General features: G+C 40.8%; 50 protein-coding genes, 1 pseudogene and 1 riboswitch (2 of these 52 cut by a window edge). Of the genes and pseudogenes, 31 read left to right on the forward strand and 20 right to left on the reverse strand.

Annotated elements, in window-relative coordinates; all coding sequences use genetic code 11:
• On the reverse strand, nucleotides 1-467 hold the 5' portion of the coding sequence (locus tag MMP72_RS08305; RefSeq protein WP_241316274.1) for an acyl-CoA desaturase. The gene continues 703 nt to the left of window position 1, outside the view; 467 of the gene's 1,170 nt are visible here — the first part of the coding sequence; its start codon is at nucleotides 465-467; its stop codon lies beyond the left edge, outside the window.
• 211 nt (nucleotides 468-678) lie between these two features.
• Between MMP72_RS08305 and MMP72_RS08310 the strand changes: the two genes are divergently transcribed.
• Nucleotides 679-1,206, forward strand: a complete 528-nt coding sequence (locus MMP72_RS08310; RefSeq protein ID WP_241316276.1) for an META domain-containing protein — start codon at nucleotides 679-681, stop codon at nucleotides 1,204-1,206.
• Between the two features lie 30 nt (nucleotides 1,207-1,236).
• Here the strand turns inward: MMP72_RS08310 and MMP72_RS08315 are convergent, their stop codons facing one another.
• The 3 genes from MMP72_RS08315 to MMP72_RS08325 form a co-directional block, all read right to left on the reverse strand.
• A complete protein-coding gene (locus MMP72_RS08315; protein ID WP_241316278.1) occupies nucleotides 1,237-1,956 on the reverse strand; it encodes a glycerophosphodiester phosphodiesterase in 720 nt (239 codons plus the stop codon).
• Between the two features lie 21 nt (nucleotides 1,957-1,977).
• Complete coding sequence (locus MMP72_RS08320) at nucleotides 1,978-2,565, reverse strand: cob(I)yrinic acid a,c-diamide adenosyltransferase (RefSeq protein ID WP_241316281.1); 588 nt, start codon at nucleotides 2,563-2,565, stop codon at nucleotides 1,978-1,980.
• 91 nt (nucleotides 2,566-2,656) lie between these two features.
• Nucleotides 2,657-4,456 carry a TonB-dependent receptor gene (locus MMP72_RS08325; protein ID WP_241316283.1) on the reverse strand — a complete coding sequence of 600 codons (1,800 nt, stop codon included), beginning with the start codon at nucleotides 4,454-4,456 and terminating at the stop codon, nucleotides 2,657-2,659.
• A gap of 36 nt (nucleotides 4,457-4,492) precedes the next feature.
• A riboswitch (cobalamin riboswitch) is annotated at nucleotides 4,493-4,705 on the reverse strand.
• Nucleotides 4,706-4,822: 117 nt separating this feature from the next.
• Between MMP72_RS08325 and MMP72_RS08330 the strand changes: the two genes are divergently transcribed.
• Complete coding sequence (locus MMP72_RS08330; protein ID WP_241316284.1) at nucleotides 4,823-5,482, forward strand: phosphoribosylanthranilate isomerase; 660 nt, start codon at nucleotides 4,823-4,825, stop codon at nucleotides 5,480-5,482.
• Entirely contained in the window at nucleotides 5,463-6,707 is a 1,245-nt protein-coding gene (gene trpB, locus MMP72_RS08335) for a tryptophan synthase subunit beta (protein WP_241316287.1), read from the forward strand. The genes MMP72_RS08330 and trpB overlap by 20 nt, the downstream gene beginning before the upstream one ends.
• A gap of 68 nt (nucleotides 6,708-6,775) precedes the next feature.
• On the opposite strand, the gene MMP72_RS08340 is transcribed toward trpB, so the two are convergent.
• A complete protein-coding gene (locus tag MMP72_RS08340) occupies nucleotides 6,776-8,509 on the reverse strand; it encodes a bifunctional metallophosphatase/5'-nucleotidase (protein ID WP_241316388.1) in 1,734 nt (577 codons plus the stop codon).
• A gap of 241 nt (nucleotides 8,510-8,750) precedes the next feature.
• Here MMP72_RS08340 and MMP72_RS08345 point away from each other — a divergent pair, with 241 nt between their 5' ends.
• The 11 genes and pseudogenes from MMP72_RS08345 (at nucleotide 8,751) to MMP72_RS08395 (ending at nucleotide 22,035) form a co-directional block, all read left to right on the forward strand.
• A complete protein-coding gene (locus MMP72_RS08345) occupies nucleotides 8,751-9,746 on the forward strand; it encodes a DUF2804 domain-containing protein (RefSeq protein WP_241316289.1) in 996 nt (331 codons plus the stop codon).
• A 150-nt stretch (nucleotides 9,747-9,896) separates the two neighbouring features.
• Nucleotides 9,897-12,419 (forward strand): annotated as a pseudogene (locus MMP72_RS08350) (type VI secretion system Vgr family protein); the annotation flags it as partial.
• Nucleotides 12,420-12,812: 393 nt separating this feature from the next.
• The gene (locus MMP72_RS08355) at nucleotides 12,813-14,966 is read left to right on the forward strand and encodes an HET-C-related protein (RefSeq protein ID WP_241316391.1); all 2,154 of its coding nucleotides are present in this window, start codon (nucleotides 12,813-12,815) and stop codon (nucleotides 14,964-14,966) included.
• Between the two features lie 11 nt (nucleotides 14,967-14,977).
• Complete coding sequence (locus MMP72_RS08360; RefSeq protein WP_241316291.1) at nucleotides 14,978-15,787, forward strand: hypothetical protein; 810 nt, start codon at nucleotides 14,978-14,980, stop codon at nucleotides 15,785-15,787.
• Nucleotides 15,787-16,632, forward strand: a complete 846-nt coding sequence (locus MMP72_RS08365; RefSeq protein WP_241316293.1) for a hypothetical protein — start codon at nucleotides 15,787-15,789, stop codon at nucleotides 16,630-16,632. Before MMP72_RS08360 ends, MMP72_RS08365 begins: the two co-directional genes overlap by 1 nt.
• Complete coding sequence (locus MMP72_RS08370; protein ID WP_241316295.1) at nucleotides 16,632-17,471, forward strand: hypothetical protein; 840 nt, start codon at nucleotides 16,632-16,634, stop codon at nucleotides 17,469-17,471. Before MMP72_RS08365 ends, MMP72_RS08370 begins: the two co-directional genes overlap by 1 nt.
• Nucleotides 17,471-18,310 carry a hypothetical protein gene (locus MMP72_RS08375; protein ID WP_241316297.1) on the forward strand — a complete coding sequence of 280 codons (840 nt, stop codon included), beginning with the start codon at nucleotides 17,471-17,473 and terminating at the stop codon, nucleotides 18,308-18,310. Before MMP72_RS08370 ends, MMP72_RS08375 begins: the two co-directional genes overlap by 1 nt.
• Nucleotides 18,311-18,791: 481 nt before the next feature.
• Nucleotides 18,792-19,136 (forward strand): hypothetical protein, encoded by a 345-nt coding sequence (locus tag MMP72_RS08380; RefSeq protein WP_241316300.1) that lies wholly within the window; start codon nucleotides 18,792-18,794, stop codon nucleotides 19,134-19,136.
• Nucleotides 19,137-19,365: 229 nt separating this feature from the next.
• Nucleotides 19,366-20,382: a Het-C domain-containing protein gene (locus tag MMP72_RS08385; protein ID WP_241316301.1), complete on the forward strand. Its 1,017-nt coding sequence runs from the start codon at nucleotides 19,366-19,368 to the stop codon at nucleotides 20,380-20,382.
• A gap of 10 nt (nucleotides 20,383-20,392) precedes the next feature.
• Nucleotides 20,393-21,202 carry a hypothetical protein gene (locus tag MMP72_RS08390; protein WP_241316303.1) on the forward strand — a complete coding sequence of 270 codons (810 nt, stop codon included), beginning with the start codon at nucleotides 20,393-20,395 and terminating at the stop codon, nucleotides 21,200-21,202.
• A complete protein-coding gene (locus tag MMP72_RS08395; RefSeq protein ID WP_241316305.1) occupies nucleotides 21,202-22,035 on the forward strand; it encodes a hypothetical protein in 834 nt (277 codons plus the stop codon). Before MMP72_RS08390 ends, MMP72_RS08395 begins: the two co-directional genes overlap by 1 nt.
• Nucleotides 22,036-22,142: 107 nt before the next feature.
• On the opposite strand, the gene MMP72_RS08400 is transcribed toward MMP72_RS08395, so the two are convergent.
• On the reverse strand, nucleotides 22,143-23,018 hold the full coding sequence (locus MMP72_RS08400; protein ID WP_241316307.1) for a metal-dependent hydrolase: 876 nt from the start codon (nucleotides 23,016-23,018) through the stop codon (nucleotides 22,143-22,145).
• Between the two features lie 113 nt (nucleotides 23,019-23,131).
• Between MMP72_RS08400 and MMP72_RS08405 the strand changes: the two genes are divergently transcribed.
• Complete coding sequence (locus MMP72_RS08405) at nucleotides 23,132-24,154, forward strand: AraC family transcriptional regulator (RefSeq protein ID WP_241316309.1); 1,023 nt, start codon at nucleotides 23,132-23,134, stop codon at nucleotides 24,152-24,154.
• Between the two features lie 336 nt (nucleotides 24,155-24,490).
• Here MMP72_RS08405 and MMP72_RS08410 read toward each other — a convergent pair whose 3' ends face one another.
• Nucleotides 24,491-25,822, reverse strand: coding sequence for a Na+/H+ antiporter NhaC family protein (locus MMP72_RS08410; protein WP_241316311.1), 1,332 nt, complete (start codon nucleotides 25,820-25,822; stop codon nucleotides 24,491-24,493).
• A gap of 263 nt (nucleotides 25,823-26,085) precedes the next feature.
• Here MMP72_RS08410 and trpA point away from each other — a divergent pair, with 263 nt between their 5' ends.
• The 5 genes from trpA (at nucleotide 26,086) to MMP72_RS08435 (ending at nucleotide 31,207) form a co-directional block, all read left to right on the forward strand.
• A complete protein-coding gene (trpA, locus tag MMP72_RS08415) occupies nucleotides 26,086-26,889 on the forward strand; it encodes a tryptophan synthase subunit alpha (RefSeq protein ID WP_241316313.1) in 804 nt (267 codons plus the stop codon).
• On the forward strand, nucleotides 26,886-27,788 hold the full coding sequence (gene accD, locus MMP72_RS08420; protein WP_241316315.1) for an acetyl-CoA carboxylase, carboxyltransferase subunit beta: 903 nt from the start codon (nucleotides 26,886-26,888) through the stop codon (nucleotides 27,786-27,788). Before trpA ends, accD begins: the two co-directional genes overlap by 4 nt.
• A complete protein-coding gene (gene folC / locus MMP72_RS08425) occupies nucleotides 27,785-29,071 on the forward strand; it encodes a bifunctional tetrahydrofolate synthase/dihydrofolate synthase (RefSeq protein ID WP_241316317.1) in 1,287 nt (428 codons plus the stop codon). The genes accD and folC overlap by 4 nt, the downstream gene beginning before the upstream one ends.
• The gene (locus MMP72_RS08430; RefSeq protein WP_241316319.1) at nucleotides 29,062-30,180 is read left to right on the forward strand and encodes an SPOR domain-containing protein; all 1,119 of its coding nucleotides are present in this window, start codon (nucleotides 29,062-29,064) and stop codon (nucleotides 30,178-30,180) included. Before folC ends, MMP72_RS08430 begins: the two co-directional genes overlap by 10 nt.
• A gap of 97 nt (nucleotides 30,181-30,277) precedes the next feature.
• Entirely contained in the window at nucleotides 30,278-31,207 is a 930-nt protein-coding gene (locus tag MMP72_RS08435; RefSeq protein ID WP_241316321.1) for a hypothetical protein, read from the forward strand.
• A 164-nt stretch (nucleotides 31,208-31,371) separates the two neighbouring features.
• Here MMP72_RS08435 and MMP72_RS08440 read toward each other — a convergent pair whose 3' ends face one another.
• From MMP72_RS08440 to MMP72_RS08450, 3 genes are all read right to left on the reverse strand, one after another.
• The gene (locus MMP72_RS08440; protein ID WP_241316323.1) at nucleotides 31,372-31,956 is read right to left on the reverse strand and encodes a dual specificity protein phosphatase family protein; all 585 of its coding nucleotides are present in this window, start codon (nucleotides 31,954-31,956) and stop codon (nucleotides 31,372-31,374) included.
• Between the two features lies 1 nt (nucleotide 31,957).
• The gene (locus MMP72_RS08445; RefSeq protein ID WP_241316393.1) at nucleotides 31,958-32,767 is read right to left on the reverse strand and encodes an MBL fold metallo-hydrolase; all 810 of its coding nucleotides are present in this window, start codon (nucleotides 32,765-32,767) and stop codon (nucleotides 31,958-31,960) included.
• 109 nt (nucleotides 32,768-32,876) lie between these two features.
• Complete coding sequence (locus MMP72_RS08450) at nucleotides 32,877-33,512, reverse strand: peroxiredoxin (RefSeq protein ID WP_241316325.1); 636 nt, start codon at nucleotides 33,510-33,512, stop codon at nucleotides 32,877-32,879.
• A 336-nt stretch (nucleotides 33,513-33,848) separates the two neighbouring features.
• Between MMP72_RS08450 and secA the strand changes: the two genes are divergently transcribed.
• The gene (secA, locus tag MMP72_RS08455; protein ID WP_241316328.1) at nucleotides 33,849-36,578 is read left to right on the forward strand and encodes a preprotein translocase subunit SecA; all 2,730 of its coding nucleotides are present in this window, start codon (nucleotides 33,849-33,851) and stop codon (nucleotides 36,576-36,578) included.
• 143 nt (nucleotides 36,579-36,721) lie between these two features.
• Complete coding sequence (locus MMP72_RS08460) at nucleotides 36,722-37,150, forward strand: hypothetical protein (protein ID WP_241316330.1); 429 nt, start codon at nucleotides 36,722-36,724, stop codon at nucleotides 37,148-37,150.
• A 59-nt stretch (nucleotides 37,151-37,209) separates the two neighbouring features.
• On the opposite strand, the gene lpxO is transcribed toward MMP72_RS08460, so the two are convergent.
• From lpxO to MMP72_RS08475, 3 genes are all read right to left on the reverse strand, one after another.
• Nucleotides 37,210-38,115, reverse strand: a complete 906-nt coding sequence (gene lpxO, locus MMP72_RS08465; RefSeq protein ID WP_241316336.1) for a lipid A hydroxylase LpxO — start codon at nucleotides 38,113-38,115, stop codon at nucleotides 37,210-37,212.
• A 192-nt stretch (nucleotides 38,116-38,307) separates the two neighbouring features.
• On the reverse strand, nucleotides 38,308-39,618 hold the full coding sequence (locus tag MMP72_RS08470) for an MFS transporter (protein WP_241316338.1): 1,311 nt from the start codon (nucleotides 39,616-39,618) through the stop codon (nucleotides 38,308-38,310).
• A gap of 125 nt (nucleotides 39,619-39,743) precedes the next feature.
• Nucleotides 39,744-40,385, reverse strand: a complete 642-nt coding sequence (locus MMP72_RS08475; protein WP_241316342.1) for a hemolysin III family protein — start codon at nucleotides 40,383-40,385, stop codon at nucleotides 39,744-39,746.
• Nucleotides 40,386-40,485: 100 nt separating this feature from the next.
• Between MMP72_RS08475 and MMP72_RS08480 the strand changes: the two genes are divergently transcribed.
• Together MMP72_RS08480 and MMP72_RS08485 are read left to right on the forward strand one after the other, a co-directional pair.
• Nucleotides 40,486-41,703, forward strand: coding sequence for an SAM-dependent methyltransferase (locus MMP72_RS08480; protein ID WP_241316344.1), 1,218 nt, complete (start codon nucleotides 40,486-40,488; stop codon nucleotides 41,701-41,703).
• Between the two features lie 17 nt (nucleotides 41,704-41,720).
• The gene (locus MMP72_RS08485) at nucleotides 41,721-42,149 is read left to right on the forward strand and encodes a GNAT family N-acetyltransferase (RefSeq protein ID WP_241316395.1); all 429 of its coding nucleotides are present in this window, start codon (nucleotides 41,721-41,723) and stop codon (nucleotides 42,147-42,149) included.
• Between the two features lie 2 nt (nucleotides 42,150-42,151).
• On the opposite strand, the gene MMP72_RS08490 is transcribed toward MMP72_RS08485, so the two are convergent.
• From MMP72_RS08490 to MMP72_RS08510, 5 genes are all read right to left on the reverse strand, one after another.
• On the reverse strand, nucleotides 42,152-42,385 hold the full coding sequence (locus MMP72_RS08490) for a hypothetical protein (RefSeq protein WP_241316346.1): 234 nt from the start codon (nucleotides 42,383-42,385) through the stop codon (nucleotides 42,152-42,154).
• Nucleotides 42,386-42,551: 166 nt separating this feature from the next.
• Entirely contained in the window at nucleotides 42,552-43,406 is an 855-nt protein-coding gene (locus MMP72_RS08495; protein WP_241316348.1) for a patatin family protein, read from the reverse strand.
• 66 nt (nucleotides 43,407-43,472) lie between these two features.
• Nucleotides 43,473-43,736: a hypothetical protein gene (locus MMP72_RS08500; RefSeq protein WP_241316350.1), complete on the reverse strand. Its 264-nt coding sequence runs from the start codon at nucleotides 43,734-43,736 to the stop codon at nucleotides 43,473-43,475.
• A gap of 164 nt (nucleotides 43,737-43,900) precedes the next feature.
• A complete protein-coding gene (locus MMP72_RS08505) occupies nucleotides 43,901-46,036 on the reverse strand; it encodes a 3-hydroxyacyl-CoA dehydrogenase NAD-binding domain-containing protein (RefSeq protein WP_241316352.1) in 2,136 nt (711 codons plus the stop codon).
• Nucleotides 46,037-46,314: 278 nt separating this feature from the next.
• Nucleotides 46,315-47,520, reverse strand: a complete 1,206-nt coding sequence (locus MMP72_RS08510) for an acetyl-CoA C-acetyltransferase (RefSeq protein ID WP_241316354.1) — start codon at nucleotides 47,518-47,520, stop codon at nucleotides 46,315-46,317.
• 173 nt (nucleotides 47,521-47,693) lie between these two features.
• Between MMP72_RS08510 and MMP72_RS08515 the strand changes: the two genes are divergently transcribed.
• Both MMP72_RS08515 and MMP72_RS08520 read left to right on the forward strand, forming a co-directional pair.
• On the forward strand, nucleotides 47,694-48,239 hold the full coding sequence (locus MMP72_RS08515; RefSeq protein WP_241316356.1) for an adenylate kinase: 546 nt from the start codon (nucleotides 47,694-47,696) through the stop codon (nucleotides 48,237-48,239).
• A complete protein-coding gene (locus MMP72_RS08520) occupies nucleotides 48,236-48,667 on the forward strand; it encodes an NUDIX domain-containing protein (protein ID WP_241316358.1) in 432 nt (143 codons plus the stop codon). The genes MMP72_RS08515 and MMP72_RS08520 overlap by 4 nt, the downstream gene beginning before the upstream one ends.
• Nucleotides 48,668-48,702: 35 nt before the next feature.
• On the opposite strand, the gene MMP72_RS08525 is transcribed toward MMP72_RS08520, so the two are convergent.
• Nucleotides 48,703-49,716 (reverse strand): AraC family transcriptional regulator, encoded by a 1,014-nt coding sequence (locus tag MMP72_RS08525; RefSeq protein WP_241316397.1) that lies wholly within the window; start codon nucleotides 49,714-49,716, stop codon nucleotides 48,703-48,705.
• A gap of 213 nt (nucleotides 49,717-49,929) precedes the next feature.
• Between MMP72_RS08525 and MMP72_RS08530 the strand changes: the two genes are divergently transcribed.
• The 5 genes from MMP72_RS08530 (at nucleotide 49,930) to MMP72_RS08550 (ending at nucleotide 57,251) form a co-directional block, all read left to right on the forward strand.
• Complete coding sequence (locus MMP72_RS08530) at nucleotides 49,930-51,048, forward strand: CaiB/BaiF CoA-transferase family protein (RefSeq protein WP_241316360.1); 1,119 nt, start codon at nucleotides 49,930-49,932, stop codon at nucleotides 51,046-51,048.
• A 144-nt stretch (nucleotides 51,049-51,192) separates the two neighbouring features.
• Nucleotides 51,193-52,413 (forward strand): carbohydrate porin, encoded by a 1,221-nt coding sequence (locus MMP72_RS08535; protein ID WP_241316399.1) that lies wholly within the window; start codon nucleotides 51,193-51,195, stop codon nucleotides 52,411-52,413.
• A gap of 141 nt (nucleotides 52,414-52,554) precedes the next feature.
• On the forward strand, nucleotides 52,555-54,960 hold the full coding sequence (locus MMP72_RS08540) for a glucose/quinate/shikimate family membrane-bound PQQ-dependent dehydrogenase (protein WP_241316361.1): 2,406 nt from the start codon (nucleotides 52,555-52,557) through the stop codon (nucleotides 54,958-54,960).
• Between the two features lie 169 nt (nucleotides 54,961-55,129).
• The gene (locus MMP72_RS08545) at nucleotides 55,130-56,773 is read left to right on the forward strand and encodes a nitrite/sulfite reductase (protein WP_241316363.1); all 1,644 of its coding nucleotides are present in this window, start codon (nucleotides 55,130-55,132) and stop codon (nucleotides 56,771-56,773) included.
• Nucleotides 56,766-57,251 carry a DUF934 domain-containing protein gene (locus MMP72_RS08550; RefSeq protein WP_241316365.1) on the forward strand — a complete coding sequence of 162 codons (486 nt, stop codon included), beginning with the start codon at nucleotides 56,766-56,768 and terminating at the stop codon, nucleotides 57,249-57,251. The genes MMP72_RS08545 and MMP72_RS08550 overlap by 8 nt, the downstream gene beginning before the upstream one ends.
• 86 nt (nucleotides 57,252-57,337) lie before the next feature.
• Here MMP72_RS08550 and MMP72_RS08555 read toward each other — a convergent pair whose 3' ends face one another.
• On the reverse strand, nucleotides 57,338-57,671 hold the 3' portion of the coding sequence (locus tag MMP72_RS08555) for a VOC family protein (protein ID WP_241316366.1). The gene runs 113 nt beyond the window's last position; only the last 334 of its 447 coding nucleotides appear in the window; its start codon lies beyond the right edge, outside the window; it ends in the stop codon at nucleotides 57,338-57,340.

A 57,671-nucleotide genomic window follows, 5' to 3' on the forward strand; every position in this document is an offset into this window, starting at 1 on the left:
TGTTGGAACATCACCAGTTTATCATTTAATAAATCAGGTGCGTTTTTATAGTCAGGTTCAGAAGGTGAGTGATCGCGAATCATCCAGCCTAAATGAGCATACCAAAACCCGCGTTTGATTGAATACGGATCTTGATCAATGTCATCGACATGGCGATGATGGGTACGGTGACCAGAAGCCCAAAACAAGATACTGTTTTGGACTGCAAATGTCCCGCCAATCATCAATAAAATTTTGAGTGGTAATGCTGCTTCATAAGCACGGTGAGCCCACAGACGATGATAGCCTGCGGTAATTCCTAAGCTGCTTAATGCTAAAAGGAAAAATAAACTTACCCAAGCACTTACACTAAAATCATAATAATAAGCATATAAAGGGATTAAAATAGCAGCAAGAATTGGGGTTCCAATTAAGGTAATGCTAGCAGTCCAGTTAATGGGTGCTTTTTTGAGTGGGGCGGAATTCATATCCGTCAGCGCTCCTAATAACCTTGTTCGCACAAGATAATAAAACTAAACGAGATAGCAAGACCAATCATGACGATATATTGCTATTTTAGTCCTGATATTAACATGCTCAAATCAATAAGCACTAGTATTATTCTACAGTTGTATCGAAAGAACCGTAACAGAATTCGTTTGCCACATCGGCTTATCTAGTAAAAGGTGAAATAAATCAATGTCTGAGCAAATTATCGTGAAAAATCCTATTTACGTGTTGAAGGCATTTGTTCACAAAACTTTAATACTTTCTGCTGTTTTGATGGTTGCCGCTTGCCAAAGTCAACCGACTCAAGTGCAAAAAAGTACCTTACAACCTAAACAAGGCAATCAGCTTCCAAGTTTACAGGTTCGTAAGAGTCTGGATGGGATTCAAGATGTTGATTGGCAAATTACCATGATCCAGAACAAACGAGCATTGTTCTTTAACCAGTACCCGAGTTTTTCACTGAACTCAATGACCAAAAGTGTTTCTGGGCATACAGGCTGCAACAATATATACGGGAGTTATATCTTTGATTTTGCTCAGCGTAAACTTGATTTCGATGTAAGGGCTGGGCATTTGAGTTGTAATAAAGCGTTGGCACAAGAGGCGGATCTGTTGGATGCTATTCAGCGTATTCAACGCTTCCAATTTGATGGAGCAAATTTGTATTTGCTAGATGAAAAAGGGCAGCGTTTAATTCAAGCGCAAAAGAAAAAATAAGGGGAAATGGCGGAGTTTATTCCGCCATTTCTATAAGGATAAATGTTGCAACATGGTTGTTGGAACATCCGTAATTAAGCCTTGGACCCCTAATTGCTGTAAATGTTTGGCACGTTCAATTTCATTCACGGTCCAGACACTAATTTCGAGATCAGCCTGTTGCGTGCGTTGAATCATTTCATCTGTTGCAAGCTGATCTTTCCAGCCAATTTGATTACATCCATATTGATGCGCGAACTCGATAGCATATTCACCAATTGGAATTTCAACCAATAAACCTCGTTTAAAATGACTTTGATACTGTTGTAACGCAGCTAGAATTTTCACATCAAAACTGGTGATGGTTGCTGTTTGCTCAAAGCCTTTAAGGTCTTGGTGTAGTTGGACAATCAGTCGTTCTGCGGCAACCTCATCAGCGACAGCTTTAATTTCAACTTCGATATGCTCAAAGTCAGTTAAACACGCCATGACTTGTTCTAAGCTTGGTGTGTATTCAGGTTCAGCCCAAGCTTGCCAATGATGACGATGATCGAATTGTTGAGCCTGCGCTAAGGTACAACTTTCGACATGCTGCAACTGACCTGTGGTACGAACAAAGTTATCATCGTGAATCACCACCAATTGGTCATCTTTGAGCTGTCGCACATCAAACTCGACAGCACGTACACCGAGATGATGTAGATAATGAAAACCACCTAAAGTGTTTTCAGGTGCTTCACCCCGTGCACCACGATGACCAATGATTCGCATTAATGGGCTGCCTTAAAATGGTTATTCTGGATCAATACTGTCATTAATATTTTTCTGCCACAATACTTCGCTACCGCCTTCCGCACGTTGTAATGCACGAGAAGCGACGAATAACCAGTCTGACAAACGATTGAGTAATTGTAATGCAGTTGCTTGGATATTCTGGTCACGTGAATGTACGGACATTAAAGCACGTTCTGCACGACGACACACTGCACGAGCTTGGTGTGCATAGCTACATGCTAGGCTACCTGATGGTAAGATAAATTCTTTCAGCATCGGTAGAGATTCATTCATGTGATCAATTTCTTTTTCTAAAAATTCGATACAAATGGGTTGCAGTAAGTGGTAGTTGGGAATACAGACTTCACCACCTAAATCAAATAACCAATGTTGAATTAAGCTTAAACTTTTGTCCCAGTGGGCTTTATTTTCAACTTGGCTTGCGCTGATTTGTGCACGTAGTACGCCAATCGTTGCATTGAGTTCATCGACATCACCTAATGCAGTAATGCGTAGGTCATCTTTGGCAACGCGTGAACCGTCGCCTAGACCGGTTGTGCCCGAATCACCTGTACGTGTATAGATTTTACTTAAACGATGTCCCATTGGATTTCCTAAAATAAAAAAGAGGCAATGCGGTCAAGACATTACCTCTAAACTGGGGTTAAGAAAATATGTTTATTATTTTAGCGCAAGATTAATAACGGAATGTTACACCCGCTGAAGCTTGACGACCATCATTAATATAGTAACTACCACTACCAAAAGCAGTACGATATTGTTTATCGCCTATATTTTGAATATTGGTAAAGAGTTTAATGTATGGATTCACATTGTAATGTGCATTAAAGTCGATACGTGTAAAGCCTGGGATTTGTACTGCATCATAGCCACTGTTGTCACTGTCACTTTTTGCAATCACTGTTGTTGAAATGCCATAAGTTGCATCTGCCCATCCTGCTGTGAGAGAGGCCGACTGACGAGGGCGACGGCTTAAATCTTCATTATTTTTTTTGTCTTTCGCACGAACATATTGATAACCTAAATCGAGGTAAAGATTGTCACCTTGCCATTTGATATAACTTTCAGCACCTTCGATTTTAGCTTTATCAATATTCACCATTTGATAGGTGACAGGATCTGAATTAATCAGATCATCCACTTCGGTCACAAATGCAGAAAGTCCTGCACTCACACCATAGTTGAATTTCTGATCTACCCCGATTTCGTAAGAAATACTTTTTTCTGGTTTAAGGTCAGGGTTGCCACCCCAACCATACATATCGTTAAAGGTCGGTGCTTTAAATGCACTGCCAATATTGGTATAGATGCTGGTTAATGGTAAAAGTTGGTAACGAATACCGCCTTGAGCGACTGTATGTGTTCCAAATTTTTCATTGTCTTCAACACGAACGCCAACCTGCGTATTAAATCCATGAGCATTGTATTGATGTTGGATGTAATAGCCTGTTGAATCTACATCTTCTTTAATAGAGTCTGTTTTCGCATCAGTATTACGAAATGTTGCTCCAACAAGGATGTCTTGATGTTTTGCTAAATTATAGACTGTATAGAGTTCAGCTTCTTCTGTGGTGCTATGTACAAAGCTTGGGCTATCCACTTGATCAAGGTCATCTTTAAATTGAGATAGACGAGCATGTACAGCGAATTGTTCATTGATCGACACACGACCTTTTAGGTTAATACTTTGATTTTTAAAATCTTGGCTGGTCATTGTACCGAAATTATCATAGATACTATTGCCTTCATTCTGACTAAAATCAACAGAGATAGCGACAAGATTAGAATCATAGCCTACTTTAGCACTGTAGCCTTTTTGATCATAAGGCGCACGTTCAGCATTGGCAACGTCTTTAATTATATTGCCATCAGTTTCTAAACGTTGACCACGAATTTGTGCATAAAAACCATTTTCGGCAAGATCAGCACCGACAATTGCTTTATAAGTATTGTGTTCACCCATTTCACCTGTCACAAATGCAGAGGTTTTCTCAGGGGTTTTAGAAATGAGTTGTACCACACCACCAATCGCATCTGTGCCATATAACACCGATGCTGGACCTTTTAAAATTTCAATACGCTGTAAGTCTTTTGTATCTAAAAATGGTAGTGAAGCTGCCCCTGTCGTAGCGGTATTTAAACGGACACCATCACGTAGCACAAGGGTTTGGTTGGAGTTTGTACCACGTAAAAAGATCGAAGTTTGTTGTCCGTAGCCACCCAATTGTACTACATTAGCTGCCGCTTCTCGTGCCAATAGACTTGGTAAATCCGCAATAGGAGATTGGTCAATGGTTTTTTCATCAATCACGGTAATACGTGCTGGTACATCACTGACTTTTTTAGCAGTTTTGGAGGCAGTTACGATAATAGGGTCAAGTGTAGTGGTTTGATCTTGAGCAAAAACAGGAGATGAAAACCCCATCGCAATAGCGATAGCACCAACTAAACGCGTCGGTTGAAAAGTAATAGACATGATGTCGCTCCATACATTCACCCGTCGTGAATGATAATGTGGAAATGAGCAACAAGCAGGTCTCCGGACTTCACTATAATCATCGTAATGATGATGTACTAATCATCTTCCCACATCAAAAAATGCAGTGATTTGGCGTTGAGCTAAGATTAGTCATTCGATGTTACCGTTGCGAGGGCAGTGTTGGATTTACACCAACTTCCCTATAAGCAAAAGAATTTGCTTTAGACTTGTTGCGAGATTAAGCAAAGTATAAAGTGTTAACGTTTTTTAAACAATTGCATTTCAGAATGAACTTTGCCCAAACTTAGCCAAATTGCATTACAATGCGAAGGTTGCAAATATTCATTTAAAATTGGACACCTCATGCGCCAAATTCAAATGCGAACTCGCGCCAAGATTTGTGGAATTACCCGAGCACAAGATATTCAAGCGGTTGTGCAAGCGGGTGCAGATGCGATTGGCTTTGTGTTTTTCCCACCGAGTCCGCGTCATGTCAGTATTGAGCAGGCTCAAACACTGGTAAAGCTCGTGCCGCCTTATGTGCAATTGGTTGGTTTATTTGTCAATGCAAGTGCAGAAGAAATACAAACGGTGCTTGATTCAGTTCCTTTGGATGTATTACAACTACATGGCGATGAAACACCTGAACAATGCCAACAGATTGCCAAGCAATGTAAACGCCGTTGGTATAAAGCGATTCAGGTCAAACCAGACATAGATGTTGTGACCGAAATTCAACGCTATCAAGCTGCGGGAGCCAGTGCCGTATTATTGGACGCATGGCATCCTGAATTGAAGGGTGGAACTGGGCATCGCTTTGATTGGAATCAATTTCCACAACTTGATATTCCACTGATTTTGGCAGGCGGACTAACCCCTGAAAATGTGAGTGAAGCTATTGATACCACAGCCGCTTTTGCTGTGGATGTCAGCGGAGGCGTAGAGTCCGCAAAAGGTATAAAAGACCAACAACTCATTGAAAAATTTATGCAAGGAGTCCAACGTGGATCAGCAAAATCTTAGTCAAAAAAATCAGGCGATTGACTATACCCAGTTTCCAGATGCTCAAGGGCATTTTGGTATTCATGGTGGACGTTTTGTGTCAGAGACGCTGATGGCTGCACTTGAAGATTTAGAAAATCTTTACGGTCGTATGAAAAATGATGCACAGTTTTTGGCAGAGTTTGACCGTGATCTTGCGTTCTATGTTGGTCGTCCTAGTCCACTGTATCATGCTGAGCGATGGTCGCAGCACCTCGGCGGTGCGCAGATTTACTTGAAACGTGAAGACTTAAATCACACAGGTTCACATAAGGTCAATAACACCATTGGTCAGGCGTTATTGGCAAAGCTATCAGGTAAAAAGCGTATCATTGCGGAAACAGGTGCTGGACAGCATGGAGTTGCAACGGCAACGATTGCAGCACGTTTAGGTCTGGAATGTGTGGTGTTCATGGGTGCGGAAGATGTTAAACGCCAAGCCATGAATGTGTACCGTATGCGTTTACTGGGTGCTAAGGTTGTACCTGTGCAAAGTGGTTCAAAAACATTGAAAGATGCCATGAACGAAGCGATGCGTGATTGGGTGACCAATGTCGATAGTACTTATTATGTGATTGGTACCGTTGCTGGTCCGCATCCATATCCACAGTTAGTACGTGATTTCCAGTCGATTATTGGCCGTGAAGCGCATCGTCAAATCCAAGAGCAAGCAGGGCGTTTACCTGATGCATTGGTTGCCTGTGTTGGTGGTGGTTCAAATGCAATGGGCTTGTTCTATCCATTCCTCAATGATCAAGATGTGAAAATGTACGGTGTCGAAGCAGCAGGTTATGGCATCGAAACAGGTAAGCATTCTGCACCATTGAATGCAGGGCATGTGGGTGTATTGCATGGCAATCGAACCTACTTGATGTCGGATGAACAAGGTCAGATTATTGAGACGCATAGTATTTCAGCAGGTCTCGATTATCCAGGGGTAGGGCCAGAACATAGTTTCTTGAAAGATATGAACCGTGTTGAATATGTACCGATCGATGATGAAGAAGCATTACAAGGTTTCCGTGATTTAACCAAGATCGAAGGGATTATTCCTGCATTGGAAAGTTCTCATGCGATGGCCTATGTCACCAAACTTGCGCCGACCATGTCTAAAGATCAAATTATTATTGCCACTGTTTCAGGTCGTGGTGATAAAGACTTAATGACCGTTGCACGTATTGATGGCGTAGAAATGGTTGAGATGTAAAGCACTTCAGTTCTTTACAATCAAAATAGGGAAGCTTGTGCTTCCCGATTTTTTTATTATTTATACATTTATGGAATGAGTTTAATACGATCTGTTGTTGGTGCACTGAGAGGTGAGTTTTGAGTCACATATTTCTCAAAAATATCAATATCTTGTCCGCCACCAACTGGATTCTTACCTTCTTTTAGAATGGTGAAGTTATCGCCACCATCAGCAATGAAGTTATTGACCGTAACACGATACACTTGAGTATCGCTGAGAGGTTGTCCAGAGATCAATATATTGCTCGCACGAGGCGTAGCAGAGCTATCTTTTTTATAAGAATAACTGAGTTCTTTTGATGGCTGTAAAATTCGAGTGGTTGCTGCATTGGCACCAGACCATTGTTGTTCTAATAGCTCACGAATTTGTTTACCCGTGAGACTCAGCGTGACCAATGAATTACCAAATGGCTGTACGCTAAAGACATCGCCAAAAGTAATTTGATTACTACTATTGATCAGTAGGTCTGCACGTACCCCACCTGGATTCATTAAACTAAAATCTGAGCCATGATTGCTGGCTGCCAGTGCTGCTGCTTGTTGTGCATCAGCAATTAAATTACCCAAAGCACTTTCGCCGCTTTCAGTCGCATTACGATTAATCACACCCGTTGCAGAACCGACCACACGTGCTGAAATTGTCGCAACGGCTGGACGATATTTATCTAGGATTGCTTCAATGCTTGGTGTTTTACTAAACTTTTGGTACAGATCAGTTAAGTTGATCGTGGTTGTTCCAGAAGTATAACTTTCACTTTGCACAGGAACTTGTGACGCATCTTTTTTGATTACATCACCCGTTTTACCATCTAGCTCAAGTTGAATATTGGTGATAATCGTACCGTATTGACCTGCTGAGGTGAGCAAGAAAGGCTTTTGTGGATTCTTGGTCGCATAGTCACAAATATAAGATTGGTGCGTATGCCCTGACACTACAACGTCCACCGCAGGATCTAAGCGTTCCAATACATCGATTAATGGGCCACTCAATCCATCACAGGTTTTCTTATTGAATTTGGTACTTGGCGCAACGCCTTCGTGTACCACTACGACAATGGCTTCGATCCCTTGTTTCTTTAACTCAGGAATGAGTGCATTGACGGTATCTGCTTCATCATGGAAATCAACATCTGTAATCCCCGCAGCAGAAACGATGCTTGGAGTTGCCTCTAAAGTAAGCCCAAAAAACGCAACAGGAATGCCACCATAAGTTTTGATTTTATAGGCAGGAAAAAGTGTTTTGTTTGGATCGGCCTTCATGGAAACATTGGCAGCGAGAAAGTTAAAGGTTGCGCCAGCGAAGTCTGGATTAATTTGACATGGTTTGGTACTGGTATATTGCTGACAGCCACCATTTTGTAAACGACGAAGTTCATCGGTGCCACGATCAAATTCATGATTTCCAACCGCATTAAAATCGATTTGAATATCATTCATTGCTTCAATGGTCGGTTCATCTAAGAATAAAGATGAGATTAATGGCGAGGCGCTAATTAAATCGCCTGCTGAAACCACGGCATTATTTGGATATTGAGCACGTAGTTTTTTGATTGCATCGGCAAAATAACTCACCCCACCAACCGGTATTTGTACTGTTTTACTATGATCATGTGGATCATCTGCTTCAATGAAGCGTTTAGGTGGCTCTAAATTGCCATGAAAATCATTAAAGGCAAGAATATTGATGCTTTGATTGTTACGTTCAGTTTTGGTTGGTTGATGATCGTCATTGTCATTACAGGCGGTTAAGGCAACCAGCATTAAACACAATGCGTTGGCCTTTAAGAATGTATGTGTTGTCATGGTTTTTGATCAACTGGTATAAGATTGTTTTTAAAGATAAAACCTCAGTATGAACATTTGATGAAATATTGAACTTTAATGCCAGTGAAAAGAACCTCAAGTGAGGTTGAAAGGTGTACTCAAAAAATTGTGGTCAATTTTATGAATTAGCGACTATGATTGGCAACGATGTTATCAAACAGTCACAGGATCAAGAATCATGGATTTGATACAAACTAGCGGTCAACCTCATTATGGACGTTTTGATGATGTACCATCACGGATTAACCTAGATGACTATATCTATAAAACACCTTATGGTCAGGTGCTTAAAGGCTGGCGTAAACAACTAAAATATAAGAAATTTAAATTCTGTGGTATACAGCACGAGCACTATAGTATTGGTGTTGCAATCGTTGATTTATCTTGGGCTGGACATGCTTTCTTTTATATCTATGATCATCAGGCTGAACAAGTGGTTGAGTGGAATGCGATTCAACCTTTTGGCTATCAAACTAAGCTTGATGAACAACCCTTATTTAGTCAGAGCTATTTTAAAAAATCAGGCTATTGTTTGAATATGAAACACGCTAATGGTGTACGCTATATCCAAATCACCAGACATGGTGACGTTCAGCTTAAAGCTCGTATCTTTTGTGCGGGGACTGATGCATTGAGTTTATGTAGCCCAACGGGGATCAATGGTTGGACTTATACGCAAAAGCAAACTACGTTGGCGGTTGAGGGATTTTTTATTAGTCCCGAGCAACAACATATAAAATTTAATGCGCACAGTCTTGCAGCTCTCGATGATACCTGTGGTTTCTTACGCCCTGAAACGGCTTGGTTTTGGTTATCCTGTCAGTTCCGTGATGCAAATGATCGTCGTATCGGACTCAATCTGGCTTCGGGTGTCAATGAAAGCTTTGGCAATGAAAATGCGTTGTGGGTCGATGGTCGTTTATATCCACTGACGGATATTTTATTTGAACAGCAAAGCGAAAAATGCTGGTCAATTCGTTCGTTGGATGAGCGTTTAAATCTGTTGGTGGAAACAGGGTGGTGTCGTTTTGAAAATATCAATTTGCGTTTGATTGGCAGTCAGTTTAATCAATGGCAAGCTAAAGTCAGTGGCACGATTGAGCATGAAAATGGTGAGTTGCTGGTGTTGAGTGTTCAATATGGTTTATTGGAGCAACATTATGCGAAGTGGTGATTGCTGAGAAAACCTTTCTCTCTAATTGAGCCGTTCAAGAAAATAATGGAGTTAGTCTAATGCTTAGTGACTCCATTGTATATTTTATATACAGATCCTTCTGATTCATATAAAATATCACTCCAATTGAGGGTGATTAAACATAAAAATATGATTTTCAATATATTTAATTTTTTAGATAAAATAGGGCTAAGTGCACAAAAACGTGCCATTCATATTCAATTTTCTAATTCTGCTTTAGCCAATCAGGTGTTTCTGCAACGTATTGATGGTACACATCGCCTCAATGAGGGGATTACTGCCGAGCTTATATGTTTGTCAACGAACGCGACTATCCCCTTAAAACAATTCATTGGTTGCCAAGTTGCAATTAATCAGGTCACTGATACAGGTACACTTTTTAGAACAACGGGGATTATTACCGAAGCTGTACAAGGACAGTCTGATGGCTCATTGACCCTTTATAAACTTAAACTACAAGACCCGACTGCACTGTGGCACAAACGAAGAAACAGCCGCGTGTTTATGAATAAAACCGTGCTGGATATTGTTCAAACAATTTTTAAAGAATGGCAACAACGTAGTCCACTGTTTGCATCCAGTCTCAGCCTTGATTTAAGCAGCGTGACTCAAGATTACGATATCCGTCCATTTGTGATGCAAGCCAATGAAAGTGACTACGACTTTATTACCCGATTGTTGAGAAGTGAAGGGATCAATTGGCTGATTGACGAAGCCCAACTCACCGTTGCAAACAGTAATGCTCCAATCCAAGCCCAAAAACTGCGTTTGATTGACGATAATAACCAATACCAAGCCCTCAATCGAAGAACAATTCGCTACCACCGCAGCAGTGCCACCGAACAATACGACAGCATGACCAGTCTGATTGCGGAACGCAGTCTACAACCGACAGCCGTGCATATCCAACGTTGGCAAGCAGATGTTTTAGAACAAGAAGATGGTGCTGGCAGCGTACAAAGCAAACATCAGCATAGTCAACAACATGACAATGCCAGTCTAGGACTCGAAGATGCATGGCACTTCACCCCAGCATGGATGCAAGATTTGAATGGCGAAGATGGCGCAACTGCATCAGGCAACAGCCAAATTGAAAAACTCAATCAAAACTTCAGTCACTACCATGATGCCCAAGCCAAACACTTTATTGCCAACACCACCGTACGAGATACTCAAGTCGGCTATTGGTTTAAGTTGACTGAACACCCAGAGATCGACCAACACAACGGATCAGACCAAGAATTTCTAATCACCGCCAAAAGCTACTACAACCAAAACAACCTACCCAAAGATTTAAATGAGCAAATCAGTCAATTAGTTGAACAAAGCCAATGGCAGTATTCTAACAATAGCGAAGAACGCCAAGCCAACCAACTGACCCTACAACGTCGCAATATCAAAACCGTACCCGAATACCAACCACTACAACACCGCCCAGCAGCCCAGCCACAACGCGCCAAAGTGGTCGGGCCAGCAGGCGAAGAAATCCATGTCGATGAATGGGGCAGAATCAAAGTTCGATTCCTGTTTACCCGAAACGATGACCATAGCCACGATGGTGGTGCAGGCAGTAATGACAATGACACCGATTCAGCATGGGTGGATGTACTGACCCCGTGGGCAGGCGAAGGCTATGGCGCACGCTTTCTACCGAGAATCGGTGAAATTGTGGTGATCGACTTCTTTGACGGCAATATTGATCGTCCCTTTGTCACAGGACGACTCCACGAAGCACAACGCAGCCCAACCAAATTCGACAATGCAGGACAATTGCCTGACACCAAAAAACTAGCAGGTATTAAAAGTAAAGAATATCAAGGCACAGGTTATAACCAACTACGCTTTGATGACACCACTGGACAGATCAGCGCCCAACTACAAAGCAGCCATGCAGCGAGCCAACTCAATCTCGGTAAACTCAGCCACCCCAAAGCAGAAGCAGAAAGTGAAGACCGAGGCGAGGGATTTGAGCTACGTACCGACCAATGGGGTGCAGTCCGAGCAGGTGAAGGCTTACTGATCACGACCTATGCTCAAGAACAAGCGCAAGGTGATCATCTCGAAGTGCAAACTGCCAAACAGCAACTAGAAGACAACCACGGTAATGCCAAAGCTTTGAGTGAAGTGGCAAAGAACCAGCAGACCGATGAGTTGGAATCAGTTGATCAACTAAAAGAATTCTTTGAACAGATTCAGGAAGATATTGCACGTTTTAATGAAGCAGTGCTTTTATTGAGCTCACCAAATGGCATCGGACTCAGTACTTCAGAAGACATTCACCTTTCCGCAGATGGGCAATTGAATCAATTTGCAGGGGACAGTATTAACCTAACCACACAAAAAAACCTGATTGCTCAAGCAAGTCAAAAGATCAGCCTATTTGCAGCACAAGCTGGGATTAAACAAGTTGCAGCAAAAGGTAAGTTTGAGATACAGGCACAAGGGGATGGTTTGGATATATTGGCGAAAGCGGGGATTCAAATCATTTCTACTGAGGATGCAATTTACTTTAATAGTCCGAAGGAAATTGTATTAAAAGCAGGTAGCTCTGAACTTAGGTTGAATGGTTCAGGCATCTTTCCGACTACAGGTGGAACGTTCGAGGTAAAGGCTGGACAGCATTTGTTAAAGAGTGGGGCGAAAGTTCACACGACATTACCAATGCTGCCACTCATTAATATTCCACCGAAAGATATACCCGAGCTTAAATCAACATATGCACATGATCAACTCAAGTTCTTGGCAGAGCAATTTGATGGGCATACTTTTGCATCTATGTCTCAACCTATATTTGGTTATGATGTGCCTCATAGCCTATATCATCAATTACAACAAGATATAATCAGTGGTGCTGTTTCTGCACCGCCTATTGAGGTAACAACAGGCAAAGTAAAAGGTCATTACGCAGCATTCGATTTAAAAAATGGCAAAATCCTAGTTGCCGCAGATTTAGTGTTAAATGCGCATCATAATGAAACTTACAACCAAATGTTATATATCGCATTGCTAGAAGAATATGGACACTATATTGACTGGCTGATCAGGATGAGTGGTCGTTATCCTTTAGAAAATAGTTTTTATTATCATATTGTGAGTGGTGGGGATACTTTAGAAAAAATAGCAGAACTTTATAAAACTACACCTGATGAGATACGTGCGTTAAATACCTTTGAAAGCGATGAGTTGGTTTTATCTGATTACATTAAAGTTCCATGTACACTAGGACAGCTAGAGCCTGATGGTTATATGGATGAAGGCTCCAAGTTTGCAGAATATATGGCAAATCTTGATCCAGAACTAAAAAAACAAAAATACTCGCTCGAGTTGTTAGCCCATGTCAAAGATTATGGTTACGTTCAGGAGCTTCGATATGCTGACGTTGTCAGTCGTCGTTATACTGGACTATTAAAAATTGAACGCCAAAGTGGTCGTGAAGCTGCTGACCTGTATGCCAATTTTATGCAGCAGATGGAAGACAATGATGGCGAATATGAATATTTTGGGGCAGGTAAAGGAACATTTAAAGGGCAGAGAGAAAGGGGGACCATGAGAAATGGCCGCTATGTCTTAAAAGAAGATAATCATAGTGGAGTCCGTGAAAGCCATGGACACGAATCAATTATTTTAGAAGCATTGGGTAAATATCGACCTCAAGGGGAGTTATTGCCTAATAATGTGATTATGGAAATTTATGCAGGCAATTGGTTACGTGACCATTCGCAAATCGTAGTCCCTGCTGTGCTTAACCGAAAAATTGATATACGGTTTAATGGTAAAGTAACTGCGGTATATCCAAATCGGGACTTCCTCGCCCGTATTTTGGCAGTTCTAGCCTATGATCATTTTTTTGATGACTATTTCGCACATGAGTTATTAGAAAAAAGAAATAATCTAAGAGTGCATTTGGGGCGTTTACAGCCGATGGCAGATTGGCTTAAAGCTGAAGTGTTGGCAGCCCAACGTTTTGATAACTTGCCTAAAGACAAACAGCGTCGTTATAAGGCAATTGCTTTAATGGTCTATAATAATAATGCAGCAATGCCATTGCAGTTGTTTTCTGATTTGTGGTTGATCGAACCCCAAAAGGGAAAACATATCGTAGGGGTCTATCGTCCTCAGGAACATATTGATAATCCCCAAATGGAAAAGGATGAGCGCCGTCCTGAAGGTGATTCTCGCTATGCTGATTATAATGACTTTAATAAAGCACCAAATCAAAAAAGCCATCGTACCAATCAAGAGCTGGCATCACCGCATTACAACCTAAAAAACTATATTGCGGATAGTACGCCTGAAAACTCTGGTGACAGTGCCTTTCCAACTGCCTTGGAATATGTACTAGAGCAGCTTGATATCAGTATGTCGGGTAATATGCATTCTCGTCATGCATTAAGGGCTTTAGGCAACGCTTTTCATGTGTTAGAGGATTTTTTTGCGCATACCAACTTTACGGAAGTGGCATTGATTAAACAAGGTTATCAAGTGGATGATCATGTTCAACAGCCTTATGTCGATTACCGAGAGATCCCGATCGTCTCTGGAACGTTTGGACTTTGGGATACTTTGGCAAGTATCGGACCCAAACTTGGTGATTTGGTTGATCCATTAAAGAGCATGGAAGAATACAAAGGTTTTATGTATGGTGAGCGTCGCCTAGAAGACTTTATTATTACTGCTATCGTTGAATGGATTAATATTGCGGAAATTAGTCGGATTTGGAACACTTATTTGAGCTTGCGAGATCAGTTAGCAGGTTTAAATGAGGCGTTATATGTAGATAAAGCGAGAGAAATTGCCCAATTTGTTCGGACAGCACGTACCTTGGCATCTGTGATCAAACCGATTATATCTTTTATGCTTAAATTTGCTGGTTCAGGCATCTTGCAGCATAGCCATGGGGCGATTCGCTTGGTACAAGGATGGGGTAATTATGGTGAAAACCCAACTCATACCCAATTGGGGAAAGATGATCATCATAATGCTTTACACATGCTAGCTGCAAAACTGGCAATTAAAGCGGTAGAAGATGTTGGGCGACGTTGGATTGCTTGTCGTGAATCCCCGACAGCAGCCAATAAACAGGCAGTTAAAGATACGGTTAAGCGTTATTTTGTTCATCCAGCTCGAACCAACTGGATGGATGGTGATATACGTCAGTGGGCAAGAGCAAATCCTCAGGCAATTCGGGCAGCTAGATAAAAGGAAAGTAGATGAAAAAATTTATATTCGGTTTATTGCTCTTGAGTCTAAGTGCCTGTTCCGATGCAAAACAGCAAGCTGTAATGCCTAAGGTTGAAAAAAAACTCAATACACAGCATCAGATCAAAGTGGATGGTTGCCATATTTCTTATAATAATAAGCCAATTGATTTTAATGCACCATTGGAAGATTGGTTAAAGGTCTTTGGTTCTAATTATCGAAAGGTTGATAGGATAAAATACCCTCATATTGACTATGATGAAGGAATTCCTATGGAATATTACATCTATGACAATGTGGGACTACGCTTAATCTATGATACCAAAGCTGAGAAAATGGAGCAGGTTATTTTTTGGTTAGAGCAGTCTAAATGGAATAAAGATTTTGCATGGGAAACAAAAGAGCAGTATCAGACACGGATGAAAGACCCCGATTCAGCTCAAGCAAAACAACATTTTAAAGATGGCATTCAAGTTGAAGATGTAATTGTAGGCGCATATCCGATGGATCAAGAGCTACGTTCTGTCTCTAGGCATCGTCGTGGAACCAGTTACTATATCTGGGCAAAATGTAAGAATGGTCAGAATGGTAAGTCATTTGATATTGATCTGAGTACCAGCTATAGCAATGATCCAGAAGTGATTGATGGAATGAGTTTTGAGAATATGATCGTTCACGATATTCCTGAGGATGTTTCATTAAAGCAACAATATGAAAATTGTAAGAATACGCCTAAGAATGATGTCATTTATGGTAAATACTGTGTTGATATCCGTAAGCAATATCAGGAAAAATTTGGCAAAGAACAAGCAGAGCGGTGATGGGGATTTTACAGTATTGTAGTGTTGTGCCAGTAACCAAAAAGATATTCGTTATAGGATTGTTACTGGTCGCTGGTTGTTCCGATGCCAAGCAGCAAATTGCGTTTCCTCAAGTGGAAAAAAAGCTGAATGCACAGCATAAAATTAAAGTCGATGGTTGCCAGATTTCTTATAACAATAAACCAGTCGATTTTAATGCACCATTAACAGATTGGTTAAAGGTATTTGGTTCTAAATATCGCAAAAAGAATTATATGGAATATATATATGAAGGTAAGGTCGAGACACCTAAAGAATACTATATCTATGATGATGCAGGTATTCGTTTAATCTATGATGTGAACAATAAAAAAATGGAACATGTTGGTCTTTGGGTTGGTCAATCTGAGTGGAATAAAGACTTTTCATGGGAAACAGAGGAGCAATACCAGACACGGATGGAGAATCCTGATTCTTTTCAGGCAAAGCAAAACTTTAAGGATGGTATCCAAGTTGAAGATGTGATTGTGGGTGCCTATCCGATGGATCAAGAGCTACGTTCGATTTCTAGGCATCGTCGAGGAACCAGTTACTATATCTGGGCAAAATGTAAAAATGGTCAGGATGGCAAGTCATTTGATATTGATCTGAGTACCAGTTATGACAATGATCCGGAGGTGATTGATGGAATGAGTTTTGAGAATATGATTGTTCATGAAGTTCCTGAGGATGCCTCACTAACGCAGCAATATGAAAATTGTAAGGGATTTACAGACAATGACATTAAGTTTGGAATTGCTTGGGACTGCCCTGATATACGTAAACGTTATCATGAGAAATTTGGTAAAGAACAAGCAGAGCAGTGATGCAGATTTTTCAATATTGCAGTATTGTGTCAGTAAAGAAAAAAATATTCGTCTTAGGATTGTTACTGGTCGCTGGCTGTTCCGATGCCAAGCAGCAAGCTACACTTGCTAAAGTCGAAAAGAAGCTCAATGTACAGCATCAGATCAAAGTCGATGGTTGCCAGATTTCTTATAACAATAAACCAATTGATTTTAATGCATCATTAACAGAGTGGTTAAATGTCTTTGGTTCTAATTATCGGAAAGTAGAGCGAACTAAACATGCGCGAATGGGGCGAGTGGATGTGCCAATGGAATATTACATCTATGACGATGTGGGACTACGCTTAATCTATGATACCAAAGCCGAACGAATGGAGCAGGTCATTTTTTGGTTGGAACAGTCTAAGTGGAATAAAGACTTTGCATGGGAAACAAAAGAGCAGTATCAGGCGAGAATGAAGGATCCCAATTCAGCTCAAGCAAAACAACATTTTAAAGATGGTATCCAAGTTGAAGATGTGATTGTGGGTGCCTATCCGATGGATCAAGAACTACGTTCTGTCTCTAAATATCGTCGTGGAACTAGCTACTATATCTGGGCAAAATGTAAGAATGGTCAGGATGGTAAGTCATTTGATATTGATCTGAGTACCAGTTATGACAATGATCCAGAGGTGATTGATGGAATGAGTTTTGAGAATATGATTGTTCACAAGATTCCTGAAGATATTTCATTGAAAGAAAACTATGAATATTGTAAAGATTTACCAGAGAGTGATTTTTTAAATGGTAAATACTGTGTAGATATTCGTAAGCAATATCAGGAAAAATTTGGTAAAGAACAAGCAGAGCAGTGATGGAGATTTTTCAACATTGTAGTGTTGTGTCAATAGCCAAAAAAATATTCGTCTTAGGGTTGTTGCTGGTCACTGGTTGCTCTGATGCCAGGCAGCAAGCTACACTTGTTAAAGTCGAAAAGAAGCTCAATGCACAGCATCAGATCAAAGTTGATGGTTGTCAGATTTCTTATAATAACAAGCCAATCGATTTTAATGCGTCCTTGGCAGATTGGTTAAAGGTTTTTGGTTCTGATTATAGAAAAAAGAAATATATGGAATATATATATGAAGGTAAGGTTGAGACTCCTAAAGAATATTATATCTATGATGATGCGGGTATTCGTTTGATTTATGACGTGAATAATAAAAAAATGGAACATGTTGGTCTTTGGGTGGGTCAATCGAAATGGAATAAGGACTTTGCATGGGAAACAGAGGAGCAATATCAGACAAGGATGAAGAATCCAGATTCTTTTCAAGCAAAGCAAAACTTTAAAGATGCCATCCAAGTGGAGGATGTGATTGTGGGTGCCTATCCGATGGATCAAGAAATACGGTCGATCTCTAGGCATCGTCGAGGAACCAGCTATTATATTTGGGCAAAGTGTAAGAGTGGTCAGGCAGGTGAATCATTTGATATTAATCTCAGTACCAGTTATGACAATGATCCAGAGGTGATTGATAGTATTAGTTTTTATGCAATGCGTACGACAGCAGTCCCAGAGGATGTTGCTTTAAAGCAACGATATGAAAACTGTAAAAATACGCCTGAGGATGAGGTTTTGTATGGTAAATACTGTGTTGATGTACGAAAGCAATATCAGGAAAAATTTGGTAAAGAACAAGCAGAGCGGTGATGGGGATTTTTCAGCATTGTAGTGTTGTGCCAGTAAAGAAAAAAATATTCATCAGGATGGGATGGACCGATTATCTATTCTGATCCCATTAATATGCAAATGCCTTTAGAAGGATGGAGCAGTCTTAATATTAACTGGCATTCTGGTAATGTGCGGTGTACTTTCTTTGGATGTAACTCAGCAGCTGATCCCAGTTTTGCTCAGAGAATTTCAACTTTAGCGAACTTTTTAGAAGTTGAGGTTGGTGGACAAAGTGCTTCTAGTTTTCCCTCTTTTTCTCCATCTAAAAGAATAACCTCCATTGGGCGAAGTAATAACTTCGCGTGGTCTGTAGCTGGTACTTATATGGTTGGGAGTAAAGCTGGTAAAGGTAGGCAAGCTCACCTTTGGGGGAGTACAAGTAGAACCGATGAGATTTTATAAAAATGGGGTTTTACTTTATGAAAAGGATCAATCTTTCTTTAACCCAGGAGAGTAGAAAATGAAAAGTATTAAATTATTGACTTTCCTTGCTTCTTTAATTTTTTTATTAACAATATTATTTTTCAACAAGGTACCAACCATGTCTACTGAACCAACATTAAAAATAGAAATAATGTCAAACAAAGAAATTGATAACGATTTACAGATAAATATCAGAACTATTAATAATAGAAATGATAAATATTCCATAAAAAATGAGCTATACACTCTCCTTAATAAAGGAAATATTTTTCCATTACCAAATAAAAATGATTTTTTAATGTATGAAATATTTATTATCAAAGCGGATAAATTTGCATATATTGCTGGTGAAAATATTTATTTCTCAGTAGATGAAACATAAATAAGAGGAGGCAGTAATAGAAAAGGTAAAATCCTTATCAGCCCACATATTGAAGATGATTTCATAACTTTAGAATATCAACAATACTATAAGGACAATCAAACTAAAACCTTCAAGAAATTTAAACTTTCTGAATCATATAGTCATAATAACTATGTTTTTGATGGAAAAACTGAACTAGAGGACTTTACTCGAATTAATAATTCTAGTTTTCCTAGATAAATATTAAATGGTAAAGAAAAGTTATTCAGGTGATCCTAGTCAAAAAAGTCATCAAACCAATCGATCGCTGGCATCACCACATTACAACCTAAAAAACTATATCGCGGATAGTACGCCAGAAAACGCAGGTGACAGTGCTTTTCCAACTGTCTTGGAATATGTACTAGAGCAACTCGATATTAGCATGTCAGGTAATATGCATTCTCGTCATGCATTAAGGGCTTTGGGTAACGCTTTTCATGTGTTGGAGGATTTTTTTGCGCATACCAACTTTACCGAAGTGGCATTGATTAAACAGGGCTATCAAGTAGATGATCATATTCAACAGCCTTATGTTGATTACCGAGAGATTCCGATTGTTTCTGGAACTTTTGGGTTGTGGGACACTTTGGCAAGTATTGCACCAAAGCTTGGTGATTTGGTTGATCCGTTAAAGAATATGGAAGAATATAAAGGTTTTATGTATGGTGAGCGTCGCTTAGAAGACTTTATGATTACTGCCATCGTTGAATGGATCAATATTACGGAAATTAGTCGGATTTGGAACACTTATTTGAGCTTGCGAGATCAGTTAGCTGGTTTAAATGAGGCATTATATGCAGATAAGGCTAGAGAAATAGCCCAATTTGTTCGGACAGCACGTACTTTGGCATCGGTGATTAAACCGATTATATCTTTTGTGCTCAAATTTGCTGGTTCGGGCATTTTACAACATAGTCATGGAGCGATTCGCTTGGTACAAGGGTGGGGCAACTATGGTGAAAACCCAACCCATACCCAATTGGGGAAAGATGATCATCATAATGCTTTACACATGTTAGCAGCAAAATTGGCAATTAAAGCGGTAGAGGATGTTGGGCGACGTTGGATTGCTTGTCGTGAATCACCTACAGCAGCCAATAAACAGGCAGTTAAAGACACAGCGAAACGCTATTTTGTTCATCCTGCTCGAACCAACTGGATGGATGGTGATATACGGCAGTGGGCAAGAGCAAATCCTCAGGCAATTCGGGCAGCAAGATAAAGGAAAGTTAATGAAAAAAATCATATTGGGGGTATTGATCTTGAGTCTAAGTGCTTGTTCCGATGCAAAACAGCAAGTTGCGATTCCTAATGTGGAAAAAAAGCTGAATACACAGCATCAGATCAAAGTTGATGGTTGTCAGATTTCTTATAATAACAAGCCAATCGATTTTAATGCACCCTTGGCAGATTGGTTAAAGGTTTTTGGTTCTGATTATCGAAAGGTTGATAGGGTAAAACACCCTCACGTTGACTATGATGAAGGGATTCCTATGGAATATTACATCTATGACGATGTGGGACTACGTTTAATCTATGATACCAAAGCTGAGAAAATGGAGCAGGTTATTTTTTGGTTAGAGCAGTCTAAGTGGAATAAAGATTTTGCATGGGAAACAAAAGAGCAGTATCAGTCGAGAATGAAGGACCCCAATTCAGCTCAAGCAAAACAGCATTTTAAAGATGGTATTCAGGTTGAAGATGTGATTGTGGGTGCCTATCCGATGGATCAAGAACTACGTTCGATTTCTAGGCATCGTCGTGGAACCAGCTACTATATCTGGGCAAAATGTAAGAATGGTCAGGATGGCAAGTCATTTGATATTGATCTGAGTACCAGTTATGACAATGATCCAGAGGTGATTGATGGAATGAGTTTTGAGCATATGATCGTTCACGATATCCCTGAAGATATTTCATTAAAGCAACAATATGAAAATTGTAAGAACACACCTAAGAATGATGTCATTTATGGTAAATACTGTGTAGATATTCGTAAGCAATATCAGGAAAAATTTGGTAAAGAACAAGCAGAGCAGTGATGGTGATTGATCAGCATCGTGGAGTTGTGTTAGTAACCAAAAAAATACTTGTTATGGGATTGCTGTTGGTCACAGCGTGTTCCGATGCAAAACAGCAAGTTGCGATTCCTAATGTGGAAAAAAAGCTGAATACACAGCATCAGATCAAAGTTGATGGCTGCCAGATTTCTTATAACAATAAGCCAATCGATTTTAATGCACCCTTGGCAGATTGGTTAAAGGTTTTTGGTTCTAATTATAGAAAGATTGATTATTTCCCGCCATGGGGAAAGGTAAAGACACCTAAAGAATATTATATCTATGACGATGCAGGTATTCGTTTGATTTATGACGTAAATAACAAAAAAATGGAACATGTCGGTCTTTGGATCGGTCAATCTGAGTGGAATAAAGACTTTGCATGGGAAACAGAGGAGCAATATCAGACAAGGATGAAGAATCCAGATTCTTTTCAAGCAAAGCAAAACTTTAAAGATGGCATCCAAGTGGAGGATGTGATTGTGGGTGCCTATCCGATGGATCAAGAAATACGGTCGATCTCTAGGCATCGTCGAGGAACCAGCTATTATATTTGGGCAAAGTGTAAGAGTGGTCAGGCAGGTGAATCATTTGATATTAATCTCAGTACCAGTTATGACAATGATCCAGAAGTGATTGATGGTATTAGTTTTTATGCAATGCGTACTACAGCAGTTCCTGAGGATGTTTCTTTAAAAGAAGAATATGAGGATTGTAAAAATACACCTGAGAATGAGGTCCTTTATGGTAAATACTGTGTCGATGTACGAAAGCAATATCAGGAGAAATTTGGTAAAGAACAAGCAGAGCAGTGATGGAGATTTAGTGGTTGTTGTTAAAGTTGCAATATTACATTGAGCTAAAATAGATTTGCTCAATGTAATGCTAGCAATTCGATATGAATTGGGTATTTGAATCTAGACTATAAACCCGCTTGCCAAAAAGCTTCACCTGCTGCAATTGGGTCATTGGTTTTGGCTAGGGTATCAATCCAAACATCATATTGGTGAATAATTGGATGTTGATTTGGATGAAAATCCTTTCTAAACCAGTCGCTATATTGTTCTCTTTTGGCTGTCAAAATACCGTTACGACCGAAGAACCAAGGCAAACCTTTACGTGCCATATCTAGACGCTGTCTTAAATTAAAACCATCACATTTCAGCATCACATCTGTGCGGTAAAGGGTAAATCCAAACATTAATACCGTCGTAATCACCAATGCAGATTTGCGGGTGAATTCAGGTACTTCACCGACTTGTTGCATCACATCAAAAGCCACATCACGATGTTCCATTTCTTCAATGGCATGCCAAGCGAACAGGGCACGAACGAAGGGATCAGCGTCAGTTAAGGTTTCTTTTTTGCTATAGAACGTATCTGCCATCAGTGCTGTTAAATGTTCTGCTGCGGCAGTCATGGCAATGTTGTATTGTGGAGAACGATTCTTCAATTCAAATTTAAATATTTTCTTTAAACGATGGGTGAATTGATCAACTGGCATCCCTTGTTCTTTCATGACTTGGTTCATTTTATCATGGGCAATACCATGTTGAGCTTCTTGACGTATGAAATCCGCTACACGTTCCTGAAGTTCTGGATCGTTGATTTTGTCACGAAATAAACGCACACATTCAATGAAGTAGCGTTCACCATCGGGAAAGGTGAGGCTCAAGGCATCGAACATGCGGGTTCGAAATGGATCACCACCAAACCAGAAACGAGGTGCCTCATCTAAATGGAAGTCTAATTTTGTTCTTACAATCGGATCAACTTGATAGGAAACATGTGCATTCATTTTGCTCTTCCTTGTCTTTTCATAGATTCAGTATGAGAAAAGTTCAATGAAATGTTTTGACAGTTACAGTCAAGTTTTATACAAATAACGACAGATCAGGATGAGATTGACGTATGTCAGTTAAAATAATTATTGGATATCTGCGATTATTGAATCGTGTTTTACAACAAGAACATATTGACTTGTCTAAAGTTGTTGCACCTGAACTTTGGCAGGCCTTTCATGCGTGTTTAGAAAATCCTGACGAACAAGACTTCGATGTTGAGCGCTATGTTTTACTGTTACAAGCTACTCAACCTTATTTTCCTCGTCCGATTACATTGGTTTTGGCTGAACATGCCAATTTGCAAGATTTGGGATTAATGGGCTATTTGGCATCGACCAGTTTAGACTTACAGCAAGCTTTACAGTTATTACAACGTTATTATTCTTTAGTATTTAAACAGACCAATTTAGAGCAACTCAATGTCCAGCAATTTTCAGATTATATTCAAATTGTTTGGAGTGCATCCTATTGTAACTATCGAGAAATGTATGAGTTGAATCTAGCGCTGATTTTTAAAATTGCACAATCCATTGTGCAAGATGCTTTAATTCCACCACAGATGATTCAATTTGGTTATGCACCGCATACCGCTTTATATCATTTTGAACGCTTCTATGGATGTACGATACAGGTTCAGGCTGGGCAGTATGCCATTCGTTTTTCCAATCAAATTCTACAGGCCAAGAGTATTGCCGCAGATCAACAACTGAATCATGTTTTATCCAATCAAGCACAGCAATCGCTGAATAGCGTTACTTCTTTTGATATCCAGCAACAACAATTTAAACAGAAAATACAAAGCCACATCGAGCAGGGTTTATTGCAACAAGAAGAAATGTTGCAAAGTTATGTGGCAAAGCGTTTGCATTGTTCTGAACGAACCTTACAGCGTCAGTTCAAGAGCTATCAGCTCAATTTTCAAGAGATTTTGGATCAATATCGTTTGGAGCAAAGTAAGCTCTATTTGCAACAGGGTAAATCTTTTTCTGAGATTGCAGAGCGTTTGAATTATGCCGATCAAAGTGCCTTTGGAAGAGCGTTTAAACGTTGGACAGGAGTTACACCTAAGCAGTTTTTAAAGTCTCTTTAGCTGTAAAATGAATCTTTTTACTAGGCATAATTCTTATTTAAATAGGAATTTTCTCAACGGAGTCATGTTGTATTCTCACCTAATTATTGGATAAACCACTACGTCTTGCACTTCAGTTGAAATATATTTCAACTTTGTTCAGGTTCGACCTGAGAAGCGTTTAAAGCTTCGTAAGTGTTTTGGCAAAAGTAGGCAAAACCATTGTCATTCACATGAGGAGCGACTGAAGCTCCGCAAGGTTCAATTCTTCTTTCTTGCACTTCACCAAAGCTTTAGTCGCTTTGGTTTGTTCAGGTTGTGAACGACATTTCCGAGTCTCATATTTCGCACAGGATTTTAACGTGTCTTTAAACGCGGATAATTAAAGACAATTGCGAGGATTGCACAAATCGCCAAAATCCAGCAATAGTAGATGTGCCCAATTAACTCGACAGGTGAAAGTTGTGCAATTGAGCAAGCCAGAAGCAGTTGTGCGCCATAAGGGATAATACCTTGAATCACACAAGAAAAAATATCGAGTAAAGCGGCACTGCGTTTGGGGTCAACACCATATTCTTTGGCCACTTCTCGTGCCATATCGCCAGATAAAATAATTGCAACGGTATTATTGGCCACGAACAAGTTGGACAACACCACAAGGAAACTGATGCCCAATTCCCCAGCACGTTGTTTACCAAATTTGAATAAGCGAGTAATGGCATAGATACGCTGAATTAACCATTGCAAACCACCTTCTTTTTGCATCAGGGTCGATAGACCACCGAGCAACATGGAAAGTAATGCCACTTCAAACATGCTGACAAAACCGTCATAAATTGAACTATTCAACTGAAGGGCATCAAATTCAGGCTTTGCAATCAGTCCAATGATGCCTGACAAAATGACGCCAATCATCAGTACCGCCAGCACATGTAAACGGCTAAATGCGAGGAAGAAAACAGCAAGATAAGGCAGAATTAACCATACATCATAAGGTTTAGATTGAATCGCTTCCGCCTGATGACTTAATGAAATATAAACGATTAAGGTCATGATCGCCGCAGGTAATGCAATCCAGACATTGACTCGAAATTTATCTCTGAGTTCAACATTTTGACTGCGTGTCGCTGCAATGGTCGTGTCTGAGATCATGGATAAATTATCGCCAAACATGGCACCGCCTACGACAGCCCCAATGGCATATATCGGAGCGATATCGGTCGCTTGAGTAAAGCCAAAGGCAATAGGTGCACAGGCTGCGATGGTGCCCATCGAGGTTCCCATTGCGGTTGCAATAAACGCGGAAATGATGAACAACATGGGCAAAACAAACTCTGCTGAAATTAGCGAAAGTCCGAGTTGAACTGTGGCATCAACACTGCCAATTGCACTCGATACATTGGCAAAGGCACCTGCCAGCATAAAAACCATAAACATCAGAATGAGATTGGGATGGCTTGCGCCTTGCAGGAATTCTTCAATTGCAGTGTTTAGCTTTTGTTTATAGAGGAGTAAGGCAAGAATGATGGCTGGAATAGCTGCAACTGGTGCTTTGACTTGATAAAAGGCAAATTCGGTTCCGATCATTGAATGATAGAGACCACTCCCGAGAAAGATGATCAAAAATACCAATAGTGGTAGCAAAGCAAGGGCATTGCTTTGTACTTTTTCCTGAGCGTGGGCAGACATAAAATAAAAAGGAAACTTAAAAATTGCGGGTAGTATAAAGGAGCTTGGCTCATTTCTAAAATCAAAGAAAATTAGGAAGCTTTGATCATTGAGAAAAAACTCAAAATATAGATAAATGTGTCAAGGCCGTTGTAAGTAGCAAGATTCACTGTTGCAATCACGTCAAACGCTGTTCAATGAACAAAAAATAGCGTTACAATGCAGAGTTTCTGTATGACTACAAACAACTCCTTAATTTATATAAATCAGGAAAGCATAATCCTATGTCACGTCTTGCCACTCGTTTTGAACAGCTTAAATCTCAGCAACGTAAAGCGCTTGTTTCTTATGTTATGGCAGGTGATCCGCATCCACAGGTAACCGTTCCATTACTGCACCAAATGGTTGAAGCAGGCGTTGACGTCATTGAACTGGGTCTACCATTTTCAGACCCAATGGCAGATGGCCCTGTGATTGCTTTAGCCGCTGAGCGTGCTTTAGCAGGCGGAACGAATACCTTAGATGCTTTGAATATGGTGAAAGAATTTCGCCAACAAGACCAAACCACACCTGTTGTTTTAATGGGTTACTTAAACCCAGTTGAAGTGATTGGTTATGAAAAGTTTGTGGCTTACGCGAAAGACTGTGGCGTTGATGGTGTTCTTCTTGTGGATTTACCACCTGAAGAATCACAGCAGTTAGGTGACATCTTAAAACAAAATGAGATGGATCAAATCTTCCTGCTTGCACCAACATCGACAGATCAACGTATTCAACATGTGGTTAATCAAGCCAGTGGTTTCGTTTACTACGTATCACTCAAAGGTGTGACAGGAGCAGCAACATTAGATACCTCTGAAGCAGCAGCACGTATTGCAAAGATTAAAACCAAAACCAATGTGCCAGTCGGTGTGGGTTTTGGGATTAGTGATGCTGCGTCTGCGAAAGCGATGGGACAAGTTGCTGACGCTGTCATTGTGGGCAGTGCTTTCGTTAAATCTTTTGCAACATTGCCAGCCGATGAGGCTGTGCAACAGACGGTGAATAAAGTGAAGGAGCTTCGAGCTGCGCTCGATGAGTTAGTATGAGTCAAGACGTAGAAATCATAACAGGGAAAGTACTTCATCCTGCAACCCCTTGGACGGAGCGTCAGGTTCCTGGGATTCAGGTTGCAGACCAACAACAGATATTCAAAGCGACATTTACTGAACCGACGATCGAATGTCCTGAGTGTCATGCACTGGTTACCCGTACTGCGATGTCATTCAATGCCTATGTATGCCCACAATGTGACGAACATTTACGCATGCGTGCGCGTGATCGTTTGAATTGGTTCTTCGATCAAGTGAACACCGAGTTAGGTCAAGAGTTTAGCGCCAAAGATCCATTGAAATTTGTGGATACTAAGCCTTATCCAGACCGTATGCGTGAAGCACAAGATAAAACAGGCGAGACAGAAGCACTTGTGGTGATGCAAGGTTCTCTTAAAGGTTTGGATTTGATTGCTTGCGCCTTTGAATTTGACTTCATGGGCGGTTCGATGGGTACCGTGGTCGGTGATCGTTTTGTACAAGCGGCCGAACGTGCGATTGAACTGCATCAACCTTTGATTTGTTTTGCTGCTTCGGGCGGTGCGCGTATGCAAGAAGGGATGTTATCCCTTATGCAAATGGCACGTACCTCTGCTGTGATTCAAAAAATGAAAGAAGCACGTGTACCTTATCTGGTTGTATTGACGCATCCCGTTTATGGTGGCGTAACTGCATCATTGGCAATGCTGGGTGATGTGCATATCGCTGAGCCTAAAGCCATGATTGGTTTTGCGGGTAAACGTGTCATTGAGCAAACGGTGCGTGAGAAACTGGAAGAACCATTCCAACGAGCAGAATATTTACTCGATCATGGTGTGATCGATCAGATTGTTCACCGTCATGCGTTACGTGATACTGTATATCGACTTGTTGCTAAGCTGATGAATTTACCTTGAAACCGCACGACCCACATTCAAAAGATACACTAACAACATGGCTCGATTATTGGAGCCATGTTCATGTTACAGGCATTGATTTAGGCTTAGAGCGCGTCATTCCTGTTGCTGAAAAATTAGGTGTGATGCAGCCAGATGCGAAAGTATTTACGGTCGCAGGCACCAATGGTAAAGGTTCAACCACGACCACTTTAGCCGCGATTTTAAATGCGCAAGGCTATAAAGTTGGTCTCTATCAGTCGCCGCATATTTATCGTTTCAACGAGCGTGTGAAGCTGGCTGGTGTCGAAGTCGATGATCAAGGTTTGATTTATGCTTTTGTTCTGGTTGATCAAGCACGCCGTGAATGTGGCTTAACCCTTTCTTTCTTTGAAGCAACCACTTTGGCTGCTTTCGTTATTTTTAAACAGCAACAATGTGATGTCTGGGTGCTCGAAGTGGGTTTAGGCGGGCGGCTTGATGTGGTCAATGTGATTGATCCAGATATTGCTGTCATTACCAATATCGGTTTAGATCATACCGATTGGCTTGGCGATAGCATTGAAAAAATCGCGTTTGAGAAAGCAGGAATTATTCGTCCGAATATCCCCGTTATTTTCGCAGGGCAGCAGCAACTCCCCCAAGCAGTTCAAGATAAAGTGACTGAAACTCAAGCTCACTTATCTGTTTTAAATCGTGATTATTTTTATCAGCTTCATCCTGATGGTCAAACATGGTCATTTGCATCTTCAGGGACAACATTAAAACTTCCTGTGGGTCAGCTAGCGCTGGACAATATTTCTACTGCTGTAGCCGCTGTGCTCTTGAGTGGTATGGAAATATCACAAGCCGCGATTGCACAAGGCATTCAACAAGCAGCGTTGCAGGGACGTTTTGAAATACGCCAAATTCAAGGGAAAACGGTTGTTTTCGATGCAGGGCATAACCCGCATGGTGTTGAATTTTTATTGAAGCAGTTGCGAAAATTCTTAAAATACAATAAACAGTACACAGAAGTTGTTGCGGTATTTTCAATGTTGGCAGATAAAGACATTGCATCTGTCACTGATTTACTAAAAACAACAGTAAAAGATTGGTTTATTGCTAACTTAGATGTGCCTAGAGCCGCGCCAGTGCAACAGTTACACGATGCATTACACGGTCAACAGGTACATGAGTCTGGCAGTATCCAGCAAGCTTTTGAAACTGCGCTGAACAAATGTAATAACAATCAGCTGATTTTAGTCTGTGGTTCGTTTCATACCTTAGAAGCGGTCTGGGAGTATTTAGAACAATGTCAATGAATAACAAACAACGCTGGATGGGCGGCGTTGTTTTACTAGGAGGTGGTGTTTTATTGGCAGCATTACTTCTCAAAGGTAATGAAGAAATAGAACAAGACAAGACACAAGCTCAGATTGAACACCCAAGTGCTCAAACTGAGTCTAAACCAAAACTTGCGCAACCTGCTCAAGATAGTGAAATGGTGTCATTACAACCCATGGCTGTTGATATTGAAACAGAAAAACGGTTGCTTGAAGAACAACGCCATGCACGTGAGAAAGCAGTTGCTGAGCAAGAAGCCCTTGCTGCTGACTTTTTAAAGATGCAACAGCAAGCTGAAGCGGCTGCTGCTCGTAAGGCGGCAGAGGAATATGCTGCGATCAATGCCCATCGAAATGCTGCGCAAGAAAGCTCTGATAATATTCCACCAGAATTGATCGAAGATGACAAAGCCAAAGCACAACGACTTGCGGAAGAAAAACGTAAGTTAGAAGAAAAGCGTAAAGCTGAAGCAGAGAAGAAAGCCGCCGAAGATAAACGTAAAACTGAAGCAAGTAATAAAGTAGCGGAAGAAAAACGCAAAGCCGAAGCAGAGAAAAAAGCTGCTGAAGATAAGCGTAAAGCCGAAGCAGAGAAGAAGGCTGCGGAAGATAAACGTAAAGCCGAAGCAGAGAAGAAAGCCGCTGAAGATAAGCGTAAAGCTGAAGCAGAGAAGAAGGCTGCGGAAGATAAACGTAAAGCCGAAGCAGAGAAAAAAGCTGCTGAAGATAAGCGTAAAGCTGAAGCAGAGAGTAAAGCTGCGGAGGATAAACGTAAAGCTGAAGAAGCCGCGAAGAAGAAAGCGGATGCTGAAAAGGCACGTGAACTTCTGGAAAATGGTGAGAAAAACTGGATGGTGCAAGTGGCTTTGGCTGCAAACCAAGCCAATGCTGATGCTGTGGTCTCCAAGTTACGTGCGAAAGGCTATAAAGTCACTACCAGCCCAACCTCTAAAGGGATTCGCATTATGGTTGGTCCATCCAAGGATAGAGAGAGCGCTGATGCTGCACGTAAGAAAATTGCGGCAGATGACAGTTTAAATATGAAATCTGCTTGGGTGATTGATTGGGTTCCGCTTGACCAACGATAAACGTTGATCATCATCCCCTAGATCAAATCAGGAACACATCACAGGCTTTATTCATGCTGTGAGTGTTCCAGCAAAATTAAATAGGGGATTCGCGATCATGAATACAGCGATCAGAATATTAGAACGATTTGTTTTTTCACAAGATTCTGATGTTAGTGCACTGTCTGGTGTCGCCTGTATAGGGGACGATGTTTATTTTGTTGGTGATGATGTTCGTTACTTACTCAAAACGAATCGGAAAAATAACATAACCAGTACGACGGTTTTTGAAAAAATTCCGTTATCTGAACCGTCTGAGCAAATGCCGCTTGTTGCATTGAGCAAAGAAAAAAAGCCTGATTTTGAAGCATTAACTTGCATCATCTTTAACGAACAACCACAGCTACTGATTATGGGGTCGGGTTCTACGGAAAACCGGAAACAAGCATTACTCTATAATCCATCTAATAATCAAATCAGAACTTTGTTGGATGCGGCTGATTACCATTTTTTGGAACATCGTTTTGAATTAACTGGTGGCGCTGGTCTGAATATAGAAGCAGTATGTTCAGACTATCGTCATCTCTATATCTTTCAACGTGGTAATATTAATCGCTGTCATGGTGTTTTAGTTTTTGATTTAGAAGGAATTCAAGCGGGTAAACCGTTAAAAGATGCACTCATAAATTCGCTCAATCTCACATTACCTGAGATTGAGGGTTCAGCAAGTGGTATTTCTGATGCTTATTTTTTAGCGGATAAAAATTTGATCGTTGCCACGGCTGCGGTGGAGCAAACATTAAATAGCTATGATGATGGTGTGGTGTTGGGTAGTTTTATACTCGTGTTCTCGCCTGACGGTAAAACTTTAGCTACTCATTTGATTCAGGATGCAAAGGGTCAAACACTCCCAATTAAAGTTGAAGGGATTACTTGGCTAGAGTCGAGAGCCGATGGCGAGGTGTTTTTATTGGTAACGGATAGTGATGGTGGTGATTCTGAAGTTTTGACTGTGTTGTTGAGCAGCTCGGCTTTTGCAAAACCGTGAAGTGAAATGACGCTTGGTTGATGATCATGCAACTTCGGAAAGTATCATTTGCTAGGTGATCAATAATAACTAGACCAGATCTGAGAAAATGGACGGATAAGTTCATTCATTTAACAAACGTAGATGTCTAACAAATAGATTTTCTCCAAAAACAATTCAATGCTTTAACTGGATGGATTTGACAATTGCTGTTGAATCCATTTTACATTTTCAGGGCTAAATAAATGATCAATGTTTTTCCAAATGACATGGTAGCCGTAGCCCCCTTGCTTCATTTCCTTTACTGCATCTTCAATTGACCAGTTTTCAAAGATAATTCGGTACATGGCAATCGTCGCGCCAGTACGGTCAGAACCATGATAACAATGGACTAAGACCTTCTGATTTTTTTGTTTAGCCGTTTGTATGGTATGCATTGCTTGCAATAAGTCTGCGCGAGTGATTGCCCAAGTATGAATGGGAATATGCACAAGATTAAAGGGTTGGTCCTTTAGCACTTTGGCATCTTCATCTCTTGCGCGAAGGTTGATCACAGTCCCAATTTGATACTTTTTCAAGGTTGGAATTAAATCGTTACTCGGTTGGTCACTTCGGAAGACATCATTGCTAATTTGATAAAAATTATGGGTGTTGGAGATCAGTGCTCCCCAATTCTTTGGACGTTGCTCTTCATTTAAACTTGGATGTTTCATGCACCCAGTAACGCTTAAGGTTGACACGAGAGCAATGGCAATGAGCGTTTTTTTCATATTATTGATAACGATTGAATTCAACTGGATCATGCGCACAAATTAACTCAATACTGGGTTCATGTTGAGCCAGATATTGTAACTGCTTTAAATTCTGGACACGTTGCTGGTTATTTTCAGCCAATAAACGTTCTGTGAGGTCTAAGGCTCTGAGCTTATTTTTCGGGTTCAGTTCTAAATGTGAGAAGTAAGCATCCCCACAAAATAGAATCCAGCCATCTTGTTTTTTAATGGCAATACCACTGTGCCCAAGGGTATGACCTAATAATGGAATCATCAAAATTTCATCTTGGAATAACGCTAGACCTTTGACTTTTTTCAGGTTAAACCAGTCTTCACCAGAGTCGTGCTCGGCAAAACTCCAATGGCGGTGCTGTTTAAATTGTTCGGTTTTATAACGAAGTTTTCCTTTCGCAGACAGTGATTGCGTTGCATTAAATTCAGTTGCTAGCACATGTACAGTTGCATGAGGGAAATCTGAAATACCGCCTGCATGATCAAAATCAAGATGTGTCACAAAAATGTGTTTAACATCATTGGGGCTAAAACCGAGTTGTTGAATTTGTTGGATCGCACTTAACTTCATATTTGGCACAATTGAACCGAATTGTGTAAGCAATGTACCTAGACGTTGTTCAGTATGTAAGTAGTCTTGTAAACCTAAGCCAGTATCAATGAGGACTAAACCCCGATCAGTCTCAATTAATAGGCAATGACAGACTAAATGCGCTTTCCAGCCTTTTTGTCCAAATAGGGGCGCACAAACAGGGCAGAAGCTTCCACAATGTAGATGGTGAATGTTGTAGATCATGGTCATTTTTATTGTGTTTCTAATCGAATTGTTTTTATAGCCTATTGATTGGAAAATGCCAAGAAAAATAAAACCCCTTAAATTTAAGGGGTTAAAATTCACTTTATGCTCACTCAGGCTGAGAGGTTAAACGCAAATATGGTTTTACTGCGGTATAGCCTTTAGGGAAGCGTTGTTTAATTTCCTCTTCATCTTTCAACGAAGGAACAATAACCACATCCTCACCATGTTGCCAGTTGGCAGGGGTTGCCACCTTATGTTTATCCGTCAACTGGAGTGAGTCAACCACACGCAGTACTTCATTAAAGTTACGACCGGTTGATGCTGGATAGGTAATAATCAAGCGCACTTTTTTATTTGGATCAATAATCACTAAAGAACGTACGGTTAAGGTTTCGCTGGCATTCGGGTGGATGAAGCCATAAAGTTCAGAAACCTTACGATCTTTATCTGCAATAATCGGAAAGTTCACTGTGGTATTTTGGGTTTCGTTGATGTCTTGAATCCAACTTTGATGCGATTCAACATCATCCACAGAAAGTGCAATTGCTTTGACGTCACGTTTTGCAAATTCATCTTTGAGCTTAGCGGTAAAGCCAAGCTCTGTGGTGCAAACAGGGGTAAAATCAGCAGGATGTGAAAATAAAATCCCCCATCCATTTCCTAAAAAATCATAAAAATCAACATTCCCCTCACTCGATTCTTGCTGGAAATTTGGGGCGATATCACCTAAACGTAGTGTCATGACCAGTCCTCAATACATTCTTTATGTTTTATGTGTTCATTCAATATGCAGCATTCACTTTATAAAGAAAATTATTGTTTTTTGATTTTGTTATGAGAATTTAAGATATTCAGAATGCTCAAGCTTAACAAATTGATTAGAAATTCACATTTAAAGCGCTGTAACTTAAATGCAAATTTGCTACATTAACGCTCTTTGGTTGCGTGATGTCAGAATCGCCTCGCAGATTTTTTTACCTGTTTGGATGCAAAGCCCTTGTAGTTCTTATTTCTGACTCCATAATAACAGCTAAGAAAAAATCACCTATTTATACAAACAGGATTAGAGAGTTTATTCATGTTGGCAAGTCTGATCGGAGGTATCTTCGGTACTAAAAATGAGCGTGAGCTCAAACGTATGCGTAAGATTGTTGAACAAATTAATGCGCTTGAACCGACGATATCTGCTTTGAACGATGCAGACTTATCTGCAAAAACTCAAGAATTCAAACAACGTTATAAAAACGGTGAAAGTTTAAATCAATTGTTGCCTGAAGCATTTGCGGTGTGTCGTGAAGCTGCTAAGCGTGTCATGGGCATGCGTCATTATGATGTGCAGCTCATCGGTGGTATTACCTTGCATGAAGGTAAAATTGCGGAGATGCGTACAGGTGAAGGTAAAACCCTAATGGGTACCTTGGCCTGTTATCTCAATACATTGAGTGGACAAGGCGTGCATGTGATCACTGTGAATGATTACTTGGCACAACGTGATGCTGAACTCAACCGTCCATTATTTGAGTTTTTAGGTTTAAGCATTGGCGTGATTTATTCAATGCAAATGCCTGATGAAAAAGCGCAAGCCTATATTGCCGATATTACGTACGGAACCAACAACGAATTTGGTTTTGATTATTTGCGTGACAACATGGTGTTTTCTCTACAAGAGAAAAAACAACGTGGTTTAAGTTATGCGATTATCGATGAAGTTGACTCAATCCTGATTGATGAAGCACGTACGCCGCTGATTATTTCTGGGCAAAGTGAAGATTCATCGCATCTTTATCAGTTAATTAACAGTATTCCACCGACCTTACGTCCACAGAAAGAAGAAAAAGTGGCTGATGGTGGGCACTTCTGGGTAGATGAAAAACAACGCTCAGTTGAAATGACTGAAATTGGCTATGAAACCGTTGAAGATGAACTTATTCGCATGGGTTTATTGGCTGAAGGCGAGAGCTTATATTCAGCAACCAATTTGAATTTGGTGCATCATGTTTCTGCTGCGATTCGTGCGCATTACCTCTACCAAAAGAATGTGCATTATATCATTGGCGTTAATCCACAAACGCAGAAAGAAGAAGTCATTATTGTGGATGAAAGTACAGGTCGTACCATGCCTGGTCGCCGTTGGTCAGAAGGTCTGCACCAAGCGGTTGAAGCCAAAGAGGGTATGGAAATTCAACCTGAAAACCAAACGCTAGCGACAACGACATTCCAGAACTATTTCCGTCTTTACCAAAAACTTTCGGGTATGACGGGTACTGCTGATACAGAAGCAGCAGAAATGAAAGAAATTTATGGTTTGGATGTCATTATTATTCCAACCCATCGTCCAATGGTACGTAAAGATCATAATGATTTAATTTATTTAAATCGTAATGGCAAATATAGTGCGATTATTGAAGAAATTGCCAATATTCGTCAGCAGGGTGTTGCACCGATTCTAATTGGTACAGCAACCATTGAGGCCAGTGAAATTTTATCCTCTAAGTTATTACAGGCGGGTATTCACCATGAAGTGTTGAATGCAAAACAACATGAGCGTGAAGCCGATATCATTGCGCAAGCAGGTAGCCCAAATGCAGTCACGATTGCCACAAACATGGCAGGTCGTGGTACTGATATTTTGCTGGGTGGTAACTGGAAAGCCAAACTGGCTAAAATCGAGAATCCAACCCCAGAAGATGAAGCGCGTTTACAAGCACAGTGGGAAAAAGACCATGAGGACGTTCTAAGTTCTGGTGGTTTGCATATCATTGGTTCTGAGCGTCACGAGTCTCGTCGTATTGATAACCAGTTGCGTGGTCGTGCTGGTCGTCAAGGTGACCCAGGTGTCTCTCGTTTCTATTTATCGCTTGAAGATGACTTGATGCGTATCTTCGCGGGTGATCGTGTTGTCGCGATGATGCGTGCAATGGGCTTACAAGAAAATGAAGCCATTGAACACAAAATGGTGAGCCGTTCTATCGAAAATGCACAACGTAAAGTTGAAGCACGTAACTTTGATATTCGTAAGAACTTATTGAAGTATGACGATGTCAATAATGAACAACGTAAGATTATTTATGCTCAGCGTGATGAAGTCCTCACTGAAAGCACGTTGCAAGACTACATTGAGCAAATGCACCGTGAAGTGATGAAGGGTTTAATCGCGAACTTTATTCCGCCAGAATCTGTGCATGATCAGTGGGATGTGGAAGGCTTGGAAAATGCCTTACGTGCTGATTTAGGTGTTGAATTGCCAGTACAACAGTGGTTAGACCAAGATCGTCGTTTAGATGAAGAAGGTTTGATTGCACGTATTTCTGATGAAGTGGTGAATCGTTATCTTCAACGACGTGAGCAAATGGGTGCAGAGTCGGCAGTCATGCTTGAACGTCACTTTATGTTGAATTCGCTGGATCGTCATTGGAAAGAGCATTTGGCTGCGATGGATTACTTGCGTCAAGGTATTCATCTCCGTGGTTATGCACAGAAAAATCCTGAGCAAGAATACAAAAAAGAAGCATTCAATTTGTTTGTAAATATGTTGGGTGTGATTAAGTCTGATGTTGTGACTGATCTATCGCGTGTACATGTGCCGACCCCTGAAGAACTTGCAGAATTAGAGGCGCAACAACAACGCCAAGCTGAATCAATGCGTCTTTCGTTTGAACATGATGATGTCGATGGTTTAACGGGTGAGGTGACGATGTCTGAAGAGCCTTCTTTAACTCAGGCAAATTTCCCTGTTCCAGAAAGCCGTAATGCACCTTGTCCTTGTGGTTCTGGTTTAAAATATAAGCAGTGTCACGGTAAAATCTAATTTAAGCTGAGTTAGCGTGGTTATAAAAAGCAGAGCATAGACTCTGCTTTTTTACGATAAACTACTTGAGTAGAATCAAGCTTTGTAGTTTTATTAGCAAACTTACAGTTCTTCGTTGAATTGATATTAAAAGCGGGAAGACAATGAAAAAAGCATTACAACTTTTAATTTTGGCAAGTGCTTCAGCATCGGGTTTCGCATTTGCAGCGGACGCTCCACAAACAACGACTGTGGATAAAGTGATTGCAGCAAAAGGAGAAACTTCTGCGCAAGCACAGGTCAAGCATGATGTCACTACGGTCATCAGTCCACGTACAGGTATCCGCTATACTTTAGGTGATACAGGTAATCGTCCAATCGTGTTGCAAACAGCTGCGATTGCGCCAGCAAATTCTGCCAATATCAATCGTATTGTGGCATCAAATCCTGCGCTCTCTGAAAAGAGCCAAGAAAAAGCCAAGATTGCTTTAATTGGCGAAGCCGCAGTACAAGCAGCGAATGCAGCCGCGGCACAAACTGCGAGTGCGCAAGCACCACAGACGGCAAGTGCTCAAAGCGCAAAAACCAATTAATTTTGTTTTTTCAATAAAAAAGAGATGCTGATGCATCTCTTTTTTATTGCTTGCGCATATCATAAAAAACTTGGTAGTAAGATTAAGCCAATAATGATTGCAAACATTAACCATTTCAAAACATAGTACAGTGGACGATTACGTTGTTTTAAGCCACGACCATAGTGGTGAATCGCATAACCATATTTGAAAATACGGTTAATAAACCCCGTTTTATCTTGATCATCATTTGGTGAGCTGGCCGCTGACATGATATTACGACCAAACCAGTGATTAAATCTTTGTGCCCAACCCCATTTCATCGGACGTTCAATATCACAGAACAAAATGATCCGTGTTTGATCCGTTTTATTATGTGCCCAATGTACATAAGTTTCATCAAATACAGTGGCTTCGCCATCTCTCCAGCTATAACGTTCCTGATCAACTTCAATAAAGCAGTCATCACTATTTGGCGTCACTAAACCCAAGTGATAACGGACTGAACCTGCATAAGGATCACGGTGTTTGCCTAAGTAACTTCCAGAGGGAAGTTCGGTAAACATGGCTGCTTTGACTGATGGAATGCTTTCGAGCAATGCCACTGTTTTTGGACAGAGTTGTTGCGCTGATGGATGGCTATCTTGATACCATTTCAAATAAAAACGCTTCCAGCCACGTTTAAAGAAAGTATTGAAGCCTGCATCATTATTTTTTTCAGATGCTTTGATTTGGCTTTGTAATTGAATCGCTTCTTCCCGAATCACTTGCCAGTTATCTTGTAGTGGTTTGAGTTCGGGGAATTGCGCCACATCAAAGAATGGTTGGCTGGGTAACTTAGAAAACCCCGTCATAAACATATTAATGGGCGCTAAAAATGTCGAATGGTCAAATAATTGTCGAGATGCTTTTAAGCGCTCTTTGCCACGATAATAAGTATATAAAAAACTGACTAAAAATACAGCAACGATAATCACTGCGTACATAAGTGCAATCATCTAGAAAATGGGAGGCGGTCATTTTAGCATAAAAAATATTGCGTAGAATGGTGCGATAAAATCCATTTGACCCGTTGATACATTATTTGATGACTGGATAACAATTTGTTGGGTTTTTATGGTTTTCTTTACAACCCCCCTTATATAAGGGAGGTGTATAAGCGATAGAATAATTGATGATTAAACTTGGTTATTTACATCATCATGTTTCGTCTCACGCATCAGTAAAAATGCGATCAAGGATAAAATTGAAGCCAAGCTGAGATATAAACCAACCGCACCGAGTCCATAACTTTCAGCCAGTTTGGTTGCAATATAAGGTGCAAATGAAGCACCGAAAATTCCAGCCAAGTTAAAGGTCAAGGCTGAACCTGTATAGCGGACTGAAGTCGGGAAAAGTTCAGATAAAATCGTACCGATTGGACCGTAGGTGAGCCCCATAATAGAGAGACCAATACAGAGGAATAAAAATACCAATATTGGGTTGCCTGAATCGAGTAATGGCGCAAAACATAAGCCAAATACAGCAGAAAGCAAGCACACTGCGATCGAGGTCTTTCTACGTCCAAATTTCTCCGCAAGAATAGCCGCAATCGGGATAAATGCAGCAAAACATAATGTGGCGACCAGTTGTAACTGAAGAAAATCACCACGTGCATAACCCAGTTTGGTGGTTCCCCAGTTGAGTGCAAAGACGGTGGTGAGATAGAACACCACAAACGTACAGATTGCAGCAACTGTGCCGAGTACCAACATTGGGAAATGTTTGGTCATGACTTCTTTAAAGGGTACATTGACTTCTTTTTGCTTATCCAATACTTTCTGGAATGCAGGTGTTTCATGTAGTTTTAAACGAATGTACAGACCCACCAACACCAATACCGCACTTGCGATGAATGGAATACGCCATCCCCATGCCATAAAGGCTTGTTCAGACATAAAGGCATTGAGTAATAGGAATGAACCTGTTGCGAGAATAAAACCAATCGGTGCGCCTAATTGAGGGAACATACCATACCAAGCACGTTTTCCTTCAGGGGCATTTTCAGTGGCGAGTAAAACTGCACCACTCCATTCACCACCTAAACCTAAACCTTGCCCTAAACGACACAAGGCGAGCAGTAGCGGCGCAGCAATACCAATTTGTACATAGGTAGGGAGTAAGCCGATACAGACGGTAGAAATCCCCATGGTAAGCAATGCAGCAACTAAAGTTGCTTTACGCCCAATACGGTCGCCTAAATGCCCAAAAATCGCAGCACCAATCGGACGTGCAATAAAGGCAAGTGCGAAGGTTGCAAGTGATTGTAATACTGCCGCACCATCGCTACTTTCAGGGAAAAATAGATGGGGGAAAACCAGTACTGCGGCTGTGGCGTAGATATAAAAGTCAAAAAACTCAATCGTAGTACCAACAAGACTGGCAAATAATACCCGTACTTTTGAATTGCCTGCCACTTCAGCAGTGGCGGCTGTAGCATTTGACGACATACAAGACCTTAATTCTCATCATTCAAGACACTGTTCGATATACTGTCTTGAACCTTCCTTTTTGAATGCGGAATTTAACTCAGCAAACTTGCTGTTATGGGGTGAGCGTGATTAATAGACGCGCGTTAAAGGACATAACAGTAGATCGCTAAAAAGTGTAAACCTGCTCCTAACAGCACAAAAACATGCCAAATTGCGTGGGTATATCTTACCTTTTTTAAGGCATAAAACAATGTACCGACCGTATAGGCAAGCCCACCTGCGATCAATAACTGCAAGGCATCTTTAGAGAGATAGCGTTGCATATCATCCATTAACAAAATGGCGAGCCAGCCCATGACCAGATAAGCTGCGAGCGAAAGTTTCTGAAAACGGTGAATAAACACCAATTTAAACAGTGTTCCAATAAATGCAATGCTCCAAAGTGCAATCAGAAGGTAATCTGCTTTTGCTGTTGGGATCGCGATACTTAAAAAGGGCGTGTAAGTCCCTGCGATGAGATAATAAATTGCAGTATGATCTAACTTTTTATACCAATATCGTTTTGTTTGGTCTTGTGCAAAGTGGTAGAGAGTTGAACTACAGAGTAATAACACCAGACTAAAACCATAGACCCACAAGCTCATCCACTGGGCGAAGGGGAGATAAGCACCTTTGATAATGAGAAAGATCGAGGCAATGAAAGCGAATATTGCACCAATAGCATGACTATAGGCATTGAGTCGTTCTTCTTTTGGATCATAATCCAACAGGGAGTTCATGTTCATGGCAATATGCTTTGCATAAAAATACAAATGTATCGTAATGCAATTTCCCTTTTAAAGTAAGACGCTTTAAAATTTAGTTTCTATTTGTTAGGTTTTCACTATGTTTGCGCCGAATTTTTCTTTTGAACAAGAACAGCAGTTTTTTATAGAGTTAAAGCAAGCTATTGAAAATAAAAGCTTTGATCGACTTATTCTGAGTCAGTACAAAGGGGAGATGGCACAATTAGAAAAAATCACCTTTCGTATGATTGAGCTACATGGGCAGGCAACCTTGTCTTGTTTATATCATCACACCACGCAAGATATAACCAAGAACTATCTAATTTCAGAAGGTTTAGAAAAAATTGCAGCGTTATTAGCACAGTCTAAACAGGCGAATCTATTTAGCGCAACACAAGAGATTCAGCTCAAGAAAAATAAAAAGAAAGCCATGTTAAATACACAAAAAAAACCAGCATCAGCAATGCCCATTGAGCAATATCAGCACAATCGTGAAAAACAGCGTTATGTTCAACAGCAAAGTTCATTCTTAACACATCTGGGAATTACTGATGAGAAAGGGCAAATTATCCCCAGCATGGCACGTAAATGGAAACAGATTAATAAGTTTATCGAGATCTTTTCCAATGCCTATGAACAAATTGATGCTTCACAACAAGCGTTGAATATTGTCGATTTTGGTTCAGGCAAAGGCTACTTAACTTTCGCCTTGTATGATTATTTGCAGGCACAAGGCAAGACACCATTGATTACTGGGGTCGAACTCCGCTCAAACTTAGTTGAGTTTTGTCAAAATATCGCAGATCAAGTGGGTTTTAATCACCTCGATTTCTTTGAAGGCGATGTTCGAAGCTACCAACCAGAAAAACTGGATGTGATGATTGCCTTACATGCCTGTGATATCGCAACCGATTATGCGATCCATACGGGGATTCGTTTAAATGCCTCAATGATTATGTGTGCGCCATGCTGTCACAAAGAGTTGCGCCCGCAGTTAAAGAGTCCAGAAGTCTTACAACCGATGTTGCAGTTTGGGATTCACGCAGGGCAACAGGCGGAAATGCTTACGGATACTTTGCGTGCATTGTTGCTTAAGGCTTATGGCTATGAGACCAAAGTGTTTGAGTTTGTGTCTTTAGAACATACCAGTAAAAACAAAATGATTTTGGCGACCAAGCGCAAAGATATTCAACAACCTGATCCTAAGATCATGCAACAAATTCAAGCTTTAAAAACCATGTATGGGATTGAAAAGCAAAGTTTAGAACTATTATTACAAGATCAAATGCCGATGGAAAATATGGGGTGTAAGTGTTAGTGAGTGCAGCGACAGAAATGTTCAGTATTAAAAATGCGAGTTGGGATCAATTACAGCAAGATGCCAAGTTAATTCGAGAATTGGTTTTTATCGCTGAACAAAATATTCCAGAGCAGGATGAATGGGATGATCAGGATGCCATCTCCCAACATTTTGTGGTTTACGATCAAGACCAGCCGATTGCGACCGCTCGTTTATTGCAAAATCATAGTGTTGGGCGTGTTGCTGTGCTCAACGCATATCGAGGACAAGGGATTGGTCGGCTGATTATGCTGGAGATTATTGCTTATGCAAAAAAGCAAGCTTATCCATTTCTTCAGCTCTCCTCGCAAGTCCATGCGATTTCATTTTATGAGAAGCTTGGTTTTATCGTGCGAGGCGATGAGTATGATGAATGTGGTATTCCTCATATTGAAATGATCATGCCAATCCTGAGACAGATTTGATTCTAATGATCTTGGTGCTGCGTCTCTGCCTCTGACGTTGCTGGGGATGCATCTTGGGATAGCGCTTTTTCTTGTTGTGCTTTACGTTGTGCACCTGGCATATAATCAGGTTCTTGAGTCATGGCTAAATAGAAAAAGCTTAAAAAGATCGTGCTTAATACACCGACAATGATGACAAACTTCCATCCCAATGCGGTTTCATTCGAATCTTTTTGTGGGGATGGTTGCTTGCTCATAAGAAATTCCAAAAATAAAAAATGCGATTTTGCGCCTTTTTAGTATCAATTGCCAAGTGACGATGCAGAATTCTTTTTTAGTATTTAGCTTTATAAGCCTTTGAATGGGGAAATATCACCATTCAAAGTGTATCGTTGACAAGTTGAGTTAATTTTCGAAGATGAATTAAAGAGCGTTCCAATCTTCAATGGCTTTGAGTCCAGTTTCTAAACCCACATCATAGCTATAACGAATCTTCGCTTTATTCTTAGAAAGTCGACCTGCCATGTTTTTTAAATCAGGTGGGCAGACTTCTAGGATTCTCTGTTGCGATGAAGAACGTACGAAGTCTACGGCATCATTATAGCGTTGGGTTCTTGCCAATAAACTTTGTGCAAACCCACGGTGTTGTTTAAATAGATATTTTGCTAGAAACTGATCGCCTTTATTACTCGCTTTATAATAATTTTTAGGGCGAGTCCGTAATACCATGAGTTTGGAAACATCATGTTGTTGCGCTGCCCAATGCACAGGTAAAGCATCAGCAACGCCACCGTCAAAGTAAGGTTCACCGAAAACGTCAACCGCTTGTCGAGTCAATACTGGAATCGAGCTAGATGCTCTTAAACCTTCTAGAATATTGTCTCTAGATGCTCTGATATAGGTGGCTTCACCTGAAATAGCATGGGTCAGTACCATATAAAATTCAGGATGATTGGCAAATAGATGGGTTTGATTCAGCGGATGCTCTTTTTCAACCACATCCCACATCCATTTTAAATCCAGTAAATCACCGCCTTTGAAAAAGCGGCCATAATGAATAAACTCAGCGCGGAGGGAGTGATCTAAATAGATTTGTAGGGTGCGGCCTTGTTGTGCTGCTAAATAATTAGCGACATTGGTTGAACCAGAGGAAACCCCGATACACAGATCGAAAGGATTAAACTGTTGTTGTAAAAATGCATCTAAGACACCGCTGGTAAATGCGCCACGCATTCCACCACCTTCAACGACCAGTGCCTGACGATTTTGTTGAAGCATTGAAAATCTCGAATACCATGATAACTCCCTGTTTAACACGAATTTATCATGGTCGACAAGAATACTTTAGTGCTGGTGTTGCTCTGATTCAGCAGTAACGGTACTTGGTGCTGCATTCTTTTTAGCCGCTTCTAACGCTTCTGGAGACATTGCTGGTGCTGTTTTAAATGCATGTTGTTGACTATTGGTTTGCTTCTGACTTGGCATATAGTCAGGTTCATTGGTGATGGCTAAGTAAAAAATAACCATAAAAACAAAGCTTAGAATGATGGTAATAATCAGTGCTTTCCACCCCCAAGGTGAAGTTTCTGGGCACAATTTCTCAGACATAAGACAAATTTCCAAAGGACAAAAAAGAAAGCAGAATTAGAAAGATTTATAGCATAATTTGTAATGTATTCGGCAGAAGTTTTACTGTGATTTTGTTGAATAGTAAAAAGCCCATATCGGTTATAAAGACCGATATGGGCTTTAATGCTTTCAAAAGAAATGAATTACTGGATCGTTTCTTTCTTTTGTGCTTTGTCTTTTAATAATTGTGGTGGGGTGAAACGCTCACCATATTGAGCAGCTAACTGCTCAGCACGTTGCAGTGATTTTTCAATCCCATTTTGATTGAGAAATTGAATTGCGCCACCAGTCCACGGGGCAAAACCAATACCAAAGATTGAACCCACGTTGGCATCAATCACCGATTCTAAAACACCTTCTTCGTAGCAACGTAATGTGTCCAGTGCTTGAACAAATAAGAAACGGTCAATCATGTCCTGTTCAGAAATATCATTGTCTTTCTGCCAACGACTGAGTCCATCCCATAAATGCTTTTTGCCATTTTCAGGATATTCATAGAAGCCTGCACCTGCCGCTTTACCTTTACGGTTTAACTCATGAATCATGGTATGAACCACTTCATCGACAGGTGTTTTTGGCAAGTCACTACCTTCAGCTTGTAATGCCTTACGGGTTTCACTTGCAACATGTTCGGTCAACGTTAATGACACTTCATCTTGAATAGCGAGTGGACCGACTGGCATACCTGCTTTCAGCGCTGCCATTTCAATTTTGGCAGGGTGAACACCTTCGGCCAGTAAGCGCATACCTTCTTGAATAAATGTACCAAACACCCGACTGGTAAAGAAACCACGGCTGTCATTTACCACAATTGGCGTTTTTCCAATTTGTTGAACAAAGTCATAGGCTTTTGCTAAAGTCTCAGCAGAGGTGTTTTTGCCTTTGATAATTTCAACCAATTGCATTTTGTCGACTGGGCTAAAGAAGTGTAAACCGATGAACGCTTTATCGTCTTTGCTGGCTTGTGCTAAGCCTGTGATTGGTAGCGTCGAGGTGTTCGATGCCATCACGCCATTTGCAGCCAAATATTGTTCAGCTTCTTGGGTGACTTTGGCTTTGAGTGCTTGATTTTCAAATACGGCTTCAATGATCAAATCACAGCCTTGTAGGTCCGCTGCATCTGCGGTTGCGGTAATCAATGATAAAACCTGATCACGTTTTTCGGCCGTCATACGACCTTGTGAAACGCGTTTATCAAGAAGTTTTTGCGAATACGCTTTCCCTTTTTCTGCATTTTCCACAGACACATCTTTAAGTACCACAGGAGTACCTTTGATGGCTGTTGAATAGGCAATACCCGCACCCATCATGCCTGCACCCAATACACCAACTTTGGTCGCTTGCCATTTTGCTACATCGGCAGGGCGGCTTGCACCTGACTTGATTGCATTCAGACCATGCCAGAATGTACCAATCATATTTTTGGAGACATTACCAATCGTTAATTGGGCGAAGTAGCGAGATTCGATACGTAAAGCCGTATCAACATCAACTTGCGCGCCTTCAACTGCTGCTGCCATGATCGCTTCTGGGGCAGGGTAACAACCTTTGGTTTTGTCACGCAGCATTGCTGGGGCAATCGCCAATACTTGAGCCACAGCTGGGGTTTTAGGGTCGCCACCAGGAATCTTGTAGCCTTTGACATCAAAAGGCTGTTGCGATTTTGGATTGGCTTTGACCCAAGCAATGGCTTTGTCTAAAAGCTCTTGTTCATGTTCAGCCGTATCATCGACTAAACCCAGCGATTTTGCTTTATCCACGCCAAACTGTTTACCTTCCATCAGGAATGGAAAGGCATTTTGTAAACCGAGCAGGCGTACCATGCGTACGATACCGCCACCGCCAGGAAGTAAGCCTAAAGTCACTTCTGGTAAACCGAATTTGGTTTTTGGATCATTGATGGCAATGCGATAGTGACAGCCTAAAGCGATTTCCCAACCACCACCAAGTGCCGTACCATTTAAAGCCGCAACAACTGGAACACCTAAAGTTTCAATCGTTCGTAAGTCGCCTTTGAGTTTTTCAATCATGTTGAAAAATTCAGTGGCATGTTCAGGCTGAACTTGGATGAGTTCATCGAGGTCACCGCCAGCAAAGAAGGTTTTCTTGGCTGAACGGAAAATAACACCTTTCAGATCAGTTTCAGCTTTGAGCTTTTGACTCACTTCATTGAGTGAATCACGAAACTCTGCATTCATGGTGTTGGCTGATTGACCAGATGAATCAAGGGTAAGAATTACAATATTGTCAGCGTTTTTTTCGTATTTAATAGCGCTCATACATCATCGTCCAATATTTTATGAGCTTAATCGTAAATGACCTGCGTAAGTAAAGATAAGCATTGCAGAGTCTTGTTAAGCTCTCATCTAATTTCAGGATAAACCTTCGGTTCGACCTACTTTTGTTTCGGCAAAAGTAGGCAAAACCATTGTCATTCGCAAAACCTGTTCAATTCTTTCATTTATACAATTTATCGCAGAAACAATATTATTGTAGATGTCATGCAGGTTGCGAATGACGTTTCCGAGTCTCATATTTTAGGGAGGTGTTGAGTGATTTATACCAACTCAATAATGGTGGCAATCCCCATACCACCACCGACACATAATGTTGCTAGACCACGTTTTTTGCCTTGACGTTCTAATTCATCAAGTAACGTTCCTAAAATCATTGCACCTGTCGCACCCAATGGATGTCCCATTGCGATTGCACCACCATTCACATTGACTTTTTCTGCGGGTACGTTGAGTTCGTTGATAAAACGCATGACCACTGCGGCAAAAGCTTCATTCACTTCAAACAGATCAATGTCATCAATGCTTAAGCCTGCTTTTGCTAATGCCTTACGTGCGGCAGGTGCAGGACCAGTCAACATAATGGTTGGATCTGTACCCACTAAAGCCGTTGCAAGTATTTTGGCACGTGGTTTTAAGCCTTGTTCTTTGACTGCTTTTTCAGAAGCAAGCAGTACGACTGCTGCACCATCGACGATACCCGATGAGTTACCTGCATGGTGAACGTGGATAATTTTTTGAGCTTCTGGATACTTTTGTAATGCAACTGCATCAAAGCCCATTTGTCCCATCATTTCAAAGCTAGCATTTAATTTAGCTAGGCTATCAACGGTAGTATTGCCTCGAATAAATTCATCTTTGTCTAAGATCATCACGCCTGAATGATCTTTTACTGGCACAATTGATTGATCAAAATAGCCTTTTGCTTGAGCAGCAGCAGCTTTTTGTTGTGAACCGACTGCAAAAGCATCGACATCCTCACGGCTATAGCCATCAAGTGTTGCGATCAAATCTGCCCCTACACCTTGAGGAACAAATGACGATTTTAAGTTGGTTTCAGGATCAAGCGCCCATGGGCCACCATCAGAACCCATTGGGATACGTGACATTGATTCAACGCCACCCGCGACCACGAGGTCTTCCCAACCTGAACGGACTTTTTGTGCTGCTAAGTTCACAGCCTCTAAACCAGATGCACAGAAACGGTTGATTTGTACCCCAGCAACATCATCATTCCAACCCGCAGCAATGGCCGCAGTTTTGGCAATATCACCACCTTGGTCTGCGATCGGTGTTACACAACCTAAAACGATATCATCGACTTTTGAAGTATCGAGTTGATGACGTTGTTGTAATTCGTTGAGTAATGTTGTGAGTAAAGTAATAGGTTTGACTTCATGCAGTGAGCCGTCTTTTTTCCCTTTTCCGCGTGGTGTGCGAATGGCATCAATAATATAGGCCTCGCTCATAGCTTTTCCTTGTATCACCTTAAAATTGTTGTTTATCGAGTGTACTCAATTTAAGTGTCAGTGCAATGATGATAAACATTGGCAAGTTTGATGTTTTTCGCCAATTTACTGGATTGTCTAACAAGTGAATTGTTCAGTAAAATAGCGAGCCATAACTCAACATAATTATCTAGATGAAATTTATTAATGTTGTTGGAACATCAGCTTCTGGCAAAACAACCTTTGCTCACCAGCTTGCGCAAAAGCTAGAGCTAACTCATATTGAAATGGATGATTTGTTTTGGTTGGATGATTGGCAAGAAACACCAGATGACGAATTTTTTCCTAAATTGAAAAGTCAAATGGATCAAGCAATGAAAGGGTGGGTACTTGATGGTAATTATTCTCGAACGCAAGATTTAAAACTGAGATATATCGATACGATTATTTGGTTGGATTATTCATTTTCTTTAAATCTTTATCGTTCAGTAAAACGGGCAATTACTCGAGCTGTGACGCAAAAAAGATTGTGGCCGAACTCTAATAATCGAGAAAGTTTTAAGGTAAGTTTTCTATCTAAGGACTCCATTATTTTATGGATGATCAGTCATCATGCCAAAAATCGAAAGCAATATGTAGCGATGATGCAAAATCCTGAATATCAGCATATTCAATTTATTCGTTTAACGTCACCCAAGCAGACAGCAGAATTTTTAAAGCAGTTGAAGGCAGAACAATGATATCTATTCGAGCAAAAGCTTTATGTCTATTTCGGTATGATGAGAAGGTATTACTTTCAAAAGGCTATGACCCAAGTAAAGATGAAACATATCTAAGACCGATTGGTGGTGGAGTTGAGTTTGGGGAGACTTCTGTACAAGCAGTTGAAAGAGAAGTTCTGGAAGAGATTCATCAGCAGATTGTTCACCCTAAACTATTAGGAATACTAGAAAATTTATTTAGTTTTGATGGTCAGCAAGGTCACGAGATTGTTTTTGTATATGACGCAGAATTTGTTGATGCAAAATTGTATCAACAAGTAGAAATTCATGGTTGTGAAAGCAACGGCTTAAAATATATCGCTGCATGGTTTAGCAAAGAGCAGATTGAATCAAGCCGATATCCTGTTTACCCAAAAGGGATAGAGCAGTGGTTATTTGCAGAATAGATAGCCTGTAAGTAACAGGCTATTTCTAAAACTAATTAAGAATGATGTCCATGTAACTGACGATATAGACCAGGTGTTACTCCTGTCCATTTTTTAAAGGCACGGTGGAAAGTACTGGTTTCACTAAAGCCAACTTGCTGAGCAACATCTTCCAGCGTCAGATTCGGTGTGAGCAATAAATGAATCGCAGCATCTCGACGTAATGCATCTTTTACACCTTGGTAGCTTTTACCTTCGGCGGCTAAGCGACGACGTAAAGTCTGAGGAGATAAGTACAACATAGATGCAACATCGTTCAGTGTTGGCATTTCTTCACCAATTTGGCTCTTCAATACATCCCGAATACGTGATGTCAAAGAGTTGGTGTTTTTGAATTTGACCAATAACTGAGCTGGCGCAGCTTTCAAGAATTCTTCTAAACTTTTGTCATCTTGACGAATGGGTAAGTCGAGATAATCGGCTGCAAAAGTAATTTCGGTACGTGGCGCATCGAATTGCATTACAGGCGCAAAAAAGAGTGCATCGTATTCATCAGCGTGGTTTGGGCGTTCATAACCAAAATGAACACGTTCTAGAGGTAAACGACGTTCAATCAACCATGATGCAAGTCCATGCCAAATCATGAGCATACTTTCAGTGATGAAATGATCAGGGTCTAATGCTTTAGGAATATGCGGAACTAAACGTGCTTCATGTTTATCGCGTTCTAAGCTTACTGACCACTCATCACCAAAGAGTTTGTAGAATTGAGAGGACAGTTCAAGTGCTTGTCCAAGTGTCTTAGAGTGGACAATCAATTGGCACATAATGGCAAATGTACCGAGACGACGTGGTTGGACATCGAAACCAACATGTTCGTCTTGGGTGACCATCCATAACATTTTAACAAAGCGTGTATATTGCTCTGGGGAGATCCTAGCCTTGGGTTGGCGCAGCAATTCTGCTTCTATGCCGACATGTGAAAGTAATGTTTCAACGTCCATGCCTAGGCGTTTCACACCTGTTAAAGCCGCATTCACGAAGTGGATGCTGATCGTATCACGGCTCATATTGAATCCTTCAGTTTCTTTACTATTCACGATAATTGACCTAAATAACCGTCTAAAATATCAAGTTGGGCAATTGACAATAAAAATAATTGCTCAATACGTACATGTTAAATTGCCGAAACTATCAAGGTAAATGGCTGAACATGACATTGTTTTTGTGTTTATCCACACCTAGTATAAAAGAAAATTTGAACAAATTGAGTAAAAATTCTTATGTCATCTGCTTTAAAGGGATTGAAAGTCCTAGATTTTTCTACTTTATTACCCGGTCCATTTGCAAGTATGTATCTTGCAGACATGGGTGCAGAAGTGATCCATATCGAGTCACCCACGCGTCCAGACCTTGTGAGGATTATGCCACCCTATGCTAATGGTCAGGCCACTGCGCATAGCTATCTCAATCGAAATAAGCAGTCGATTGCACTTGATCTGAAGGATGCCAGCAATATTGAACTCATTAAAAATAAAATCTCTGAGTTTGATATTGTACTTGAACAGTTCCGTCCTGATGTGATGCGCCGTTTAGGGTTGGATTATGAAACTTTGTCTGAGATTAACCCACGTTTAATTTATTGTTCGATTACGGGCTATGGTCAAACTGGCAGTTATAAAGATCGAGCAGGGCATGATATTAACTATTTAGCACTGGCTGGTATTTCTGGGCATAGTGGTCGTCAAGACAGTGGTCCACCACCAATGGGGATTCAGATTGCTGATGTGGCAGGTGGTTCGCTGCATGCGGTCATTGGGATATTAGCAGCCGTGGTAGAACGTCAGCAGAGTGGTCTTGGGCAGTATATTGATATTTCCATGACCGATTGTGTGGCGAGTTTAAATAGTATGGCAGCTTCTGCAAGTCTCGCTGGTCAAACGCCACAAGCACCTGAGCACAGTATGTTAAATGGTGCGAGTTTCTATGACTATTATGAAACCAAAGATGGGCGTCATTTCTCGGTCGGGAGTTTAGAACCACAGTTTATGGCAGGTTTAGCGGCGGCTTTAGATTTACCAATCCTGATGGCGAAAGGTGCTTCTTTTGATCTTGAAGACCGTCAAGCAGTCAAACATGCATTACAAGAAAAATTTAAAACTCAAGATTTTGCAGACTGGCAGCGCTTATTCCAAAATCTAGATATTTGTGTGGAACCAGTATTGAGTCTTGATGAAGCTCTGGTTTCTCTAATGGCTCAGCAACGTGGCTGGGTGGTGGATGTTCCTATCTCTGAAAATGCTGAACAGACAGAGCCTCAATTGGGCTGTCCAATTCAATTTTCGCGCTCAAAAATGCAATATGCTTTTATTGGTCAGGGCTTGGGTGAGGGTAAATGGTAGAAAATATGTGCATATAATCACTGATTGTTAACATATTGTACAGGCTGTTAACATTTTGAATAAGTTGTAATTTAAAAATAAGAGTAACCTTTTATATACAAAAACATAAAAGGTTACGTAAACATGACAATCTCTAAATCTTTGATTGTTTCTTGTTTATCCGTTCTATCATTGAGTCTTTTTACACACCATACTCAAGCCGCTGCTGCATTTGACCCGAATGGCCAGTGGATGTTTGGTGATTGGAACGGTCAACGCACAGCGTTACAAGAACAGGGTTATCATTTTTCGGCAGATTACACGGGTGAATTCGCAGGAGTTTTAGACTCCAAACAGCATGCTAGTCATGGCAGTGAATATACTGGGCAACTGGCTTTAGGCACACATCTTGATCTCAATAAAATTTTAGGTTGGCAAGATACCGAAGCTCAAGTCACTTTAACTTATCGTGATGGTCAGTCTTTATCGCAAACTGCAGATGGCTTACAGGGGCATTTAAGTTCTGTACAAGAAGTTTGGGGACGTGGTCAAACGTGGCGTTTAACTGAACTTTGGATCAAAAAGAAATTTTTAGATCAAGCGCTTGATATTAAAGTTGGTCGTTTTGGTGAAGGTGCAGATTTCAATAGCTTTGATTGTGATTTCCAGAACTTGGCTCTATGTGGTTCACAGGTGGGTAACTGGGTCGGTGATCAATGGTATAACTGGCCAGTGAGTCAGTGGGCCATGCGAGTTAAATATAACTTACAGCCAGATTTATATGCACAAATTGGGGCATATGAATATAACCCTGAAAACTTACAGCGTGGTAAAGGCTTTAATTTAAGTACTGATGGTTCTCATGGTGCGATTATTCCAGCAGAAGTGGTGTGGACACCTAAATTAGGTGCACTTGCTTTAGCGGGTGAATACCGTTTCGGCTATTACTACAGTACCGCTGATGCAGCAGAAATTGAAAATCCCGCGAAGACTGGACATAAGCAAGGTGGTTGGTTTACCGCGAAACAGCAGTTGACGCATCATCATGGTCAGTCTGATCGTGGTTTAACGGGCTTTGTCAATGTCACGGTACATGACTCAAAAACCAATGCTGTGAAAGACATGCAAAATGTCGGTTTGATCTATAAAGGTTTATTGGATCAACGTCCACAAGATGAACTTGCCTTGGGTGTCGCCCGTATTCATGCCAATGACAAAAACAATCCTTTATTGGATGAAGAATATAACACCGAGTTGTATTACGGGATTCATGCAACCAATTGGCTGACCATTCGACCTAATATTCAATATATTCACCATGTCGGTGCATTGAAAGATGGTGATAAAACATGGGTAGGCGGTATTAAGTTCCAAACTGTTTTCTAATTTTTAATTTGAATAATTTTGCAGATTTGGTTCATTCATTGGATGAGGTCTGTAAGGTTTTTCGTTGTGATTTGAACTCGACTATGAGGAGGCGTTATCTTCTTCATAGCTCTCAAAATATAAGAGATGCAAGGTGATCGTATGAATCAATCTGCTTCAAAATCTGGGCTTAGAACACTGACGGTAATTATCATTGCCCTCATTGCATTGTTCGTGCTTATTGGTGGTATCTGGCTCGCAGCAATCGGTGGGTCTTTTTATTATGTCGTTGCTGGTGTGCTGTTACTGATCGTGGCGCTACAGCTTTATAAGCGAGCATCAGGACCATTATGGGTCTATGCAATATTGATGTTAGGGAGTGTGATTTGGGGTGTTTGGGAAGTTGGTACGGACTTCTGGGCACTGGCACCGCGTCTTGATGTTCTAGGTATCTTGGGCTTGTGGTTGCTTGTCCCAGCCGTAACGCGTGGTATTGATAATCTCACATCAAGTAAAGTGGCATTATCATCGACTCTTGCAATTGCAATCGTGGTGATGGTCTATTCAATTTTCAATGATCCACAAGAAATCAATGGTGTGATTGAAACACCTCAACCTGAACAAGCAAAAGCACTTGAAGGGATTGCGCCTGAAGATTGGCCCGCTTATGGTCGTAGCCAAGGCGGCGAGCGTTATTCTCCATTGACACAGATTAATAACCAAAATGTCAAAGATTTGAAAGTGGCGTGGACTTTCCGTACAGGTGATTTTAGAACTGAAAATGATTCAGGTGAAACCACCAATCAGGTTACACCTATCAAAATTGGTAATAACTTGTTTATGTGTACACCACATCAGCATTTAATTGCCATTGATCCTGCGACTGGTGAGGAAAAATGGCGTTTTGATCCAAAACTCAAAACCGATAAGACTTTCCAACATTTAACCTGTCGTGGTGTGATGTATTACGATGCGGATAATACGACTAAGTTTGCAACCAGCTTACAGGCTAAAAAATCAACTTCAACTGAATGCCCACGTAAAGTCTTTGTACCTGTCAATGATGGACGCTTAGTTGCAGTCAATGCGGATACTGGCAAGGCATGTTCTGACTTCGGTGACAATGGTGAAGTTGATTTACAAGCATTTATGCCTTTTGCTTATCCAGGTGGATATAACCCAACTTCACCGGGTGTGGTATCAGGTACTACTGTTGTGATTGCCGGTTCAGTGACAGATAACCATTCGAATAAAGAGCCGTCTGGCGTCATTCGTGGTTATGATGTAAATACGGGTAAGTTGCTATGGGCATTTGATACAGGTGCCGAAAATCCAAATGCTTTGCCGGGTGAGGGTGGAACTTTTGTTCATAACTCTCCGAATGCATGGGCACCGCTTGCCTATGATGCAAAACTAGATATCGTTTATGTGCCGACAGGTGTGGGCACACCCGATATTTGGGGCGGAGATCGTACTGAGTTGAAAGAGCGTTATGCCAACTCAATGCTGGCGATTAATGCAACCACAGGTAAATTGGTCTGGCATTTCCAAACCACACATCATGATTTGTGGGATATGGATGTACCATCACAACCTTCGTTAGCTGATATTCAAGATCAATCAGGTCAAACTGTTCCCGCGATTTATGTTTTAACGAAAACAGGGAATGCCTTTGTTTTAGATCGTCGCACTGGTGAAGCGATTGTTCCGATTAATGAGAAACCAGTACCTCAAACCGTCAAATGGGGGCCACAAACCAAAGGTGAGTTCTATTCACCAACTCAGCCGTTTTCTGACTTTAATCTAGCGCCTAAAGATAAATTAACCGATAAAGACATGTGGGGTGCCACCATGTTTGATCAGTTAATGTGTCGTGTGAAATTTAAACGTCTGAACTACGATGGTATTTATACTCCACCTTCTGAAAATGGTACTTTGGTTTTCCCTGGGAACTTGGGGGTATTTGAGTGGGGTGGGATGTCAGTCAATGCTGACCGTCAAGTTGCTGTGATGAATCCAATTGGCTTGCCTTTTGTGAGTCGTCTCATTCCAGCAGATCCAAATCGTCAAGCGGTAGCACGTGGCGCTGGTACAGAACAAGGCATGCAGCCAATGTATGGCACACCATATGGGGTTGATATTAGCCCATTCTTGTCGCCATTTGGCTTGCCATGTAAACAACCTGGTTGGGGCTTTGTTGCTGGCGTAGATTTAAAAACTCATGATGTGGTTTGGAAGAAACGTATCGGTACGATTCGTGACAGCTTGCCACAATTGTTCCAATTACCACCTGTGAAAATTGGTGTACCGGGTTTAGGTGGTCCAATTTCAACTGCTGGTAATGTCATGTTCGTGGCTGCAACACAAGATAATTACATTCGTGCATTTAATGTCAGCAATGGTGATAAGTTATGGGAAGCACGTTTACCTGCGGGTGGACAGGCAACACCAATGACTTATGAAATAAATGGCAAACAATACGTGGTGATTATGGCGGGTGGACATGGTTCATTTGGTACCAAAATGGGTGATTATCTCGTTGCGTACGCTTTACCAGATAAAAAATAATTTCTTTTAGACGTGATGTGAGAAAGCCCAGATTCATCTGGGCTTTTTTGTGGGTCGTCATATAGGCTTATCAATAAAATAGTTATTAAATATGCAAAAAAAGCATTTTGTTGATGAGTGAAAGCTGGTTATGCTAGTCGCCTTTATAATGAATGACTAGCCATACGCCATGTATTTATATACGGATTTCGATCAACAACTGATTAACCAACGTGTTGCTCAGTTTCGCGATCAAACAGAACGCTATTTAGCAGGAAAACTGACCGAAGACGAATATCGTCCATTACGTTTGCAAAATGGATTATACGTGCAACGTTATGCGCCGATGCTGCGTATCGCCGTGCCGTATGGCTTAATGAATACTAAACAACTCAGAAAAATTGCAGAAATTGCAACAGAATATGATCGTGGCTATGCTCACGTATCAACACGTCAAAATATCCAGTTGAACTGGCCTGCATTAGAAAATGTACCTGATATTCTGGCGGAACTTGCCACTGTTCAAATGCATGCCGTGCAAACATCGGGTAACTGTATCCGTAATACCACAACTGACCAATTTGCCGGTGTGGTTGCTGGTGAGGTTGCAGATCCACGTCCAACATGTGAGTTGATTCGTCAGTGGAGCACCTTCCACCCAGAATTTGCTTTCTTACCGCGTAAATTTAAGATCGCTGTTTCTGCTTTAGAAGAAAAAGATCGCGCTGCAACTGCATTCCACGATATTGGTATTTATATTGTGCGTAATGAAGCGGGCGAAATGGGTTATAAAGTCATGGTGGGTGGTGGTTTAGGCCGTACGCCGATTATTGGGAATGTGATTCGTGAGTTTTTACCACGTGAAGATTTGATTGCTTATTTAGAGGCAACCTTACGTGTGTACAATTTACATGGTCGTCGTGATAACAAGTACAAAGCGCGTATCAAAATCTTGGTTAAAGCATTAACGCCTGAAGTGTTTGCACAAAAAGTTGAAGCTGAATTTGAACACACTCGTGAAGCATTAAAGATTCAACCTGAAATCTTGAAAAAACTAGATCAAGAATTCACGCCATTTGATTATCAAGATTTAGAAGACCAAGATTTCACTGCATTGTTTGCTGAATATCCAAAATTCAAACAATGGTTTAACGTCAATACCAACGCCCACAAAGTTAAAGGTTATCGTATTGCGACGATTTCTTTGAAACGTGCAGGTATCGCACCGGGTGATGTGACTTCTGAAGAAATGAACTTAATCGCAGATTTAGCGGATAAGTACACTTTTGGTGAGTTCCGTACCACACACGAACAGAATATTTCACTGGTCGATGTTCCACAAAAAGATTTATTCGAATTGTGGCAAACACTTGAGCAGAACGATATGGCACGTGCACATATTGGCTTTATCACTGACATCATTTGCTGTCCGGGTGGTGATTTCTGTTCATTGGCAAATGCCAAATCGATTCCAATTTCAGAAGCGATCACACGTCGTTTTGAAGACTTAGATACCATCTATAACTTAGGTGAGTTAGATCTCAATATTTCTGGCTGTATGAATGCTTGTGGTCATCACCATGTCGGTAATATTGGAATCCTCGGTGTCGATAAAAAAGGTGCAGAATTCTATCAAATCACTTTAGGTGGTCATGCGGATCATGATGCATCGATTGGTGATATTTTAGGACCATCATTTGCTGCTGACGTTGTACCTGATGTCATTGAAGAGATTTTAAATACTTATCTTGATCTACGTACAGAGGGTGAGCGTTTTATCGATACCTATCGCCGTGTGGGTATTCAACCATTTAAGGAGCGTGCTTATGCTTAATACAACGCTACAAGTGCTTTCTAAAGATGGCACGATTGCCGACAATACTTATCAAGTGATTGCTGAAGATGGTGTGATTCCACAAGGTGATGTGGTTGTGACGACTGAACAGTTGGATCAATTGGCAAATGTACAAGCTAAGAAAGCCCTTTACCTTACCGTAAATGACTCACCTGAAACGCATCAATTTCCATTGAATGAGTTTGATGCAATTTTCATTGAGTTCGCAGGTTTTAACGATGGGCGTGGTTATTCATTTGCTGCATTATTACGTCGTCAAGGCTACCAAGGCGAATTACGTGCAGTGGGTGATATCTTCAAAGATGTTTTAAACTATTTAAAACGCTCTGGATTTGACACTTTTGTGGTGAAAGAAGGTAAAGATATTCATGAAGCAGCCGCTGGGCTTCAAGATTTTACCCACCCTTATCAGGCTTCGACGGCTGTACCAAAAGCGCACTACCAAACTGGCGCATAAGTATTTTGAAATGAAAAAAGCTGAACTAGGGTTCAGCTTTTTTTATGTATCAATATTTTGATGGGATCATTATCGGGATTGTTGAGTTATTCAGCATCAAGTTGACAATTCACCATCCATTTCACGCCAAATTGATCGGTAAAAGCACCATAGAGTGCTCCCCAAAAGGTCTTTTCGAGTGGCATTTCAATTTGACCATTGACAGAAAGGGCATCAAATAAACGTTGAGCCTCATCAATTTCATCAGGGTCTAAGTTGATTGAAATATAATGGTTATTTCCTTGTGTGAATACACTGTTTGGGGCACAAAATTGATCATTGACATCTGATGCCATAAGTACAGTAAAGTCATTGATCGGCAAAGAGACATGGAGAATCAAATTCTGTTCCTCCTCGGTCAATGTCACACCTTCTTCTGGT

The sequence above is a fragment of the Acinetobacter sp. NIPH 2699 genome (genome assembly GCF_022549355.1).
Lineage (GTDB): Bacteria > Pseudomonadota > Gammaproteobacteria > Pseudomonadales > Moraxellaceae > Acinetobacter.

Bases quoted from the DNA above. Each gene is read 5' to 3' on its own strand.
- MMP72_RS08310 (WP_241316276.1), top strand. From the start codon at position 679: ATGTCTGAGCAAATTATCGTGAAAAATCCTATTTACGTGTTGAAGGCA.
- MMP72_RS08315 (WP_241316278.1), bottom strand. From the start codon at position 1,956: ATGCGAATCATTGGTCATCGTGGTGCACGGGGTGAAGCACCTGAAAAC.
- MMP72_RS08320 (WP_241316281.1), bottom strand. From the start codon at position 2,565: ATGGGACATCGTTTAAGTAAAATCTATACACGTACAGGTGATTCGGGC.
- MMP72_RS08325 (WP_241316283.1), bottom strand. From the start codon at position 4,456: ATGTCTATTACTTTTCAACCGACGCGTTTAGTTGGTGCTATCGCTATT.
- MMP72_RS08330 (WP_241316284.1), top strand. From the start codon at position 4,823: ATGCGCCAAATTCAAATGCGAACTCGCGCCAAGATTTGTGGAATTACC.
- MMP72_RS08340 (WP_241316388.1), bottom strand. From the start codon at position 8,509: ATGCTGGTTGCCTTAACCGCCTGTAATGACAATGACGATCATCAACCA.
- MMP72_RS08345 (WP_241316289.1), top strand. From the start codon at position 8,751: ATGGATTTGATACAAACTAGCGGTCAACCTCATTATGGACGTTTTGAT.
- MMP72_RS08355 (WP_241316391.1), top strand. From the start codon at position 12,813: ATGAGTGGTCGTTATCCTTTAGAAAATAGTTTTTATTATCATATTGTG.
- MMP72_RS08360 (WP_241316291.1), top strand. From the start codon at position 14,978: ATGAAAAAATTTATATTCGGTTTATTGCTCTTGAGTCTAAGTGCCTGT.
- MMP72_RS08365 (WP_241316293.1), top strand. From the start codon at position 15,787: ATGGGGATTTTACAGTATTGTAGTGTTGTGCCAGTAACCAAAAAGATA.
- MMP72_RS08370 (WP_241316295.1), top strand. From the start codon at position 16,632: ATGCAGATTTTTCAATATTGCAGTATTGTGTCAGTAAAGAAAAAAATA.
- MMP72_RS08375 (WP_241316297.1), top strand. From the start codon at position 17,471: ATGGAGATTTTTCAACATTGTAGTGTTGTGTCAATAGCCAAAAAAATA.
- MMP72_RS08380 (WP_241316300.1), top strand. From the start codon at position 18,792: ATGAAAAGTATTAAATTATTGACTTTCCTTGCTTCTTTAATTTTTTTA.
- MMP72_RS08385 (WP_241316301.1), top strand. From the start codon at position 19,366: ATGGTAAAGAAAAGTTATTCAGGTGATCCTAGTCAAAAAAGTCATCAA.
- MMP72_RS08390 (WP_241316303.1), top strand. From the start codon at position 20,393: ATGAAAAAAATCATATTGGGGGTATTGATCTTGAGTCTAAGTGCTTGT.
- MMP72_RS08395 (WP_241316305.1), top strand. From the start codon at position 21,202: ATGGTGATTGATCAGCATCGTGGAGTTGTGTTAGTAACCAAAAAAATA.
- MMP72_RS08400 (WP_241316307.1), bottom strand. From the start codon at position 23,018: ATGAATGCACATGTTTCCTATCAAGTTGATCCGATTGTAAGAACAAAA.
- MMP72_RS08405 (WP_241316309.1), top strand. From the start codon at position 23,132: ATGTCAGTTAAAATAATTATTGGATATCTGCGATTATTGAATCGTGTT.
- MMP72_RS08410 (WP_241316311.1), bottom strand. From the start codon at position 25,822: ATGTCTGCCCACGCTCAGGAAAAAGTACAAAGCAATGCCCTTGCTTTG.
- trpA (WP_241316313.1), top strand. From the start codon at position 26,086: ATGTCACGTCTTGCCACTCGTTTTGAACAGCTTAAATCTCAGCAACGT.
- accD (WP_241316315.1), top strand. From the start codon at position 26,886: ATGAGTCAAGACGTAGAAATCATAACAGGGAAAGTACTTCATCCTGCA.
- MMP72_RS08430 (WP_241316319.1), top strand. From the start codon at position 29,062: ATGTCAATGAATAACAAACAACGCTGGATGGGCGGCGTTGTTTTACTA.
- MMP72_RS08435 (WP_241316321.1), top strand. From the start codon at position 30,278: ATGAATACAGCGATCAGAATATTAGAACGATTTGTTTTTTCACAAGAT.
- MMP72_RS08440 (WP_241316323.1), bottom strand. From the start codon at position 31,956: ATGAAAAAAACGCTCATTGCCATTGCTCTCGTGTCAACCTTAAGCGTT.
- MMP72_RS08445 (WP_241316393.1), bottom strand. From the start codon at position 32,767: ATGATCTACAACATTCACCATCTACATTGTGGAAGCTTCTGCCCTGTT.
- MMP72_RS08450 (WP_241316325.1), bottom strand. From the start codon at position 33,512: ATGACACTACGTTTAGGTGATATCGCCCCAAATTTCCAGCAAGAATCG.
- secA (WP_241316328.1), top strand. From the start codon at position 33,849: ATGTTGGCAAGTCTGATCGGAGGTATCTTCGGTACTAAAAATGAGCGT.
- MMP72_RS08460 (WP_241316330.1), top strand. From the start codon at position 36,722: ATGAAAAAAGCATTACAACTTTTAATTTTGGCAAGTGCTTCAGCATCG.
- lpxO (WP_241316336.1), bottom strand. From the start codon at position 38,115: ATGTACGCAGTGATTATCGTTGCTGTATTTTTAGTCAGTTTTTTATAT.
- MMP72_RS08470 (WP_241316338.1), bottom strand. From the start codon at position 39,618: ATGTCGTCAAATGCTACAGCCGCCACTGCTGAAGTGGCAGGCAATTCA.
- MMP72_RS08475 (WP_241316342.1), bottom strand. From the start codon at position 40,385: ATGAACATGAACTCCCTGTTGGATTATGATCCAAAAGAAGAACGACTC.
- MMP72_RS08480 (WP_241316344.1), top strand. From the start codon at position 40,486: ATGTTTGCGCCGAATTTTTCTTTTGAACAAGAACAGCAGTTTTTTATA.
- MMP72_RS08485 (WP_241316395.1), top strand. From the start codon at position 41,721: ATGTTCAGTATTAAAAATGCGAGTTGGGATCAATTACAGCAAGATGCC.
- MMP72_RS08490 (WP_241316346.1), bottom strand. From the start codon at position 42,385: ATGAGCAAGCAACCATCCCCACAAAAAGATTCGAATGAAACCGCATTG.
- MMP72_RS08495 (WP_241316348.1), bottom strand. From the start codon at position 43,406: ATGCTTCAACAAAATCGTCAGGCACTGGTCGTTGAAGGTGGTGGAATG.
- MMP72_RS08500 (WP_241316350.1), bottom strand. From the start codon at position 43,736: ATGTCTGAGAAATTGTGCCCAGAAACTTCACCTTGGGGGTGGAAAGCA.
- MMP72_RS08505 (WP_241316352.1), bottom strand. From the start codon at position 46,036: ATGAGCGCTATTAAATACGAAAAAAACGCTGACAATATTGTAATTCTT.
- MMP72_RS08510 (WP_241316354.1), bottom strand. From the start codon at position 47,520: ATGAGCGAGGCCTATATTATTGATGCCATTCGCACACCACGCGGAAAA.
- MMP72_RS08515 (WP_241316356.1), top strand. From the start codon at position 47,694: ATGAAATTTATTAATGTTGTTGGAACATCAGCTTCTGGCAAAACAACC.
- MMP72_RS08520 (WP_241316358.1), top strand. From the start codon at position 48,236: ATGATATCTATTCGAGCAAAAGCTTTATGTCTATTTCGGTATGATGAG.
- MMP72_RS08525 (WP_241316397.1), bottom strand. From the start codon at position 49,716: ATGAGCCGTGATACGATCAGCATCCACTTCGTGAATGCGGCTTTAACA.
- MMP72_RS08530 (WP_241316360.1), top strand. From the start codon at position 49,930: ATGTCATCTGCTTTAAAGGGATTGAAAGTCCTAGATTTTTCTACTTTA.
- MMP72_RS08540 (WP_241316361.1), top strand. From the start codon at position 52,555: ATGAATCAATCTGCTTCAAAATCTGGGCTTAGAACACTGACGGTAATT.
- MMP72_RS08545 (WP_241316363.1), top strand. From the start codon at position 55,130: ATGTATTTATATACGGATTTCGATCAACAACTGATTAACCAACGTGTT.
- MMP72_RS08550 (WP_241316365.1), top strand. From the start codon at position 56,766: ATGCTTAATACAACGCTACAAGTGCTTTCTAAAGATGGCACGATTGCC.